The 54,902-nt window shown below is 74.8% G+C and carries 57 protein-coding genes (1 of these 57 running past the window's edge); 32 read left to right on the top strand and 25 right to left on the bottom strand.

All coding sequences use genetic code 11. The annotated features are described in order from the left end of the window. From CAE01nite_RS06265 to CAE01nite_RS06245, 5 genes are all read right to left on the bottom strand, one after another. On the bottom strand, nt 1–1,848 hold the 5' portion of the coding sequence (locus CAE01nite_RS06265) for a M1 family metallopeptidase (protein WP_146901592.1). It extends 324 nt beyond the left edge of the window; 1,848 of the gene's 2,172 nt are visible here — the first part of the coding sequence; it begins with the start codon at nt 1,846–1,848; the stop codon falls past the left edge of the window. A gap of 278 nt (nt 1,849–2,126) precedes the next feature. Continuing rightward, entirely contained in the window at nt 2,127–2,579 is a 453-nt protein-coding gene (locus CAE01nite_RS06260; protein ID WP_146901589.1) for a hypothetical protein, read from the bottom strand. Nucleotides 2,580–2,766: 187 nt separating this feature from the next. Next, complete coding sequence (locus CAE01nite_RS06255; protein WP_246131040.1) at nt 2,767–3,474, bottom strand: DUF72 domain-containing protein; 708 nt, start codon at nt 3,472–3,474, stop codon at nt 2,767–2,769. Nucleotides 3,475–4,571: 1,097 nt separating this feature from the next. Further along, on the bottom strand, nt 4,572–5,012 hold the full coding sequence (locus CAE01nite_RS06250) for a hypothetical protein (RefSeq protein WP_146901586.1): 441 nt from the start codon (nt 5,010–5,012) through the stop codon (nt 4,572–4,574). Nucleotides 5,013–5,050: 38 nt separating this feature from the next. After that, the gene (locus CAE01nite_RS06245) at nt 5,051–5,428 is read right to left on the bottom strand and encodes an RNA-binding S4 domain-containing protein (RefSeq protein WP_146901584.1); all 378 of its coding nucleotides are present in this window, start codon (nt 5,426–5,428) and stop codon (nt 5,051–5,053) included. 156 nt (nt 5,429–5,584) lie between these two features. Between CAE01nite_RS06245 and CAE01nite_RS06240 the strand changes: the two genes are divergently transcribed. Then, nucleotides 5,585–6,823, top strand: coding sequence for an amidohydrolase (locus CAE01nite_RS06240; protein WP_146901581.1), 1,239 nt, complete (start codon nt 5,585–5,587; stop codon nt 6,821–6,823). A 4-nt stretch (nt 6,824–6,827) separates the two neighbouring features. On the opposite strand, the gene CAE01nite_RS06235 is transcribed toward CAE01nite_RS06240, so the two are convergent. Continuing rightward, complete coding sequence (locus tag CAE01nite_RS06235) at nt 6,828–7,208, bottom strand: hypothetical protein (RefSeq protein ID WP_146901578.1); 381 nt, start codon at nt 7,206–7,208, stop codon at nt 6,828–6,830. Nucleotides 7,209–7,389: 181 nt separating this feature from the next. Here CAE01nite_RS06235 and CAE01nite_RS06230 point away from each other — a divergent pair, with 181 nt between their 5' ends. From CAE01nite_RS06230 to CAE01nite_RS06210, 5 genes are all read left to right on the top strand, one after another. After that, a complete protein-coding gene (locus CAE01nite_RS06230) occupies nt 7,390–7,848 on the top strand; it encodes a DUF4383 domain-containing protein (protein ID WP_146901575.1) in 459 nt (152 codons plus the stop codon). A gap of 122 nt (nt 7,849–7,970) precedes the next feature. Beyond that, nucleotides 7,971–8,435 carry an SRPBCC family protein gene (locus CAE01nite_RS06225; protein WP_146901572.1) on the top strand — a complete coding sequence of 155 codons (465 nt, stop codon included), beginning with the start codon at nt 7,971–7,973 and terminating at the stop codon, nt 8,433–8,435. Next, on the top strand, nt 8,432–9,163 hold the full coding sequence (locus tag CAE01nite_RS06220; RefSeq protein ID WP_146901569.1) for an alpha/beta fold hydrolase: 732 nt from the start codon (nt 8,432–8,434) through the stop codon (nt 9,161–9,163). Before CAE01nite_RS06225 ends, CAE01nite_RS06220 begins: the two co-directional genes overlap by 4 nt. Next, nucleotides 9,142–9,885: an esterase/lipase family protein gene (locus CAE01nite_RS06215; protein ID WP_146901567.1), complete on the top strand. Its 744-nt coding sequence runs from the start codon at nt 9,142–9,144 to the stop codon at nt 9,883–9,885. The genes CAE01nite_RS06220 and CAE01nite_RS06215 overlap by 22 nt, the downstream gene beginning before the upstream one ends. Before the next feature lie 124 nt (nt 9,886–10,009). After that, a complete protein-coding gene (locus CAE01nite_RS06210) occupies nt 10,010–10,891 on the top strand; it encodes a manganese catalase (RefSeq protein WP_146901564.1) in 882 nt (293 codons plus the stop codon). Between the two features lie 162 nt (nt 10,892–11,053). Here the strand turns inward: CAE01nite_RS06210 and CAE01nite_RS18325 are convergent, their stop codons facing one another. Together CAE01nite_RS18325 and CAE01nite_RS06200 are read right to left on the bottom strand one after the other, a co-directional pair. After that, complete coding sequence (locus CAE01nite_RS18325) at nt 11,054–11,839, bottom strand: DUF2231 domain-containing protein (protein ID WP_222595838.1); 786 nt, start codon at nt 11,837–11,839, stop codon at nt 11,054–11,056. Nucleotides 11,840–11,953: 114 nt separating this feature from the next. Beyond that, the gene (locus CAE01nite_RS06200) at nt 11,954–12,499 is read right to left on the bottom strand and encodes a DUF6328 family protein (protein WP_222595837.1); all 546 of its coding nucleotides are present in this window, start codon (nt 12,497–12,499) and stop codon (nt 11,954–11,956) included. Nucleotides 12,500–12,698: 199 nt separating this feature from the next. On the opposite strand from CAE01nite_RS06200, the gene CAE01nite_RS06195 reads away from it, so the two are divergent. Together CAE01nite_RS06195 and CAE01nite_RS06190 are read left to right on the top strand one after the other, a co-directional pair. Beyond that, nucleotides 12,699–13,907: a zinc-dependent alcohol dehydrogenase gene (locus CAE01nite_RS06195; protein ID WP_146901561.1), complete on the top strand. Its 1,209-nt coding sequence runs from the start codon at nt 12,699–12,701 to the stop codon at nt 13,905–13,907. Next, the gene (locus tag CAE01nite_RS06190) at nt 13,897–14,331 is read left to right on the top strand and encodes an STAS domain-containing protein (protein ID WP_146901559.1); all 435 of its coding nucleotides are present in this window, start codon (nt 13,897–13,899) and stop codon (nt 14,329–14,331) included. The genes CAE01nite_RS06195 and CAE01nite_RS06190 overlap by 11 nt, the downstream gene beginning before the upstream one ends. A gap of 62 nt (nt 14,332–14,393) precedes the next feature. Here the strand turns inward: CAE01nite_RS06190 and ligD are convergent, their stop codons facing one another. Together ligD and CAE01nite_RS06180 are read right to left on the bottom strand one after the other, a co-directional pair. Next, nucleotides 14,394–15,284, bottom strand: a complete 891-nt coding sequence (gene ligD, locus CAE01nite_RS06185; RefSeq protein ID WP_146901557.1) for a non-homologous end-joining DNA ligase — start codon at nt 15,282–15,284, stop codon at nt 14,394–14,396. 43 nt (nt 15,285–15,327) lie between these two features. Further along, a complete protein-coding gene (locus tag CAE01nite_RS06180; protein ID WP_307724978.1) occupies nt 15,328–16,254 on the bottom strand; it encodes an ATP-dependent DNA ligase in 927 nt (308 codons plus the stop codon). A gap of 83 nt (nt 16,255–16,337) precedes the next feature. Here CAE01nite_RS06180 and ku point away from each other — a divergent pair, with 83 nt between their 5' ends. The 6 genes from ku (at nt 16,338) to CAE01nite_RS06155 (ending at nt 21,985) form a co-directional block, all read left to right on the top strand. Further along, nucleotides 16,338–17,723 (top strand): non-homologous end joining protein Ku, encoded by a 1,386-nt coding sequence (gene ku / locus CAE01nite_RS06175; RefSeq protein ID WP_246131039.1) that lies wholly within the window; start codon nt 16,338–16,340, stop codon nt 17,721–17,723. A 16-nt stretch (nt 17,724–17,739) separates the two neighbouring features. Beyond that, nucleotides 17,740–18,792 (top strand): PHP domain-containing protein, encoded by a 1,053-nt coding sequence (locus tag CAE01nite_RS06170; protein ID WP_146901551.1) that lies wholly within the window; start codon nt 17,740–17,742, stop codon nt 18,790–18,792. Between the two features lie 66 nt (nt 18,793–18,858). Further along, nucleotides 18,859–19,026 (top strand): hypothetical protein, encoded by a 168-nt coding sequence (locus tag CAE01nite_RS18045; protein WP_186816441.1) that lies wholly within the window; start codon nt 18,859–18,861, stop codon nt 19,024–19,026. Nucleotides 19,027–19,081: 55 nt separating this feature from the next. Then, nucleotides 19,082–20,119 carry an NAD-dependent epimerase/dehydratase family protein gene (locus tag CAE01nite_RS06165; RefSeq protein WP_146901548.1) on the top strand — a complete coding sequence of 346 codons (1,038 nt, stop codon included), beginning with the start codon at nt 19,082–19,084 and terminating at the stop codon, nt 20,117–20,119. Nucleotides 20,120–20,269: 150 nt separating this feature from the next. Beyond that, complete coding sequence (locus CAE01nite_RS06160; protein ID WP_146901545.1) at nt 20,270–21,550, top strand: glycosyltransferase; 1,281 nt, start codon at nt 20,270–20,272, stop codon at nt 21,548–21,550. Between the two features lie 33 nt (nt 21,551–21,583). Beyond that, a complete protein-coding gene (locus tag CAE01nite_RS06155; protein ID WP_146901542.1) occupies nt 21,584–21,985 on the top strand; it encodes a RidA family protein in 402 nt (133 codons plus the stop codon). Nucleotides 21,986–22,036: 51 nt separating this feature from the next. Here the strand turns inward: CAE01nite_RS06155 and CAE01nite_RS06150 are convergent, their stop codons facing one another. The 6 genes from CAE01nite_RS06150 to CAE01nite_RS06125 all read right to left on the bottom strand — a co-directional run bounded on the left by CAE01nite_RS06150 (nt 22,037) and on the right by CAE01nite_RS06125 (nt 27,095). Then, nucleotides 22,037–23,155: an App1 family protein phosphatidate phosphatase gene (locus tag CAE01nite_RS06150; RefSeq protein WP_246131038.1), complete on the bottom strand. Its 1,119-nt coding sequence runs from the start codon at nt 23,153–23,155 to the stop codon at nt 22,037–22,039. A 58-nt stretch (nt 23,156–23,213) separates the two neighbouring features. After that, nucleotides 23,214–23,555 carry a cupin domain-containing protein gene (locus CAE01nite_RS06145; protein WP_146901538.1) on the bottom strand — a complete coding sequence of 114 codons (342 nt, stop codon included), beginning with the start codon at nt 23,553–23,555 and terminating at the stop codon, nt 23,214–23,216. 138 nt (nt 23,556–23,693) lie between these two features. Beyond that, nucleotides 23,694–24,152, bottom strand: coding sequence for a hypothetical protein (locus tag CAE01nite_RS06140; protein ID WP_146901535.1), 459 nt, complete (start codon nt 24,150–24,152; stop codon nt 23,694–23,696). Then, complete coding sequence (locus CAE01nite_RS06135; protein ID WP_146901532.1) at nt 24,149–25,762, bottom strand: glycosyltransferase; 1,614 nt, start codon at nt 25,760–25,762, stop codon at nt 24,149–24,151. The genes CAE01nite_RS06140 and CAE01nite_RS06135 overlap by 4 nt, the downstream gene beginning before the upstream one ends. Nucleotides 25,763–25,966: 204 nt before the next feature. After that, a complete protein-coding gene (locus tag CAE01nite_RS18485; protein ID WP_246131037.1) occupies nt 25,967–26,383 on the bottom strand; it encodes a hypothetical protein in 417 nt (138 codons plus the stop codon). Nucleotides 26,384–26,471: 88 nt separating this feature from the next. Continuing rightward, nucleotides 26,472–27,095 (bottom strand): M15 family metallopeptidase, encoded by a 624-nt coding sequence (locus CAE01nite_RS06125; RefSeq protein ID WP_146901530.1) that lies wholly within the window; start codon nt 27,093–27,095, stop codon nt 26,472–26,474. 187 nt (nt 27,096–27,282) lie between these two features. Between CAE01nite_RS06125 and CAE01nite_RS06120 the strand changes: the two genes are divergently transcribed. Beyond that, nucleotides 27,283–28,338, top strand: coding sequence for a threonine aldolase family protein (locus tag CAE01nite_RS06120; RefSeq protein ID WP_246131036.1), 1,056 nt, complete (start codon nt 27,283–27,285; stop codon nt 28,336–28,338). A gap of 89 nt (nt 28,339–28,427) precedes the next feature. Further along, nucleotides 28,428–28,847: a hypothetical protein gene (locus CAE01nite_RS06115; RefSeq protein WP_146901524.1), complete on the top strand. Its 420-nt coding sequence runs from the start codon at nt 28,428–28,430 to the stop codon at nt 28,845–28,847. Between the two features lie 31 nt (nt 28,848–28,878). Here the strand turns inward: CAE01nite_RS06115 and CAE01nite_RS18730 are convergent, their stop codons facing one another. Together CAE01nite_RS18730 and CAE01nite_RS06110 are read right to left on the bottom strand one after the other, a co-directional pair. Continuing rightward, nucleotides 28,879–29,010 (bottom strand): hypothetical protein, encoded by a 132-nt coding sequence (locus CAE01nite_RS18730; protein ID WP_281285564.1) that lies wholly within the window; start codon nt 29,008–29,010, stop codon nt 28,879–28,881. A 134-nt stretch (nt 29,011–29,144) separates the two neighbouring features. Beyond that, on the bottom strand, nt 29,145–29,594 hold the full coding sequence (locus tag CAE01nite_RS06110) for an ester cyclase (RefSeq protein WP_146901521.1): 450 nt from the start codon (nt 29,592–29,594) through the stop codon (nt 29,145–29,147). 172 nt (nt 29,595–29,766) lie between these two features. On the opposite strand from CAE01nite_RS06110, the gene CAE01nite_RS06105 reads away from it, so the two are divergent. Next, nucleotides 29,767–29,988 carry a hypothetical protein gene (locus tag CAE01nite_RS06105; protein WP_146901518.1) on the top strand — a complete coding sequence of 74 codons (222 nt, stop codon included), beginning with the start codon at nt 29,767–29,769 and terminating at the stop codon, nt 29,986–29,988. A gap of 77 nt (nt 29,989–30,065) precedes the next feature. On the opposite strand, the gene CAE01nite_RS06100 is transcribed toward CAE01nite_RS06105, so the two are convergent. From CAE01nite_RS06100 to CAE01nite_RS06090, 3 genes are all read right to left on the bottom strand, one after another. Beyond that, nucleotides 30,066–31,487, bottom strand: coding sequence for an SDR family NAD(P)-dependent oxidoreductase (locus tag CAE01nite_RS06100; RefSeq protein WP_146901801.1), 1,422 nt, complete (start codon nt 31,485–31,487; stop codon nt 30,066–30,068). A 209-nt stretch (nt 31,488–31,696) separates the two neighbouring features. Next, the gene (locus CAE01nite_RS06095; RefSeq protein ID WP_146901516.1) at nt 31,697–33,565 is read right to left on the bottom strand and encodes a DEAD/DEAH box helicase; all 1,869 of its coding nucleotides are present in this window, start codon (nt 33,563–33,565) and stop codon (nt 31,697–31,699) included. 218 nt (nt 33,566–33,783) lie between these two features. After that, nucleotides 33,784–34,203, bottom strand: coding sequence for a CoA-binding protein (locus CAE01nite_RS06090; RefSeq protein ID WP_146901513.1), 420 nt, complete (start codon nt 34,201–34,203; stop codon nt 33,784–33,786). Nucleotides 34,204–34,344: 141 nt separating this feature from the next. Here CAE01nite_RS06090 and CAE01nite_RS06085 point away from each other — a divergent pair, with 141 nt between their 5' ends. Then, a complete protein-coding gene (locus CAE01nite_RS06085; protein ID WP_146901510.1) occupies nt 34,345–35,394 on the top strand; it encodes a zinc-binding dehydrogenase in 1,050 nt (349 codons plus the stop codon). A 20-nt stretch (nt 35,395–35,414) separates the two neighbouring features. Then, nucleotides 35,415–36,863 carry an RNB domain-containing ribonuclease gene (locus CAE01nite_RS06080; RefSeq protein ID WP_307724976.1) on the top strand — a complete coding sequence of 483 codons (1,449 nt, stop codon included), beginning with the start codon at nt 35,415–35,417 and terminating at the stop codon, nt 36,861–36,863. A gap of 151 nt (nt 36,864–37,014) precedes the next feature. Here the strand turns inward: CAE01nite_RS06080 and CAE01nite_RS06075 are convergent, their stop codons facing one another. Beyond that, nucleotides 37,015–37,188 carry a CsbD family protein gene (locus CAE01nite_RS06075; protein ID WP_146901506.1) on the bottom strand — a complete coding sequence of 58 codons (174 nt, stop codon included), beginning with the start codon at nt 37,186–37,188 and terminating at the stop codon, nt 37,015–37,017. A 155-nt stretch (nt 37,189–37,343) separates the two neighbouring features. Here CAE01nite_RS06075 and clsA point away from each other — a divergent pair, with 155 nt between their 5' ends. The 10 genes from clsA to CAE01nite_RS06025 all read left to right on the top strand — a co-directional run bounded on the left by clsA (nt 37,344) and on the right by CAE01nite_RS06025 (nt 47,387). After that, nucleotides 37,344–38,015: a cardiolipin synthase ClsA gene (gene clsA / locus CAE01nite_RS06070; RefSeq protein ID WP_146901503.1), complete on the top strand. Its 672-nt coding sequence runs from the start codon at nt 37,344–37,346 to the stop codon at nt 38,013–38,015. Nucleotides 38,016–38,068: 53 nt separating this feature from the next. Continuing rightward, the gene (locus CAE01nite_RS06065; RefSeq protein ID WP_222595836.1) at nt 38,069–39,061 is read left to right on the top strand and encodes a DUF881 domain-containing protein; all 993 of its coding nucleotides are present in this window, start codon (nt 38,069–38,071) and stop codon (nt 39,059–39,061) included. Next, nucleotides 39,058–39,390, top strand: coding sequence for a small basic family protein (locus CAE01nite_RS06060; protein WP_146901500.1), 333 nt, complete (start codon nt 39,058–39,060; stop codon nt 39,388–39,390). The genes CAE01nite_RS06065 and CAE01nite_RS06060 overlap by 4 nt, the downstream gene beginning before the upstream one ends. 2 nt (nt 39,391–39,392) lie before the next feature. Further along, entirely contained in the window at nt 39,393–40,154 is a 762-nt protein-coding gene (locus CAE01nite_RS06055) for a DUF881 domain-containing protein (RefSeq protein WP_186816440.1), read from the top strand. Between the two features lie 94 nt (nt 40,155–40,248). After that, nucleotides 40,249–40,806, top strand: coding sequence for an FHA domain-containing protein (locus CAE01nite_RS06050; protein ID WP_146901494.1), 558 nt, complete (start codon nt 40,249–40,251; stop codon nt 40,804–40,806). A 106-nt stretch (nt 40,807–40,912) separates the two neighbouring features. Beyond that, nucleotides 40,913–41,602 carry a transcriptional regulator FtsR gene (gene ftsR / locus CAE01nite_RS06045; protein WP_443092691.1) on the top strand — a complete coding sequence of 230 codons (690 nt, stop codon included), beginning with the start codon at nt 40,913–40,915 and terminating at the stop codon, nt 41,600–41,602. Between the two features lie 29 nt (nt 41,603–41,631). Beyond that, nucleotides 41,632–42,162, top strand: coding sequence for a bifunctional nuclease family protein (locus CAE01nite_RS06040; RefSeq protein ID WP_246131034.1), 531 nt, complete (start codon nt 41,632–41,634; stop codon nt 42,160–42,162). Nucleotides 42,163–42,391: 229 nt separating this feature from the next. Then, nucleotides 42,392–42,979, top strand: coding sequence for a MerR family transcriptional regulator (locus CAE01nite_RS06035; protein WP_281285562.1), 588 nt, complete (start codon nt 42,392–42,394; stop codon nt 42,977–42,979). Nucleotides 42,980–43,260: 281 nt separating this feature from the next. Further along, the gene (locus CAE01nite_RS06030; protein WP_146901492.1) at nt 43,261–46,659 is read left to right on the top strand and encodes a pyruvate carboxylase; all 3,399 of its coding nucleotides are present in this window, start codon (nt 43,261–43,263) and stop codon (nt 46,657–46,659) included. Between the two features lie 71 nt (nt 46,660–46,730). After that, nucleotides 46,731–47,387 carry an MBL fold metallo-hydrolase gene (locus CAE01nite_RS06025; RefSeq protein WP_146901489.1) on the top strand — a complete coding sequence of 219 codons (657 nt, stop codon included), beginning with the start codon at nt 46,731–46,733 and terminating at the stop codon, nt 47,385–47,387. A 68-nt stretch (nt 47,388–47,455) separates the two neighbouring features. Here CAE01nite_RS06025 and CAE01nite_RS06020 read toward each other — a convergent pair whose 3' ends face one another. Continuing rightward, entirely contained in the window at nt 47,456–48,070 is a 615-nt protein-coding gene (locus tag CAE01nite_RS06020; protein WP_146901486.1) for a PilZ domain-containing protein, read from the bottom strand. A 178-nt stretch (nt 48,071–48,248) separates the two neighbouring features. On the opposite strand from CAE01nite_RS06020, the gene CAE01nite_RS18040 reads away from it, so the two are divergent. Continuing rightward, complete coding sequence (locus tag CAE01nite_RS18040) at nt 48,249–48,404, top strand: hypothetical protein (protein WP_186816439.1); 156 nt, start codon at nt 48,249–48,251, stop codon at nt 48,402–48,404. Nucleotides 48,405–48,449: 45 nt separating this feature from the next. On the opposite strand, the gene CAE01nite_RS06015 is transcribed toward CAE01nite_RS18040, so the two are convergent. Continuing rightward, nucleotides 48,450–48,737 carry a hypothetical protein gene (locus CAE01nite_RS06015; protein ID WP_146901483.1) on the bottom strand — a complete coding sequence of 96 codons (288 nt, stop codon included), beginning with the start codon at nt 48,735–48,737 and terminating at the stop codon, nt 48,450–48,452. Between the two features lie 120 nt (nt 48,738–48,857). Between CAE01nite_RS06015 and CAE01nite_RS06010 the strand changes: the two genes are divergently transcribed. After that, nucleotides 48,858–50,090, top strand: coding sequence for an NAD(P)/FAD-dependent oxidoreductase (locus CAE01nite_RS06010; protein ID WP_146901480.1), 1,233 nt, complete (start codon nt 48,858–48,860; stop codon nt 50,088–50,090). A gap of 91 nt (nt 50,091–50,181) precedes the next feature. Here the strand turns inward: CAE01nite_RS06010 and CAE01nite_RS06005 are convergent, their stop codons facing one another. Continuing rightward, a complete protein-coding gene (locus CAE01nite_RS06005; protein ID WP_146901477.1) occupies nt 50,182–53,658 on the bottom strand; it encodes a DNRLRE domain-containing protein in 3,477 nt (1,158 codons plus the stop codon). 529 nt (nt 53,659–54,187) lie between these two features. Here CAE01nite_RS06005 and CAE01nite_RS06000 point away from each other — a divergent pair. Continuing rightward, nucleotides 54,188–54,652 carry an STAS domain-containing protein gene (locus CAE01nite_RS06000; RefSeq protein ID WP_246131033.1) on the top strand — a complete coding sequence of 155 codons (465 nt, stop codon included), beginning with the start codon at nt 54,188–54,190 and terminating at the stop codon, nt 54,650–54,652. Nucleotides 54,653–54,902: the final 250 nt, after the last annotated feature.

Genomic DNA, 54,902 nt, shown 5'->3' with positions numbered 1-54,902 from the left:
GGCGCCGCGCTGGTACACCGCTCCCGAGAACAGCTCGTCCGGTCCGGGGTCGCCGATGGTCACCGACCAGAACGGGTCGTCCGCCGGGAGCCCGGCCACGAAGCCGAAGGACTCGTCCGCCTTCTGCCGGCCCTCCCGCTCCAGCCACAGCCACTCGGCGTAGGTCGCGAAGCCCTCGTTCAGCCAGATGTCTCGCCAGCGCCCGAGCCGGAGGTCGTCACCGGTCCACTGGTGCGCGAGCTCGTGCACGATGACGACCTCCGCGAACACCGGGTCGGAGAACACCGAGTCGCCGTACACCGGCCGCGTCTGGGTCTCCAGCGCGAACCCGATCTGCGGTACGTCGTCGACGATCCCGCCCGCCGCCCGGAACGGGTACCGGCCGAAGAGGTCCTCGAGGAAGTCGATGATCTCGGGCTGCCGGGCGAACGCCTCTCGTGCGGCCTCCCCGGTGGCCGGCGGCACGTCGGCGGCGGTGCCGACGACCCAGTCCGAGGTGCTCGGCGGGCTGCCCTCCGGCGGGCCGGTCACCGTCCAGCCGTCGAGCGGGTCGCCGTCGTCCTCGAAGGACGTGCTGCCCTCCCCGGTGGAGACGACGACGTCGTCCACCACGGGACCGGGGCGCGTCACCACGTCGTCCGTGACGTAGGTGAGCGCGATCTCGACGGCGCCACCGGCGTAGTCGGCCAGGTCCACGCTCCACTGCTCGTACCCGTCGCTCCTGCCGGTGGCCGCCCACCACTCGCCGGTGGAGCCGGTGGGTGCGCAGGGTTCGTCCGGGGCGACGGGCGTGGACTGGTAGTGGGTGAGGAAGGGGTGCTGGGCGAGCCAGAACGGGCAGGAGAACCCCATGCCCTGGGTCGTGTGACCGTTGGCGTCCCGCAGCGTGGTCCACTCGTCGGTGCCGACCGGCCGCGCCTCGACCAGGAAGTAGTCGAAGAGCGCCTCGGTGTCCCGGTCCACCCAGAAGGAGACCGTCGCCCCGCCCGTCGGCACCGTGAGGGTGCGCGCGAGCCGCTTGAACGCCAGGTCGCCGGTGCCCGCGATGGCCGCACGTCCGCCCGTCCGCGGCTCGGCCTTGAAGAGGCTGGGGTCGATGGCGTCCCAGAACCGCACGCCGTCGGCCCGGTACTCGTCGATGGTGAACCTCCCGATGGCGAGGACCGTGAGGTACGACGCCATGGGCTCGCGGGCGTGCCACGTCCAGGTGGTCCAGCCGTCGGCGGTGTCCTGGCTGCGCAGGACGCCGTTGCTCACGGCGGTCAGGCCTTCGGGGACGTCGACGGTCACGGTGAGGGACGCCGCGTCGGCCGGGTGGTCGTTCGCGGGGAACCAGGTCGCGGCGGCATGGGGCTGCCCCAGCACGAGGGCGCCGTCGTCGGTGTGGACGAACCCCATCGGCCCGAAGGGGGTGTCGAGCGTCTGCGGCACGCCGTCGTAGACCACCACGACGTGGAAGCGGCTGCGCTCGCGCAGTCCACGCGACGGCGTGACGGTCAGCTCACCGGCGTCCCGCACCCAGGTGGCGACCCGACCGTCGACCTCGACGGATCGGACGGCGAGCCCGACGAGATCGAGGTTGAACGCGGACAGGTCCTGCGTCGCCTGCGCCGTGATGGTCGCGCGCCCGCTGAGCACGTCCGACGCGGGGTCGTACCGCAGGTCCAGGTCGTAGTGGTCGACGTCGTATCCGCCGTTGCCGTCCAGCGGGAAGTACGGGTCCCCGACGCCCGCTGCCCCCGCGGTGAACTCCCGGGGGGCGCGCGTGTGGGCGGCCGCGGCACCGCCGAGCGGAGCGAGGAGCGCGAGCATCGCGATCAGGACCGTCACCGTCCTCGACACCGACATGGTCGCCCCCTCGCGCCGGCCGATCTCAGGGTTGCGACGCTATTCCTGCCCGGGTCGCGCCCACAACGGGTCGTCGAACCCGCGGTCGGAGCTTCCGACCGTGACCGGGTCGAGGGCTCGCTCGAGTGCCGGCGTCGGCCGGTCACCGGCCCTCAGCACACCCGGCCCGCCGGAGTCTGCCCCGGTGTCGGTCCGGTGCCGGACCCGGGCTGCCGCGCAGGTCCAGCCGTCGTCCGACCTCCGCTGCAGAGTGACGGTCGATCTGCGGGCGGATGCCGTCAGAAGGTGTCGGCGTCAGCTCCGTCGATGATCCCGTCGCAGCTGTCTCCCACGACCCAGATGACGGAGACGTCGTCACGTGCCGAGTACACGGTCGCCGACACCTCGGCCGGGATCCCGCGCTGCACGAAGACGGCGAAGGTCTCGTAGGAGCCGCGATCGCTCAGCCCGCAGTACACCGTGTCCACCACGCCGTCGCCGTCGGAATCCATCGCCTCGTCACGCATGTGCTGAGCCACGACGATGTCGTTGCTGTCGTATCGCAGGGAGTGCCCGTCAGCCACCACGAGCTTGCGTGCCTTGGTGTTGATGGACTGCAGCATCCCCGAGACCGTCTGGACGGAGCCCGGCTTGCCCTGGCCGGCGGGAGGCGCGGCATGTGCGGCACCCGGGAGCAGGACCATCGGCACTGCTGCCGCTGTGGCGAGGGCCAGGGCACGTCGGCGGTTCATTCGAGCAGCACACTCCTGAGGCAAGGGCACGACCGGGGCAGGGTCCGCCAAGGTAGCGCAGCAGGTGGACCGGACCGGCCGGACGACCGGTGCGGAACGGTCCGGCAGGCGGTACCCGGTGAAGCCGTCCGGCTGGCTGGCGACCGCGAAGGACCGCGGGGGTGGCGTCGTCGTGCACAGACCTCGATCAGAGCAGCGCCTTGAACCGCTCGGCGTCGCCCACACGGGGCAGGTTGTTGAACATGACGTAGGGCGACGGTCGGCCGTCGACCATGTCCCGCAGCCGGCGCAGCTCGTCGTCGGTGTGCACGTGCCGCGAGCCGGTGGTGCCGTGCAGGCGGTAGTACGTCTGCTCGGGCGTCACGGTCTCGGTCTGCATCGGGTCGACGACGTGGACGAGGTCCAGCTCGGCGCAGAGCTCCGTGAGCAGCTGGGTGGGCCAGTCGCCACGGGGCTCCCACAGCAGCCGCCCGGCCGGGCGTTCCACCTGCGCCAGGAAGCTGCGCAGCCGTCCGACGTTGTCGGCCGTCGGTCGAAAGCTCCTCGGGCACTGCAGCAGGACGGCGGTGGCGTGCAGGATCCGGGCGCACTCGAGGGTCCGCTGCCATCCCGCGAGGACCGGAGGCGTGGTCCGGAACGCTCCGACCTGGCCTCGTGCGCTGTCCGGCAGAGGCTGCTTCAGGCGCCGGTAGGTGGGGCTGTTGGACTCGTGGGTGACGACCTGCCACGCCTTGATGGTGAACTCGAAACCGGCCGGCACCTGCGTTCGCCAGCGCGTCAGCACGGCGTCCGACGGCGGTTCGTAGAAGGTGTGCTGCACCTCGACCACGGGGAAGCGACCGACATACGACGCCTGGGAGACCGTCCACCCGCACAGCCCGATGACAGCGCCCACCTGCCTATGCCTCCCGGGTGCAGCGAGCTCGGACCAACGACGCCCTGCGCGGCACGCTCCCGTCCGACATGGAGCCGAGTCTCCTTCAGCAGACGCCTGCGGAGCGACCGGACCATCGCCCGGCGGACACTCCCGGTCAGTACCGGCGCGCGATGGGGCGAGGCGCACCGCGTCCGAACAGCTCGCGGTCCTCGGGGGAGTCGGTGTCGGCACGGAGCGGGCGGGGCGGCATCAGCGCGATCGGTCCCGTGGCTACCGTCGGCGCGCGACGCGTCGCGGTTCCGGTGCCGGCACCGGTGACGAGGCGCGGCTTCGAGGTTCCTCCCCGCTCGCGCTTCGCGCGTGCGGGGAGCCCCGCCGCGGAGCGGATGGAGGCAGACCGGGCCCGAGCCACCGCCGATCCTGCGCGGGCAGCCTCCCGGCGGGCCTTCGTGTCGTCAGGAGCACTCGCAGCACGCTCACAGGCAGCCGCGTGCCGGAGAAGGGCCTTGCGCAGCGTCGGGCTCACGGCAGATCTCGCCTGAGCACGGGAGGAAGCTTCAGCCGAGAGCATCCCCGCGCGAATCCGCGCACGCGTTGCGGCGCGAGCGCCCGCTGGGGTGATGGCTGATCCGATGGCGGCCGACATGGGGCGACGGTAGGCGGCACACGCCGAACGGATCACGCAGTGGCGCGATGTCCCCCTGTTCGGGGGATGCCGGTCGTGCGTGGTTCGCGCGAACGGGTGCCACGAGGGCGTCCCGACGTCTGCACGCACGGCGGCATGAGCGCGCGTCGGTGGCCCCGTACACCTGGAGCAACAGGGGTGGGGCTCCTGCGTCGCGCGGTTGGCTCCACCTCAGCCGCTCGGTGGACGTGAAGGCGCCCGTGATCTCGTAGCCGCAGTCGTCGAAGGCGAAGGTGTCGGAGAAGGTGGTCGTCTCCCAGCGGCTCGGGCGGCCTGGGCGGAGGTGATCCCGCCGACGACGAACGCGGCGGTGGCAGCGGCGATCCAGGGGCACTTCTTCATGGCGCTCTCACCGCGACGGCGCGGGCCGAGCGCAGCTTCGTCGCGCCGGCATGGACGGACGGGGTGCGGTGTCCCGCCCGACGCGCGATCAGAGCATGCGGACGAGCGTGGCGACCCCCAGGTACACCAGGACGGCCGCGAGCTCGATGCCGAGGGCCCTCGCGACGTCCGGCCAGCGGCGGCTCCGCAGGTGGTGGGCGGCGAGGACCGCGGCCGTGATGCCGAGGATCGCGCCGAGTGCACCACCGAGGAGACCGAGCACGACGGCCGGGGCCAGCAGCATCCATGCCGCCTTCGGGAGGGGCGCGGCCGTCAGCACCCGCTGCGCGCCGATCTGGAGTCGCGGGGCGAGGTTCTTGAGGTCGAAGCCGACCTCGATCGTGCGAGGAGTCCCGTGCTGGTCCGGCAGCAGGTACCGACCGACGTGGTCCTTGGGCAGCTCGGCGCCGTCGGCGAGGAGCCGCGGTCTGGCCGAGTACGGGCGCTCCACCACGAGTGTGCGCCCCTCGAAAGCCACCCGGTGGTGCATGCCGCGGAGCATCGCACGAGCGAGCCTGTGACGGCCGCTCAGTGGCCGCGCAGCCGCGCGATCTCGCGCCGGTCGCGCTTGGTCGGCCGGCCCGCCCCGCGGTCCCGGACGGCGCCACCGGGCGCCTCGGCGGCGGGGACCGGCGCGGGCGTGCGGTCGACCAGGCACTCCGCCGCCACCCCGGCACCCACCCGCTTCTCGACGATCCGCGCGACGTCGACGATCCGCTCGACCCCCTCGGACCGGACGCGGACCTCGTCGCCGACCCGGATCGCCGTGGCGGGCTTGGCCCGGTCCCCGTTGACCTTCACGTGCCCGGCGCGGCACGCGGCAGCGGCCAGAGCGCGGGTCCTGGTCAGGCGCACCGCCCAGACCCAGCGGTCGACGCGCGTGGTCGTCGAGGCGTCGAGGGTCATGGCACGACCCTACGGCGGCACGCGCGGGACCAGGTGCGGCCGGAGCCGGGCCGCCGGAGCCGGGCCAGGTGGCTCGGCCGCGGCCCGCGGCTCACCGGTCACGCGGCGGCTGACGGCTGTCATGCCGGACCGCCCTCCCCGGCTTACCGTGGCCCGATGACCTACCGCCCCGCGTCCGCCCCCGCCGTCGTCGCGATCACCGGGGGGTACGTCGTCCCCGTGGTCTCGGAGCCGATCGAGGGCGGGACGGTGCTCATCGAGGGCGGCCGGATCACGGCGGTCGGTGCGGACGTGACCGTCCCGGAGGGCGCCACCGTGGTGGACGCGACCGGCCGATGGGTGCTGCCGGGGTTCGTGGAGTCGCACGGTCACGTCGGCATCCACGAGGAGGGCGAGGGCGTGGCCGGCAACGACACGAACGAGATGACCCAGCCCAACACGGCGGCGGTGCGGGCGATCGACGCGGTCAACATCGACGACGAGGGTTTCCGTGACGCGCTGTCCGGCGGTGTCACCTCGGTCGTCGTCAAGCCCGGGTCGGGCAACCCGATCGGGGGGCAGAGCGTCGCGATGAAGTCGTGGGGCGGGCGCACGATCGACGAGCAGGTGATCAGCGACGCCGTGAGCGTCAAGTCAGCGCTGGGGGAGAACCCCAAGCGTGTGTACTCCGAGAAGAAGCAGCTGCCCTCGACCCGCCTGGGTACAGCGATGGTGATCCGCGAGGCGTTCACCCAGGCCCGGCACTACCGCGAGGCGCGTGCCGCGGGCCACCGGCGGGGCGAGCCGTTCGAGCCGGACCTGGCGATGGAGGTGCTGGTCCGCGTGCTCGAGGGCGAGCTCGTCTGGGACCAGCACACCCACCGTCACGACGACATCGCGACCGCGCTGCGGCTCGCGGACGAGTTCGGGTACCGGCTGGTCGTCAACCACGGGACCGAGGCGCACAAGATCGCCGACGTGCTGGCCGAGCGGAACATCCCGGTGATCTTCGGCCCCATGCTCACCAGCCGCTCCAAGGTGGAGCTGCGCGACCGTTCCATCGCCAACCTGGCGGCCCTCGCGGCGGCCGGTGTGCGGGTCGCGATCACCACCGACCACCCGGTCGTGCCGATCAACTTCCTCGTCCACCAGGCCACGCTCGCGGTGAAGGACGGGCTGCCGCGGCAGACGGCGCTGGAGGCGCTGACCGTCAACCCGGCGTCCTTCCTCGGCCTGGACCGCCGGGTGGGGTCGCTGCGCCCCGGGCTCGACGGCGACGTGGTCGTCTGGTCCGGCGACCCGCTCGACGTCCACTCACGGGCGGAGCTCGTGCTGATCGACGGCGTCCCGGTCTACTCCTGGGACGAGACCGCGGGCGCCGGGCGCGTGGTCGAGCGCGCCGAGCGCTTCGTCTGAGGCGTCAGGACGGCTTGACCAGCTGGATGTCGTCGCGCTGGAACCCCGCGTCCTCGCACGCCTGGAAGAGGGCGTCCTCGTCCACGGTGTACTGGCCGATGTCCTCCTGGCCGATGAACTCCTGGCGGTTGGGGTCCACCGGCGGGTCGACCGTCGCCCGGATGTCGCCGGTCTGCGACGCCGCGGCGGACGCTGCGGCCGTCTCGAGGAACCTCTCGCGCTCGTCGTCGTCGTCGGTGAGCTGGCTGGCCGTGATGTCGCGGCAGGCGACGTAGCCGGACGGGTCGTCGGTCCGGAAGTCGAACGACGGGCCGCTGCATCCGGCGACCAGGCCGGCGGCGAGGACGCCGAGTACGGGCAGGGTGAGGCGTCGGGTCTCGAGCATGGGGACAGTCAACTGTGCGGCGCGACCGGACGCGAACCGGCGCGCCGTTCACCCACCCCGGTGGAGGTCTCAAGATGCGAGCGCCCCCGACGTACGTGACCGTAGACCTCATCGGGACGGCATCGGGCCCAGCGACGGCTCCTCGGCCGACCGTCCCCCACTCGTAGGAGGAAACCTCACCATGTCCCACCCCATCTCCGCCGGCAACGCCGGAACCGCCGGCACCGACGGTGCGACGCGCGGCGTGCACCAGTACCTCGCGCTCACCATCGGCGTGGTCTACCTGCTGGTCGGCCTCGCCGGGTTCCTGGTCACCGGGTTCGACGGCTTCACCGAGCACGACCACAGCCAGAACCTGCTCGGCTTCGCGGTCAACCCGCTGCACAACATCGTGCACATCCTCATCGGCGCCCTCGGCATCGCGATGTGGAAGCGGTCCGCCAGCGCCCGTAAGTTCGGCTGGATCCTGTTCGTCGTCTACGGCCTGACCTTCGTCTACGGCCTGATCGCGGCGAACAACGAGGACATCAACTTCCTCAACATCAACGGTGCGGACAACGTCCTGCACATCCTCAGCGCCCTCGCCGGCCTGGCCATCGCGCTGTGGCCGCGCTCGAAGGACCCGCGCGTCACGCGCTGACGCCTTCGGCCCCAGGGTCGACCGGCACGTCCTGCCGCCGCCGTCGCGGCACCCCCGCTGCCCGGGGCTCCCACCGGAGCCCCGGGCAGCGGCGTGCCGGGGCACCGCGTACGTTGGCCCGCATGGCAGTGGTGGAGAGGCACGCGGCGTGCCCGTCGGAGTCGGTGATGGCGATCGTGCGCGACGGGTGGTCCTACGCCGCCTGGGTCGTCGGGGCGTCGCGGATCCGGTCCGTCGACCCCGACTGGCCCGCGGCCGGCTCGACGATCCACCACTCCGCAGGGGCGTGGCCGCTGGTCATCAACGACTCCACCGTGTCGCGCAGCTGGGACGGCGCCCACCGCCTGGAGCTGCAGGCCCGCGGCTGGCCGCTCGGCGAGGCGCGCATCCGGATCGAGGTCGTGCCCGACGCCGACGGCGAGGGCTGCACCATCCGCATGACGGAGGACGCCGTCCGCGGACCCGGCACCCTGGTCCCCAAGCCGCTGCGCGACGCGATGCTCGTCCCGCGCAACGTCGAGACCCTCAAGCGGCTGGTCCTGCTCGCCGAGGGACGAGGCACGGCGACCGGGGCGGCCACCCGGTGAGAGCTCTGCAAACCTCCGCCGCCGGCCACGGGCTGGTCGTGCAGGAGGGCGGTGACCCGTCCGCGCCCGCGTTCGTGCTCGTGCACGGCATCGGGATGTCGCACCGCTACCTCCGCCCGCTCGCCGAGCACCTGGAGCGGGCCAACCACGTCCTGGTGCCGGACCTGCCAGGCTTCGGTTCCAGCCCCCGCCCGGCCGAGGTGCTGGGCATCGCCGAGCACGCCGCCGTGGTGGCCGCGCTCGTCACCGACCGGGGCCTGGACAAGCCCGTGCTCATCGGGCAGTCGATGGGCTGCCAGGTCGTCGTCGAGGTGCTCGCGGCCAACCCCGGCCTGGCGTCCGCGGCCGTGCTCATCGGTCCGGTGGTGGACCCCGAGGCGCGCAGCGCCACCCGCCAGGCCCTGCGCCTGCTGCGGGACGGTCGGCACGAGCCCGCACGGGTCAACGCGATCGTCAGCGCGGATTACCTGCGCACCGGACCCCGCCGCTACGGTGCGACCGTCCCGCACATGCTGGGCTACCGCATCGAGGACCGGATCCGGGACGTCGGCGAGCCGGTCCTCGTCGTCCGCGGCGAGCACGACCCGATCGCGCCGGCGCGCTGGGTGCGCGACCTGGCCCAGGCGGCGCCGCGCGGGACGTCGGCGGAGGTGCCCGGCGGGGGGCACAACGCGATGTACGCGTCTCCCGAGCTGGTCGGTGACCTGTGCCGAGCCGTGACCTGCTGACCCGCGCCGCCCACGCGGTGCGCACCGCGGTGTGGTGGACGCAGGACTACGCGTACGTGTCGTTCTGGCAGGTCGCCGGCCTGCTGCTGCCGGGCGGTGCCGAGCGCTTCACCGAGCCCGCGGACCGGCGTGACCCGCCGGTCGTCCTGGTGCCGGGCGTGTACGAGAGCTGGCGGTTCATGCGTCCGCTGGCCGCGGCCCTGCACCGGCACGGGCACCCGGTGCACCTCGTCCCCGCGCTGCGCTACAACACCGGCACGATCCCGGAGATGGCCCGCCTCGTCGCCGAGCACCTGGCCGCAGCGGACCTGAGGGACGTCGTCGTCGTCGCCCACAGCAAGGGCGGCCTCATCGGCAAGTACGCGATGCTGCACCACGACCCCGAGGGCCGGATCCAAGGCGTGGTCGCCATCAGCACGCCGTTCGCCGGCTCGCCGTACGCGCGCTGGATCCCGCTGGCGGCCGTGCGCGCGTTCGTCCCCACCGACGTGACCCTGGCCGCGCTCACCGCGGACCTGGTGACCAACTCGCGCATCACCTCGATCTACAACTCCTTCGACCCGCACATCCCCGGGGGCAGCCACCTCGACGGCGCGGTCAACATCCGGCTGCGCACGCCCGGGCACTTCCGGATCCTCAGCGACCCCGAGCTCGTCCCGACGGTCCTGGCCGCCCTGGAGCGCACCGGACCCGACCCGCGCGCCACCGGGACGACCAGGTGAGGCAGCCCTAACCCTCCGGTTGCCGGTGGTGGGGGACAGGAGTAGTCAGGACGGACGAGGTGAGGCAGACCGCTGCGCACCCGACGTCCTGCGGCCGGCCGGCCGCGGGGAGGAGCAGTCCTCGATGTACTTCCACAAGCAAGAGCTCCAGCACCGTGCCAAGCCCGACCAGCCCGATGCCGTCTACGCCCGCAAGCTCCAGGAGGTGCTGGGCGGGCAGTACGGCGAGATCACCGTGGCCCTGCAGTACGGCTTCCAGGCGTGGAACGCCCACATCCCCGGCAAGTACCGCGACCTGCTGTTCGGCATCGGTGCGGAGGAGATGGGCCACGTCGAGATGCTCGCGACGATGATCGCGCAGCTGCTCGAGAAGGCCCCGCTCGGCATCACCAGCGACGCCCTCCAGGACGACCCGACCGTCGCGGCGGTCGTCGGCGGGATGGACGTGCAGCACGCGATCGTCGCGGGCGCCGGAGCGCGGGCCGTCGACAGCAACGGCAACCCGTGGCAGGGCAGCTACATCACCGCCAGCGGCAACCTGCTGGCGGACTTCACCGCCAACGCGAACGCGGAGATGCAGGGGCGGGTCCAGGTCGCGCGGCTCTACCACATGACCGACGACGCCGGCGTGCGGGACCTGCTCTCGTTCCTGCTGGCGCGGGACACGATGCACCAGAACCAGTGGATCGCGGCGGCCGCCGAGCTGCGCGAGGAGGGCTACGAGGACCTGCCGGTGCCGAGCAACTTCCCGCTGTCCCACGAGGACCGCAGCGTCGCGTCCCAGTACATCAACTTCTCCGACGGCGAGCACGCGAGCGAGGGCCGCTGGGCCTCGGGGCCGACGCCGGACGGCAAGGGCGAGTTCACCTACGTGCCGGAGCCCGGCGCGGGCGTGAAGATGCCGCCGCCCACCCGGCCCGACGCGCGGTACTACGGCACGACCGACGTCCCGAACAAGGTCGAGAAGGTCGCCGGCAAGGTGCAGGACATGCTGCACCGCGAGTAGCGCGGCCGGCGCCCGCCGGTCCGGGCGGGCGCCGAGAACGCGGACGACGAGGGCCGGGGTGCGGGTCGCACCCCGGCCCTCGTGCGTCCGGTCCGATCGCCACGGTCGGATCGCCGCGGTGGGGATCGCCGCGGCCGGGTCGCCGCGGTCGGGCCCCCGCGATCAGATCGCCGCGGTTGGGTCCTCCGTGCCGCCGACGTGCCGGCCGGTGCCGCCGTCGTCGGCCGTGGTCCCGGTGGGGGCGAGCCCGGCCGCCTGGGCCAGGGACGCCGTGCCGGTGCCCGTGCCGGTGGCCGTGCCGGTGGCGGCGCCGGTGGTCGTGCCGATGCCCGCGGCGACCTCGTCCGGCAGCGGGACCTGCGCGGCGAACGCGGGGTCGCGCGTGGCGACCTTGCGGGCGAGGGACAGGTGCGCGCCCAGGTAGCCGCTGCCGCCGACGACGCCCAGCCCGGCAAGGCTCAGGACCACGCCGCGCAGGTGGTGGCCCCGGCCGCGGGCCCGGTAGGACGCGGTGTAGAGGACCAGCCCGACGGTGTTCGCCGCGGCGTGCACCACGCCGACGCGGCGCGAGGGCTGGTCGCTGGTCGCCGCCCACTCGGCGAGGCCGGTGACGGCCGTGGGCACCGCGGCCAGGATGCCCGCGCCGATGAGGCGGCGGGCGGCCGGACGGCTGCGCCTGCCGCCGATGAGGTCCAGCAGGAACGCGCTGGTCCACGTGCCGATCGGGACGTCGGTCAGCACCGGGTGGGCCGCGTGGCCCGCGGCCCGGCCGTGGAGGAGGTCGGCGACCTTCTGGTCGCGCACGAGCGCCGCCGCCGCAGGGGCCAGGCGGTCCACCCAGCGGTCGAGCGCCTCGGCGTGCTCGAGCCGCAGCATGGCCTCGACCATCGCGGGCCTGGAGCCCGCGTCACCGGCCTCGGGTGTGGACGTGGTTCCGTACGTTGCCATGCAGACCTCCCGGTGTGTGCCGACGGCCCGCCGGCTGCGGCGGTCGCCCGCCGTCCAGCATGGTCGGTGGCCCTGGCGCCCGCACCCCGATCGGCCCCGTGTCGTCGCGGCGTCTCAGCCCCCGCTGCTCCCGCCGGCGCTGCGGGTCACCTGCAGGGGGTACGCCAGCCAGCAGACCGCGAGGAGCACCAGGACCGAGATCCCCACGACCCACCCCGCCGTGCGACCCACGACGACGTCGAACACCAGCATGGCGGCGCCGGCGATGGTCAGCGCGAGAGTGAGCAGCCCGCTGCGCGCGAGCCGGTCCGCGGACAGCACGAGCTCGCGCTTGAGGTGCTTGCCGAACATGATCCGGTGCAGGCTCACCGGGGCGACGATCAGCCCGGTGGTCAGCACCGAGAGCAGGACCAGGACGAGGTACAGGTCGTGCTGGTAGTCGTCGAGGTCGGTGAACCGCTGCTGGAACGGCACGGTCAGCAGGAACCCGGTGAGGATCTGCACGCCGGTCTGGGTGACCCGCAGCTCCTGCAGCAGCTCGTTCCAGTTGCGGTCGGACCGTTCCTCCGGGGTCTCGTCGCGCCCGTCCACGTGCCGTGGCCGGGCGGCGGTGGCGCCTGGCGCCGGCTGCGTGCGGCGCGGGGAGGAGCGCGGTGACATGTCCGTATGGTGGACCCCCGCCGTCGCCCGTGCCCGGCGATGGACCCGGACGGGTGACGACCGGGCTGCCGTGCGCCGGGCCCGCCCCTGGCCCACGGCAGGCCCCGCGCCGTGCGCTGGGGATGCGGAGGAGAGGTCCGGGTGCCAGCGTGTGCAGCGAGTGGGCGGGTGCCCGCGCGACAGCGGACGAGGAGCGACGATGAGGGCACTGACCTGGCAGGGGACCGAGAAGGTGGCCGTGGCGGACGTGGCGGACCCACGCATCCAGGAGCCGACCGACGCCATCATCCGCGTCACGTCCACCGCGATCTGCGGATCGGACCTGCACCTGTACTCGACGCTCGGGATGTTCCTCGACGCCGGTGACGTCCTGGGCCACGAGTCGATGGGCATCGTCGAGGAGGTCGGCGCCGGCGTGACGCACATCCGCCCGGGCGACCGCGTGGTGGTGCCGTTCGGCATCGCCTGCGGCAGCTGCTTCATGTGCACCCGCGGCCTGTACGGCCAGTGCGAGACGACCCAGGTGCACGAGCACGACAAGGGCGCGGCGCTGTTCGGCTACACCAAGCTGTACGGCCAGGTCCCCGGCGGGCAGGCGCAGTACCTGCGGATCCCGCAGGCCCACTTCGGTCCCATCCCGGTGCCCGTCGACGGCGAGCCGGACGAGCGCTACCTGTACCTGTCGGACGTGCTGCCCACCGCGTGGCAGGCCGTCGAGTTCGCCGACATCCCGGCGGGTGGCTCCGTCGCCGTCATCGGGCTCGGCCCCATCGGCCAGATGGCCGCCCGCATCGCGGCGTACCAGGGCGCGAGCAAGGTCATCGGCGTCGACCTGGTGACCGAGCGGCTGGAGATGGCGCGCCGCCACGGGGTGGACGTGATCGACCTGCGGGAGGTCGACGACGTCTCGGCGGCGGTGCGGGACCTGACCGGCGGGCGCGGCGCCGACGCGACGATCGAGGCGGTCGGCATGGAGGCCCACGGGTCGCCCGCCGCCAGCCTGGCGCAGAAGGCGGCCGGGCTGCTGCCGGACGCCCTGGCCCGCAAGGCGGTCGAGAAGGTCGCCGTCGACCGGCTCGCGGCGCTGGAGGCCGCGATCTCCTCCGTCCGCCGCGGCGGCACGGTGTCCATCGTCGGTGTCTACGGTGGCGCGACCGACCCGCTGCCCATGTTCCAGATGTTCGACAAGGGGCTGTCGCTGCGCATGGGGCAGGCGCACGTGCGGCGCTGGACGGACGCGATCCTGCCCCTGGTCTCCGATGCGTCGGACCCGTTGGGCGTGCTGGACCTGCGCACCCACCGGCTGCCGCTGGAGCAGGCGCCGGAGGCGTACGCGATGTTCCAGGAGAAGCGCGACGGCTGCATCAAGGTGGTGCTCGACCCCTTCGCGACCGGCGATGGCAGCTGACGTCACCCCGGGGTCGCCGTCCGTGCCCGTCGAGGGTCCGGGGGGCGTCCCCGGCCCGAGCCGGGAGGGCGGCGCACCGACCTGGGAGGGTGGCGGCGCCCAGCACGGCGGCGTCGAGGTCGTCGCGAACGGCGACACGGTCTCCGTCCGGTTCTGGGGCGCGGTGGACCTCGCCGTCCGCCTGGCCGCCACCACGGAGCTGCGGGCCATGCCGGCGGGGGTCGCCACGGTCCGGGTGGACTGCCGCGACGTGACGTTCATGGACTCCACCGGGCTGTCGGTGGTCGTCCGGGTGGTGCGCGACGCCGCGGCCGACGGGCGCTCGGTCCGGCTCGTCGGGGCCGCACGGCCCGTGGCGGAGCTGTTCGCCACCACCGGGGTGGACCGGTGGATGGAGTCGCTGGGGGTGCGGCCGGGGTCGTGAGCCCGCCCCGGGGTCGGAACCGGTCACGCGGTCGGGACCGGTCACGGGGTGGCCGGCTCGCGTCAGTGCTCGCCGAGCGGGTCCCCGACGGTGCCGAGCCGCGCGACCACCTCGTCCGGCGTCAGCTGGCGCAGGTCCGGGGCGTCGAGCTCGTCCCAGGTCCGGGGCGCCGCGACGGCCGGACGCTCCCGTCCGCGCAAGGAGTACGGCGTGATCGTCGTCTTGGCGGGGTGGTTCTGCGACCAGTCGAGCAGCACCTTGCCGCCGCGCAGGTCCTTGCGCATGACGGCGACCACCAGCCGGGGGTTGGCGGCGGCCAGCTCGTGCGCCAGGTCGCGCGCGTACTGGCGGACCTCCACGGCCGTGCGGCGCCCGTCCAGCGGGGCGTAGAGCTGCAGCCCCTTGCTGCCGGACGTCACCGGGTGGGTGTCGAGGCCGTCGTCGGCGAGCCGGTCGCGCACGAGCCGCGCCACCACGGCGCACTCGGCGAGACCGGCCGGGGCGCCGGGGTCCAGGTCGACGACCAGCCGGTCCGGCTTGCGGACCGCCCCCCGCGGCCCCACCCGCCACTGCGGGGTGTGCAGCTCGAGGGCACCCTGGCTCGCGGCCCAGACCAGCGACGCGAGGTCGTCCAGGACCGGCAGGTCGAGCATCGTCCCCTCGTCGTCCGTGCCCGGCGACGCGGGAAGGGTGTGCCGGCGCAGCCAGGACGGTGCCCCGCGCGGGGTGTTCTTCTCGAAGAACTTCTCCCCTCCCACGCCCTCGGGCCAGCGGATCCGGGTCACCGGGCGGTCGTGCAGCTGGCGCAGCAGGGCCGGCGCCACCTGCAGGTAGTAGTGCAGGACCTCGGCCTTCGTCATCCCGACCGAGGGGTACACGACCCGGTCCAGGTGACCGATGCGCAGCGTGCGCCCGCCGACCTCCATGGGCTGGGCGTCGTCCGCGGGGCTCATCCGTCCTGCGTCCGGTCAGGGCGGAGCGCTCCGGCGTCACGGCTCACAGGTCCTCCCAGGGGTCGACGACGGCGTCGTCGCGCACGCCGCGCACGACAGGCTGGCGCATCCGGCCGCTGCGCATGCGGGTCAGGTAGGTGATGTCGACGAGCACGGTCGGCTCGCACCAGTGCGCCCCGCGCGCGTCCACGGCGGGCACCACCTCGCCGAACGGGCTGCTGGGACGCTCGAGCGGCTCCAGGAGCGGGGCCAGCCGACCGGCCAGCGGACCGCCCAGGCCGCTGCCGGCGCGGCCGAGGAAGCGCAGGGCGCCGTCGGCGTCGGGCGCGCCGAGCAGCAGCGACCCGATCCGGTCCCGCGCGGTGGTCTCGACCCGCCAGCCGCCGACCAGCGCCGTCCGGGTGGTGCGGTGGGCCGCCTTGATCCAGTCCGCCGAGCGGCGGCCCGGCTGGTAGACCGACGTGCGCCGCTTGGCCAGCACACCCTCCAGGCCGTGCTGGAGGGTGACGTCCCACAGCTCGTCCGCGTCGGGGTAGACGGGGGACAGCTGGACGTTGACCGGCAGCTCCAGCCGCTCCAGCGTCGCGCGCCGCTCGTCGAAGGACCGGCGGGTCAGGTCGACGCCGTACAGGCTCAGGACGTCGAAGACGAGGAGGGTCACCGGCGCGCGGTCGGCCAGGGCGCGGGCGCGGGCCGCGTCGCGCACGTGCATGCGCTCCGCGAGCGCCTCGAACGAGGGGATCCCGCCCGCCATCGCGACGACCTCCCCGTCCAGCACCGCACCCTCCAGCCGGGACAGGCCGGCGAGCTCGGGGTACGCCACGGTCGCGTCCCGGCCGTTGCGCGTGACCAGCCGCAGCCGCCCGGACGTCGTGTCGGCGAGCAGCCGGACCCCGTCCCACTTGACCTCGTAGGCCCACTCCGGGCCCCGGGGCAGGTCAGCCGGGGTGGCCGCACGGGTAGCGAGCATGGGCTGCACGGGTCCATCCTGCCCATGACGACCCGCACGGGCGCGAGGTAGAGCGGCCCGGCAACCTGCGACGAGGAGTACCGGTGCGCGCGATCTGGAAGGGTGCGGTGGCCTTCGGGCTGGTCAACGTGCCGGTGAAGCTGTACGCCGCGACCGGCGAGCAGGACGTGCCGCTGCACCAGGTGCACCGCGAGGACGGCGGGCGGATCCGGTACAAGAAGGTCTGCAGCGTCGACGGCGAGCCGGTCGAGATGCGCGACATCGCCAAGGGCTACCAGACCGACGACGGCAAGCTCGTCGTGCTGACCGACGAGGACATGGCCGAGCTGCCGCTGGCCACGGAGCGGGAGATCTCCGTCATGGAGTTCGTCCCCGCCGAGCAGGTCGACCCGATCATGCTGTCCAAGACGTACTACCTCGAGCCGGACAAGACCGCCGCCAAGCCGTACGCGCTGCTGCGCGAGGCCCTCGCCGCGACCGACCGGATGGCCGTGGTCAAGGTCGCGCTGCGCCAGCGCGAGTCCATGGCCGTGCTGCGCGTGCGCGACGACGTCATCTGCCTGCAGACGCTGCTGTGGCCGGACGAGATCCGCGCGGCCGACTTCCCGATCCTCGACAACGAGGTCACGGTGCGCCCGCAGGAGCTGACGATGGCGTCGTCGCTGGTGGAGTCGCTGTCCGGCGACTTCGACCCCACCGACTTCCACGACTCCTACCGGGAGGCGCTGGAGACCCTCATCCGCGCCAAGGTGGAGACCGGCTCGACGCAGAACGTGCCCAGCCCCGCCGGTGCGGCGGACGAGGAGGGCGGCGGCGAGGTCATCGACCTGCTGTCCGCGCTGCAGCGCAGCGTGGAGAAGGCCCGCGGCGCACGCGACGCCGCACCGGCGGCCACGGAGCCGGTGGCGGCCGCCACCGGGACCGACGACGCTGCCCCGGAGGAGGGCGGCGCGCCGGCCGCCAAGCCCGCGCGCAAGCGCACGACGAAGGCCGCCGCCCAGGACGCGGCCACGGACGACACCGAGGACGAGCCCCGGCAGGCGCCCGCGCGGAAGGCCCCCGCCAGGTCCGCTCGCTCGCGGACGGCTGCCGCCGCCGAGCCGGACGAGGACGAGGCGCCGTCGAAGCCGGCGCGGACAGCCCGGGCGTCCGCCTCGGGGGCCACGGCGCCGAGCGCCCGCTCGTCGCGCGTCAAGGTCCAGGAGGACGAGCCCGCTCCGGCCCGACCCGCGACCCGGTCGGGCGCCAAGGCGGGGAGTGCCAAGGCGGGGAGCGCCAAGGCCGCCAAGACCGGCAGCGCCGGAGCCGGCAGCGCCACGGCGGACGCCGGCGACGAGGCGTCGGCGGCCACGACGGCCAGGTCCACGACCAGGACCGCCACCAAGAGCCCTGCGAAGGCGTCCACCACCAAGGCCGCCTCGACGAAGGACGAGCCCGCCAAGACCGCCTCCCGCCGGCGCGCGTCCTGACCCGGCGGGCCACCGCATGACGCCGCGGTCCTCGCCGGCCGCGCAGGACGACGCCGTCGCGGCCCTGCGCCGCATCGCGTTCCTGCTCGAGCGCGCCCAGGCGACGTCGTACAAGAGCGACGCGTTCCGCAAGGCGGCGCGCTCGGTCGAGGCGGCCGACCCCGACGAGCTGGCCCGCCTCGTCGCGGACGGCCACGTCCACGACCTGCCGGGCGTCGGGCGCACCACCGGCGAGGTCGTCGTGCAGAGCTGGCGCGGGGGACCGGTGGAGTACCTGCTCGAGCTCGAGCAGCGCGCCCTGGCGCCCACCCCGGCCCGGCCGGGGGACGCCCTGCGGGCGGCGCTGCGCGGGGACCTCCACTCGCACACCGACGCCAGCGACGGCGGGAGCCCCCTGCAGGAGATGGTGCTCGCGGCGATGGAGATCGGCCACGAGTACCTGGTGATCACCGACCACTCGCCCCGGCTGACCGTCGCCAACGGCCTGAGCCCCGGGCGGCTGCGCCGCCAGATCGCGCGGATCCGCGCCCTGAACGAGGCGGTCGCCCCGTTCCGGGTGCTGACCGGGATCGAGGTCGACATCCTCGACGACGGCTCCCTCGACCAGGAGCCGGAGCTGCTCGCCGAGCTCGACGTGGTCGTCGGGTCGGTCCACTCCAAGCTGCGGATGGAGTCGGCGGCGATGACCCGGCGGATGCTCGCGGCGATCGACGACCCGAACCTCGACGTGCTCGGTCACTGCACCGGGCGCCGGCTCACCGGGGGCCGTCCCCGGCCCCCGAGCGACTTCGACCACGAGCAGGTGTTCGCCGCCTGCGCCGAGCGCGGGGTGGCGGTGGAGATCAACAGCCGTCCGGACCGGCTCGACCCCCCGCACCTGCTGCTGCAGTCCGCGATCGAGCGCGGGTGCCTGTTCGCTGTCGACTCCGACTCGCACGCCCCGGGGCAGCTGGACTGGCAGATCGCCGGGTGCGACCGTGCGGCGGAGCACGGCCTCGCCGCCGACCGGGTCGTCAACACCTGGGGCGTCGACCGCCTGCTGGCGTGGACCGGCCGGGACCGCGGCTAGGGCGTCGCATTCGCGGGCGCGCCGCCTGCGGTCGCGGCCGTCGCAGGTCAGTGGCACTTTTGTCGCATGAGCGAGAACACCCAGAACCCGTCCGAGGTGCCCTACGACCCGGACCAGGACGCCGACACCGACCCCGACATGCTCAACCCGCGGGCCGAGGGAGCCGAGGACGCGGACGTGTCGGGGGACCCCGACGCCGATCCCGGCATGCTGAACCCGCGCGACACCGAGTGAGCGGCACGCTGCCTGAGGTGACCGGGAGCGCCACGACACCCCGTGGGGTGACGCGGTGAGGGTCGCGGTCGTCGGTGCCAGCGGCAACGCGGGCACCGCGCTGCTGCGCCGGTTCGGCGCCGACGAGACGATCACCTCGGTCGCCGGGATCGCGCGCCGCGTCCCGGACGGCCGGCTCCCGGCGCCGTACGACGTCGCCGAGTGGGTGCAGTGCGACATCGGCCGTCCCGGTGAGGACGCCCCGGTCGTCGACCGGCTGACCGAGGCGTTCGCGGGCGCCGACGCCGTCGTGCACCTGGCCTGGCTCATCCAGCCGAGCCACATGCGCAGCGCCCTGCGGCTGACGAACGTCGAGGGGACGCGCCGGGTCATCGAGGCGGTGCGCCGCGCCGGGGTGCCGCAGCTGGTCGTGGCGTCGTCGGTCGGGGCGTACTCGCCCGCGCCCGACGACGTGCCCCGCCGCGAGCAGTGGCCGACCGAGGGGATCCGCAGCTCGGAGTACAGCGTCGACAAGGCCGCCGTCGAGCGCCTGCTCGACGAGGCGGAGATGCTGCAGCCGGACCTCGCGATCGCCCGGCTGCGCCCGGCGCTCATCTTCCAGAAGCACGCCGGTGCCGAGATCCAGCGGTACTTCCTCGGGCGGCTGTTCCCCGCCCGCATGCTCGCGGAGGAGCTGCCGTCCCTGCCCTGGCCGACCGGTCTGCGGCTGCAGGCCGTGCACGCCGACGACGTGGCAGCCGCCTACCGCGAGGTCGTCGTGCGCCGGCAGCGGGGGGCGTTCAACATCGCCGCCGACGGCGTCCTGCACGGCCAGGACGTCGCGGACATGCTCGCGGGCGGGCGCCTGCTCGACGTGTCCCCGACCGTCGCGCGGAACGCGGTCGCGGCGGCCTGGCACGCCCGGGCCGTCCCGGTCAGCCCGGGCTGGGTCGACCTCGCCCTGCAGATCCCGGTGCTGGACACCTCCCGGGCCCGGCACGACCTGGGCTGGGCGCCGACGATCCCCGCCGCCCGCGCGCTGCGCGAGATCGTGGACGGCATCGCCGCCGGTGACGGTGGTGGCAGCCCGCCGCTGCGTCCGCGGGGCCGCTAGACCACAGGCGCCGGACGGGAGTGGGGCGGCGCGGCTCGACGGCCGCGCCGACCTGCTCCGCGAGCGGGTCGACGGCCGACCCGGCCAGAGGGCGACACCCGCCCCGGGAAAAGCGGGTCGCGGTCGCACGCACCGTGGAACACTCCTGCGGTGGCGTCGATCATGATGACGGCGATGCCGTTCGCGGGCCATGTCCGTCCGATCCGCGCGGTGGCCGCGGAGCTCGTCCGGCGGGGCCACGACGTGCGCGTGTACACCGGGCGCTCGTACACCGACCAGATCGAGGCGGTCGGCGCCCGGTCCCTGCCCTGGCAGGCGGCGCCGGACTTCGACGAGCGCGACTACGCCGCGACGTTCCCGCGCATGCGGGACCGCAAGGGCTTCCGCCAGGTGGTGGTCAACCTGGAGGACCTGTTCCTGGGCACCGCCCCGGCGCAGTGCACGGACCTCCTGGCGATCCACGCGCGCGAGCCGTGGGACCTGCTCGCGGGGGACCCGATGGCGCTGGGCACCCGCTTCGCGGCGGAGAAGCTCGGCTCGCGCTGGGCGTCGGTCTCGCCGATCGCCGTCTGGCCGCCCGGCAAGGGCATCCCGCCGACCGGGCTCGGGCTCGTCCCGGGTCGCGGTCCGCTCGGGCGGGTGCGCGACACGGTCCTCGGGGCGGCCTCCGCCGCCGCGACCCTGCCGCTGACACGGCTGTACCAGCGCACCCGCCGCCGGGTCGCGCTGCCCCCCGACGGCGGGACGTTCGCCACCATGTGGTTCTCGCCGCAGCTCGTCGTGGCGGCGGGCTCTGCGGGCCTCGACTACCCGCGCAGCGACCTCCCGGGGCACATCCGGTTCGTGGGCGACCTGACGGACGACGGCGCCCCGGCGGCGAGCCCCAGCTCCGCGCTGCCGGACTGGTGGGACGACGTCACGGGCGCCACGGTCCCCGTCGTCCACGTGACGCAGGGCACCGCGAACGTCGACCCGCGCGACCTGATCCTGCCCGCCCTGGAGGCCCTCGCCGACGAGGACGCCCTGGTCGTCGTCGGGCTCGGCCACCGCACCGCCCCGCTGCCGGGGCCGCTGCCCGCGAACGCGCGCGTCGCGCCGATGGTGCCCTACCCCGACCTGCTGCCCCGCACCGCGGTGATGATCACCAACGGCGGCCTCGGTGCCGTGCTGCAGGCCCTGCGGCACGACATCCCGCTGGTGGTCGCGGGTGGGGACCTGGACAAGCCCGAGATCGCCGCCCGCGTCGGCTGGCACGGCGCGGGCGTCAACCTGCGCACCGGGAGGCCGCGGCCTGCGGCGATCACCGCCGCCTTCCGTGCCGTCACCACCGACCCGGGGTACCGCACCGCGGCCGCGCGCCTGGGAGCCGAGCTGCGGTCCCTCGGCGGGACGCGTGCCGCCGCCGACCTGCTCGAGGCGCACCTGCCCTGACCGCGTGTCGGTGGTCCGTGCCACGGTGGGGACATGGACACCGTGCAGCGCCTTCGCCCCCCGGGACTCGTCCGGAGCCCGGTCTTCAGCCACGTCGCCGTCGTGCCCCCGGGTGCGACGACCATCTACGTCGGCGGTCAGGACGCCGTCGACGCCCAGGGCTCGCTCGTCGGGGAGGGTGACGTGGCGGCCCAGTCGATCCGCGCCCTCGACAACGCCGTCACCGCGCTCGCCGCCGTCGGCGCGACCCTCGCCGACGTCGTCCAGTGGACCGTGCTCTTCGTCGACGGCGCGGACCTCGCGGCGGGCTACGCCGCGATCGCGCCCCGGCTCGCCTCGGACGACCCGGCGCTGGTGACCGCGGCGTTCGTGGCGCGGCTCGGCGTGCCGGGCGCGCTCGTGGAGATCAGCGCGGTCGCCGCCGTGCTGCGCTGACGTCGGCGCCGGACGCCTGCCGGCGCGGACCGGGACCGGCCGGGCGGGGCGTCAGTCGTCCAGCCGGTCGCGGATCGCCTGCAGCCCTGACCAGATCGCGTCACCGTCGCCGCCCCGGACCACGGGGACGACCTCGGCGGTCCGGCGCTGCGCCTCGGTCGCGTCCGGCGCGGCCTGCGGCGTCCCGGCGGCGAGCGTGTGCTCGGCAGGTGTCAGCTGCCGGATCGCCACGGCGCGCACCCGGTCGGGGTGCTCGTGCGCGACCCGGTCGTAGATCTCCGGGTCGTGCTGCCCGTCGTCGCCCACGAGCACCCAGCGGATGCCGGGCAGCTCGCGCAGCAGGCGGTCGAGACTGCCCAGCTTGTGGGCGCGGCCGCTGCGGAACCAGCCCGTGTTGGTCGGTCCCCAGTCGGTCAGCAGCAGCGGCCCGGCGGGGTAGCCGTGCCGCGCCAGGAAGCGTCCGAGCGTCGGCGCCACGTTCCACGCACCCGTCGACAGGTACAGCACGGGGGCGTCGGGGTGCTCCTCGAGCACGCGGTGGTACAGCTTCGCCATGCCCTCGACCGGCCGGCGTGCGGTCTCGTTCAGCACGAACGTGTTCCACGCCGCGAGCAGCGGACGCGGCATGGTCGTCACCATCACGGTGTCGTCGATGTCGCTGACCAGACCGATCCGCGCGTCGGGGGACACCACGCGCACGCGTGCGGTGACGGTGCCGCTCGGCACGGTGAGCGTCACCTCGTGCCAGCCCGGCGGCAGGTCGGAGTCGACGATCGTGTCGACGTAGCCACCGCGGTCGGACGTCACCCGGTGCACCTGCGTCCCGGCGCGCACCTCCACGACGGCGCCGGGCACCTGCGCCGTCGCCAGGCTGCGCCAGCCGCGCACCGCCCGGGCCGGCTCGTCGCGCGGGGCGAGCGCGCTCGGCTCGCCGTCCAGCCGGCGCGGCGGCGACAGCACGGTGCGCGCCATGACCCGCACCCAGCCGGGGCCGCCGTAGCCGAGGTACGGCTCCACGCGCGTGCGCCAGCCCATCGACCACAGGCGTCGGGCGATCGCCCGGTTGAACGCGTCCTCGAGCCGCGCCGCCCGGTGCGGTCGGCTGGACGTGGGCGGGTCCGGGTCGGTGGGACGGGCGGGAGGTCCGGGCGGCAGGGTCTCGTCGGTCACCGGCCCATCCTGGCCGGACGCGGTCCCCGACGCGCGGGAACGGCGCCCGGCAGCGGCGTCAGCCGCGCGTCCCCTCCGGGATCCCGGTCACCGTGGTGAGCAGGAAGACGGTGTCCTCGAGGGCCTCGACCGCGTGGCGCTCGTGCGTGAGCTGCGCCAGCTCGCCCGCACGCACCACGTCGTCGACGTCCTGGCGGGCGGCCACCCGGACGCTGCCCAGCAGGACCTGGATCGTCGCGGCCGGCGGTGCGTTGTGCTCGCTCAGGGCCTGCCGCTCGGTGAGGGCGATGACGGTCTGGCGCAGCTGGTGGTCGTGGACGATCAGCTCGGTGCTGCGGCCGTTCGCGGCGGCGCGGGCAGCCGCCAGGTGGGTCCGGGTGAGGGCGGCAAGGTCGGGCACGGGTCCTCCGTCGTCGTAGTGCCGCCAGGCTAGCCAGCCCACCCGGCGGCGGCGCGGGGGAGCGACGCCCGCACGGGCGGGCGCGGGCGCCGGTGCCCGCACCGGCGGCCGAAGCGCGTGCCCGACCACCCGGCCTCGTCAGGCCCCCTGGCCCGGCCGACCCGTCGAGCGCCGGGTCGACCGGCGGTCCGGGCGCCGGCGGTCGGCGACGGGCGGCCGGGACGGGCCGTGGTGCTCACCGCTGCGCGTCGTCGCGGGCGCGTGGGCCCAGCGGTGCGGTGCCGCGTGGACCGCGCCGCCGCGCGGTCCGTCGGCGGCCGTCGCGGCGGGTCCGGCGGCAGCAGCCGCCGCGGGTGCGGCGTCCGGGGTCCGCGCCGGGGCGGCCGGGTGGATGCCACGCTCCTCGGCTCGGTGCCGGGGCTTGCGCAGCCACGTCGACGGGTGCAGCCGCGGCAGGATCTTGGCGACCGCGAGCGCGCAGTACATGACCGTGTTGATGGTGACGAAGGCCTGCAGGACGCGGACGGCCCCCGCGTGCATGACCGTCGCGGGGAGCAGTGCGCCGGTGTCGACCACCGACAGCAGGGCGGCGCTCATCGTGCACCGACCGGCTCGCCGAGGCGCGCCTGACCCGCCGCCGCGGGCGCCGTGTGCACGACGTGCTTCCACGTCGCCTGCCGGCCGACGGAGATGTCGATGATGCCCTTGACGTACACGGCGTCCAGGAAGGCGTCGAACAGCAGCTCGGGGACGACCAGGAGGGCGAGCAGCCGGGCGCGCCAGCCGCCCCTCCACACCGTCACGACGCGCTCCACGGCGAAGACCAGCCCCAGCCCCATCCAGAACGGGAACCAGACCCAGTGGTCGGTGGTCGCCAGCGCGAGCGCCATCAGCGTGAAGTACGACCCGAGCGCGATGACGCCGTAGCCGATGCCGAGCTGCTGCGCCCAGTAGCGGAAGGTCTGGGGCGTCACGCCGTACGCCCCGAGGTTCTCCAGCGCACCGCGCTGCCAGCGCAGCCGCTGCGCCCACAGCGTCCGCCAGGTGGGCATGACCTCGGTGACCACCGTGCACTCCGAGGGCGAGATCATCAGCGCCCCCAGCGACTTCAGCGCGAGCGTGAGCTCGTTGTCCTCGGTGAGGGCTGCCGTGTCGTAGACGTCACCGGGGGTCCCCGGAAGCGCGGTCCCGCGGCTCTGCGCCACGGTCCGCAGGGCGATCGGGCGGAACAGGGACGCCGTCCCGGTCAGGACGTAGACCCGGCCGCGACGCCGCCGCAGCTCACGGGAGTAGCGGATGTACTCGTTGCGCTGGAACTGGCCGATGAGCCCCGCGCCCTCCTCGCCGTAGAACAGGCCGCCGACGGCCAGCAGGGCACGGTCGGAGGTCATCCGCGCGACCGCGGCCTCGAGGAACCCGTCGTCCAGCCGGGTGTCGGCGTCCATGATCATGACGACGTCGTTGTCACCCTGGTCGGGCAGGATCCGGCGCAGCGCCTGGTTGAGCGCACCCGCCTTCTTGTGGGTGTTCCCGACCGACTCGATCACCTCCACGCCGGCCGCGAGCGCGACGGCCACCGTGCCGTCCGTGCAGTTGTCCGCCACCACGACGATGCGCTCGGGGCGGTGCGACTGGGCCTGCAGCGAGCGGATGGTGGCGGGCAGCGACGCCTCCTCGTCGTGGGCCGGCACCAGCACGGTGACGGTCACGGGGCCGGCGTACACCCCGCGGTTGCTCGCCATGACGTTCTTCGGTGCGAGCGGGACGCGGAGGGTGGCGGACCGGCGCGACCGGTCCGCGATCCGCTTCTCGAGCAGGGCGACACCGGCAGCGAGCAGGACGGCGAGCGCGACCGCCGCCAGCATGACCCGTGGCGTGGGGACCTGGGTGTCGTAGAGGACGTCCCACAGGCCGAGGACCGTCGCGTGCACCGGGCTCGCCTCACGCTCGGGGATGCCCGCGCCGACCGTCACCCACAGCAGCGTCGCCGCGGCGCCCGCGAGCCCGAGCACGACCAGCCCGACCGCTCGCTGCAGCCACGGGGTCCGTGCCGGACGGGCCGGCGGCCCGGCCTCGGCGTGGCTCTCATCGCGGGCGACCGGATCCTCGGGCGGGCGCGGGTCCGGGATCCTCTCGGTCGTCCGCGGACGCGCGGTGTGCTCGCCGCGCTCGGGAGCCGCGACGCCCCCCGGACCGTCGTGCTGCATGTGAACCATCCCTCGGGCCGTCGCCCGCACGGCGTGCGGGTCCGGCCCTCCCGTCGACAGGGACGCGGGGTGGCATCGGGATCGGGGCGCGCGATCACCCTGATGGCGGCGGGTGAAGTCGGGGTGGGCACGGGCCGGCGCCCGGCACGGGTCGGCTGCCCGCGGGCCCGGTGCGGGCCTGGCGCGGGCCTGTCCCGGGGCTGGTCAGGCCCGGTCGGCGGGGCCCTCGTCGACGACGGCGGCCAGCCGGAGCGCAGCCGTGCGCAGGTGCCGGCGGTCGTCGTCGTCGACCCCGGTGAGGGCTGCGTGGGCGCCCGCGGTGTCGTCGGCGAGCAGCGCGTCCAGGGCACGGGCGCCGGGGGAGCCGAGCGCGGTCCGGCTCAGCGGCATCGCGGGGTGCGCGACCGCCAGCAGCGCCTCGTACTTCACCTCGGCCCGGTGCAGGCGCAGGTGCTCGTCCAACGACCAGCCCGGCCCGTTCGTCAGCGTGACGCCGCAGGCGCAGTCGAGCTGGTTGACGTCCCCGGGCAGCGTGCGCACGACGCCGACGGTGTGGTGCTCCGTGCGCACCCGCGCACCGACGCGGCGGATGTCCGCGCTGACCGGCTCGACCCCGTCCACGTCCGCTCCTCCACCGCTCGGTCCACGTGCGGCGACATCCTGCCCCATGGCGCGGTCCCGGCGCGGACCCGGTGCGGTCCCGCCCGGGTCAGGACCCCGGCGGGTAGTAGGTCCAGTGCCACGACTCGCGCGGCACGTCCTCCTTGAAGCCGTAGGTGGCGCCGTTCGCGCGCATCCAGGTGAGCGCCTCGCTGTCCAGCCTGAGGTCCAGGCTGCGGCCCCAGCCGTGGTCGGACGTCCCCGGCTTCGCGGCCAGCCCGCCCTGGGAGTACAGCCCCTTCCGCTCGGCCAGGTCGACCTGCGCCTCGTAGGTCCGGTAGGAGTCCGTGACGCCGATGGTCACCCCGTCCCGGGCGGCGGCGGCGGCGAGCTGCTCGTACTGGCGCGCCGCGGGCGCCCACATGCGGTGCCCGTTGCCGATGGAGGACAGCGCGTCGGTCGGGACCTTGCCGTTGCCGTACATCGCCAGGTCCGCCGGGTCGCCCTGGGCGTTGAGCGTCCCGCGGGGGGCGCCGACGGACGTCGTCTGCTGCGCGACCTCGGTGGCCAGGGCGGAGGCGAACGTCCTGGCGATCCCGCCCGTGGCCGTCGTCGCACCGGTCATGGTGGTCGACGACGTGGCCGCCGCCCGGGTGACCGGGGGGGTCCCGACCGAGGCGAGGGTGCCCCGGATCTCGGCGATGCGGCTGGTGATCGCGGCGATGCCGTCCACTGATGTCCTGTCCGTGGTGGTCTGCGTACACCTGCCCATCGGCGGGCGAGCCCCGTACCTGAGGCAACCGGCGGACCGGCAGGCGCGGTCCCGCGGTGCGGGGACGCCGTCCGGCGCCGTGCGGGGACGCCGTCCGGCCCGTCCGGCGCCGTGCGGGGCACCGTCCGGGGTGCGGGAGGATGGGCGGGTGACGACGCTCCATGACCCCACCGTCCGCGGGTTCGCCTCGGACAACTACGCCGGCGTGCACCCCGAGGTCCTCGCCGCGCTCGCCGCTGCGAACGGCGGCCACCAGACCGCGTACGGCGCCGACGCGTACACCGCGCGGCTGCAGGACGTGCTGTCGGGTCACTTCGGCGCCCCGGTCGAGGTCCTGCCGGTGTTCAACGGGACCGGCGCGAACGTGCTCTCGCTGCAGTCGATGGTGCCGCGGTGGGGCGCGGTCATCTGCGCGGAGTCCGCGCACATCAACACCGACGAGAACGGCGCGCCGGAGCGTGTCGGCGGGCTGAAGCTGCTCACCGTCCCGACCCCGGACGGCAAGCTGACCCCCGAGCTCGTCGACCGGCAGGCGTGGGGCTTCGGGGACGAGCACCGTGCACAGCCCGGCGTCGTCTCCATCACGCAGAGCACCGAGGTGGGCACCGTCTACTCCGTGGCCGAGATCCGGGCGGTCACCGAGCACGCGCACGCCCTGGGCCTGCGGGTGCACATGGACGGCTCGCGCCTGTCGAACGCCGCGGCGGCGCTGGACGTCCCGCTGCGCGCGCTGACCACGGACGCGGGCGTGGACGTGCTGTCCCTGGGCGGGACGAAGAACGGTCTCCTCGGCGCGGAGGCGGTCGTCGTGCTGGACCCGACGGCCTCGTCCGGGCTGACCTACCTGCGCAAGGTCGACATGCAGCTGTCGTCCAAGATGCGGTTCATGTCCGCCCAGCTGCTGGCGCTGTTCGACGGCGACCTGTGGCTGCGCTCGGCCCGGCACGCCAACGCCATGGCGATGCGGCTGTACGAGGCCGTGCGCGAGATCCCGGGCGTCACGGTGACCAACGTCCCGCAGGCCAACGCGGTGTTCGCCGTCCTGCCGCCGGGGGTCGCGGACCGTCTGCGGCCGCGGTTCCGGTTCTACGACTGGAACCAGGCGACCGGCGAGGTGCGCTGGATGTGCGCGTTCGACACCAGCGAGGACGACGTCGACGCGTTCGCCGACGCGATCGCGCAGGAGACCGCCCTGGTCGCCTGAGCTGTTGGTGGACGGGGCGTGACGGCTCCGGCCGGTCCCGCGGCGCATCGGGCCCCGGAGCCGATGGCCCGTGCGCCACAATGCGTGCCATGACCTGGGACGTGTACGCCCTGCGTGCGCCGCGTGGCGCACGCTCCGTGGAGCAGATCCCCGACGGCTACACCGGCCCGGCGATCGGGGAGCCGGACGACGTCGTCGCGGCCGTCCGGGAGGTGGCGCCGCACCTGGACACCTCCGACCCGCGGTGGCTGCGGCTGAGCGGTCCGGACCACCAGGTCGAGATCGCCCTCGGCAAGGGCATCCGCGTGCACGACGTGACCTTCTACATCACCGGCGGCGCGGGCGCGGTGCCCGTCGTGCTGGACGTGTGCCGGTCCCTGGGGCTGACCCCGTTCGACACCGAGACCGGTGAGGTGCTGACCGCGGGGTCCCGGCCGCCCGCGGACGCGCCGCCCGAGGAGGCCGACGACGACGACCGGCCGTGGTGGCGCCGGCTGCTCGGCCGCTGAGCCGCCCGCAGCGCGGCGGTCGCAACCCCGGTCAGCGGGGGCGGGGCCGCCCCGTCCCCTCCAGGCCGCAGCGCGCGCACCGCATGGTCCAGCCGCCCTCGTCCTCCCGGGGGACCTTGGTCGGACGGTGCCCGAGCACCCGGCACAGCAGTCGCTTCAGCACGCGTCGCCTCCCAGCGCGGACCGTGGGCCACGGTCGTCGGCCGTCAGTCTCACCGAGACCCGCGGTCCGCACACCCGCTGCGCCCGGGCCGGTGACCCGGGCGGTGCCTCAGCCGGTCGGCCACCCGCGGGCGGTCACCCGGCGGCGGGCGAGGGCGGTCCCGGATCCACCAGCGCCACGGCGCCGGCCTGCAGCAGCAGGCCCAGCTCGTCGGCGACCATCTGGATGCGGGCGATCCGACCCCCCTCGAGCGTGAGGACGTCGACGACCCGCATGCTGACCGTCCGCCCGGTCGCCGGGACGGCACCCAGCGCGGAGCCGAGCGGCCCGACGTGCCGGCCGGTGAGGCGGAACGCCACGACGACCTTGTCGCCGTCCTCGACGAGCTCGAGCACCTCGCGCTCCGGGTCAGCCAGCGCGGCGCGCAGCGCGCGGGCGCGGGTGACGAGGTCGGACGCCGTCAACGGGACGCCGTTGACGACGACCGGGTCGGTGTACAGCGCGCGGAAGGCGGCGCTCGCCGCGGCGTCGTCGTCCGGCGGAGCCGTCCACAGGTCCAGCAGGGCGTCGGTGTCGTAGGCCATGCGCCATCGTGGCGCGCCCCGGAACGGTGCGGCGAGAGGCCGCCGTGGACCACGTCGTCGCGGGGGCGACCCGGCCACGCCCGCGCGGGCGCCGGCCGGGGGTAGACCCGAGCCTGCACGGAGGAGCAGTCTCGACCCGACGCACGGACGGCGACGAGCGGGGGACGGTGCCATGGCGACCATCGAGCACGGCCGGCAGGACGGGGGCCCGACGGGCGGGTGGGCGTCCAGCCCCGGGCCCACCACGGCGACCGACCCGGCGACGGTCACCGGTGGCGCCGGCGACCTGGAGTTCGACGAGGCGTGGGGCGACGCCGCCGCGGCGACGGACACCCGCGCGGACCCCGAGACCCGTGACCCGCACCCGGCGTTCGAGGACCCGAACGACCGCTGACCGACCCGCGACGGGGCGGGCCACGGGGGCGCCGCCTCGCCGGACCGGCGGGGACGCCGCGGGCCGTGAGGCGCGGCCTACCAGCCGGACGGGCGGTAGTCCTTGAGGAACACCCCGTGGACGTCCTCGCCCGCCTCGCCGCGCACGATGGGGTCGTAGACCCGGGCAGCGCCGTCGACCAGGTCGAGGGGCGCGTGGAAGCCCTCCTCGGCCAGCCGCACCTTGGTGACGTGCGGGCGCTCGTCGGTGATCCACCCGGTGTCGACGGCGGTCATGAGGATGCCGTCCTGCGCGAGCATCTCCGCGGCGCTCGTGCGGGTCAGCATGTTCAGCGCGGCCTTGGACATGTTCGTGTGGGGATGTCCCGGGCCCTTGTACCCGCGGGAGAAGACGCCCTCCATCGCGGAGACGTTGACGATGTGGGTGCGCCGCGCCGGCGACGCCTTCATGGCCGCGCGCAGTCGGCTGACCAGGATGAACGGTGCGGTCTGGTTGCACAGCTGGACCTCGAGCAGCTCGAGGGGGTCGACGTCCTCGACCGTCGCGACCCAGCTGTTGTGGTCGACGGCGTCCGGCACGAGGCCGCCGGCGTCGATGGACGTGCCGGCCACGAGCCGCTCCAGCGACGCGGCCTCGGCCGTGAGCGCGAGGGTCGCGACGTCCGGGCCGCCGCCGCGGACGACGGTCTCGGTCAGCTGCGAGACCGACCCGGCCAGCGCGCGCGGATGGGCGTCGCTGGTGTGCCCGAACGACGTGATGCGGGGCATCGGCCGGTCGGTCGGGAGCGGCTCGAGCTCGGCGTCGGCCAGCGGGCCGTACGCGCCGGGCAGCCGGCGGACGGTCTGCGCGGCGTTGTTGACCAGGACGTCCAGCGGTCCGGCCGCGGCGACGCGGTCGGCGAGCGCGACGACCTGCGCCGGGTCGCGCAGGTCGATGCCCACGATGTCGAGCCGGTCCAGCCAGTCGGCGCTGTCCGGCATCGCGGCGAACCGGCGGGCGGCGTCGCGCGGGAACCGCGTGGTGATCGTGGTGTGGGCACCGTCGCGCAGCAGCCGCAGCGCGATGTACATGCCGATCTTGGCCCGGCCGCCGGTCAGCAGCGCGCGCCGGCCGGTGAGGTCGGTGCGGGCGTCCCGCTTGGCCCGGTTGAGCGCGGCGCACTGCGGGCACAGCTGATGGTAGAAAGCGTCGACCTCGCGGTACAGCTCCTTGCAGATGTAGCAGGGCCGTGCCCGCAGCAGCGTCCCGGCGAGCGCCCCGGCCGCCGACGAGACCAGCGGCAGGCCACGGGTCTCGTCGTCGATCCGGCCGGGGCTGCCGGTCGCGGTGGCCGCCACGACGGCGGCGTCCGCGGCGCTCACCGTCGCCCGGCGCACCGTGCGCCGGTCCTTCTTGACCGCCTTGAACAGGGCCGACGTCGCCCGCCGCGCGACCGCGTTGTCCGGGTGGTCGGCGGGCAGCGCGGAGAGCTCGGCGACCACCCGGAGGAACACCGCCATGTCCTGCGGTGCGACCCGGATCGCGCCGGGCGCGAGGTCGGCCTCCGCCAGGCCGTCGGTGGAGCTGCCACCGTGCACGTCGCCGTGCCCTCCCGGGTGGAGGGGCAGGGCGTCGTCGACGTCGGTCGTCACGGGGGAGTGGTCCTCAGGTCCTCGATGCGGGTGCGACCGCGGTGCGGGTGCGACCGGGGTGCGGGTGCGACTGCGGCTCAGTACGCGGCGGGGCGGTGCTGGCGGGGACCGCGGTCGGCCGCGCCCGGGCTGCGGTGCTCGCGGTGGACACCGGTGGTGGCGTGCCCGACGCGGGACGCACCGGTGTGGCGCGGGCCGGGGCCCTCGTCCAGCCGGATCCGCAGCGGGCGGCCGGCGACCCGGGCGCGGCCGATGCGGTCGAACGCCTCGGGGGTGAGCTCGGTGGCGATCTCGACCAGGCTGAAGCTCGGGAAGATGTCGATCTTGCCGAGGTCCTTGCCGGTCAGGCCGCCCTCGTTGGTCAGCGCCCCGACGATCGCGCCGGGCTGGGCGCCGTCCTTGTGGCCGACGGCGACGCGGTACATCGTGCCGTTCTCGGTGCGGCGGGCGCCGCCACGCGGGCCGTTGCGGTTCTCGGGCCGGTCCGGGCGGTCGGACCGCTCCGCACGCTTGGCGCCCACGCGAGCACGGTTGAGGGCGTCGTCGAGGTCGTCGCCCTCGCTGGGACGTGCCCCGGGACCCTCGTCGCCGACGGCGAGCGCGGCGACCGCGGCCACCAGGTCCTCGATGTCCAGGTCCGGCTGCTGGGCGAGGGTCACGGCGACGGCCTCGCGGTACAGCTCGAGGCGACCGGCGCCCACGCGGGCGGGGACCTTGCCGAGCAGCTTCTGGATGCGGTGCGCGGAGACGTCGGCGGGGGAGGGGATGCGCATCTCCTCCAGCGGCGTGCGGGTGGTGCGCTCGATCTGGCGCAGGCGGTGCTGCTCGGCGGGCGTGACGAACGTCAGCGCCTCACCGGTGCGTCCCGCGCGGCCCGTGCGGCCGATGCGGTGCACGTAGGTCTCGGGCTCGCTGGGGGCGTCGAAGTTGACGACCAGGCCGATGCGCTCGACGTCGAGGCCGCGCGCGGCGACGTCGGTCGCGACCAGCACGTCCACGGCGCCGGTGCGCAGGCGGTCGACGATCTTCTCCCGCTCGCCCTGGGCGACGTCGCCGCTGATGTAGGCGGCGGAGATGCCGCGCTCGATCAGCGCGCTGCCGACCTCCTCCGCCGCGCCGCGGGTGCGGACGAAGACGATGGCGGCGTCGGCGTCCGACACCGCGAGGACCCGCGCGAGCGCCCCCGCCTTGTGGCGGTAGGGGACGACGGCGTAGGTCTGCTTGACGCCGGTCACGGTCGAGGACTGGCGCGACGTGGCGACCTCGACGGGGTTGCGCAGGTGCTGGCTGGCGACGCGGCGGATGGCGGGCGGCATGGTCGCGGAGAACAGGGCGACCTGACGCTCGACCGGGGCGGCGCCGAAGATCTTCTCGACGTCCTCCGCGAAGCCCATCCGCAGCATCTCGTCGGCCTCGTCCAGGACGAGGAAGTTGATGTCGTCGAGCCGCAGGGTCCGGCGCTCGAGGTGGTCGATGACCCGCCCGGGGGTGCCGACGACGATCTGCGCACCGCGGGCCAGGGCCCGCTGCTGCGGCAGGAACGGGGAGCCGCCGTAGACGGCGACGACCTCGACACCCGGCAGGTGCTTGGCGAAGGTCTCGATCGCCTCGGCGACCTGCATCGCGAGCTCACGCGTGGGGGTCAGGACGAGCGCCTGCACCTGGTGCACGTCGGGCCGCAGCGCCGCGAGCAGCGGCAGGCCGAACGCGGCGGTCTTGCCGGTGCCGGTCTGCGCGACGCCCGTGATGTCGCGGCCGGACAGCAGGGCCGGGATGGCCTCGGCCTGGATGGCGGACGGGACGGTGAAGCCGAGATCGGCGACGGCGCGCTCGAGCGCGGCCGGCAGGCCCAGGTCGGCGAAGACGACGCCCGGGGCCTCCACGACGGCGGCCTCGGTGGAGGGCGCGTCGGTCGCGGGCAGGACGGTCTCGTGGACAGCAGTCATAGAGGAAGGATCCGATCCATCGCATGGGGAGCCGGTTGCACGGGGGCCAGGGGGCGTACCGCAGGTCGCATCCCGAGACAACGACGGTGGCCTAGCACCGGCACAGACACGCGAGGGGATTCACGACAGACTCCGAAGAGGCCCCCAGCCTACCGCCGCACGGGGGCTGACGTGGGGTGACGTCCGGCACAGGGCAGGGCGCGCGGGCGCGCCGGCGGTCAGGCCAGCCTCAGGCGGCGCGCCTCGATCACCGGGCACGTGTCCATGATTACGTCCAGCCCTGCGTCGGCCGCCCGCCGCGCCGCCGCCTCGTCGACCACGCCGAGCTGCAGCCACACCGCCCGGGCGCCGGCGGCGACGGCGTCGTCGACCACGGCGCCGGCGTTGCGCGAGTTGACGAACACGTCCACCACGTCCACCTGCCCGGGGACGTCGGCCAGCCGGCGGTACCCCTGCTCCCCGTGCACGGTGGGTGCGGACGGGTGCACGGGCACGATGGTCATCCCCAGGTCGCGCTGGACGAACGCCGCGACCCCGTGCGCCGCGCGGGCACGGTTGGTCGACAGCCCGACGACGGCCCAGCGTGCGGGCGTGGTCAGCAGCCGGCGGACGACGTCCGGGTCCTGGTGGTCGGTCACCCGCCCAGCCAAGCACAGCGGGCGCGCACGACCGGTCGGCGACCGGTCGTGGGCCGGTCGTGGGCCGGTCGCGGACGGGTCGGGCGCCCCCCCCTGGCCTCCGCACGGGCGCCGATCGGGTACCCGCCTTAGCCTGGCGCGATGCGTGCCACCCTCCTCCACGGTCCCCACGACGTCCGCCTCGAGGACGTCCCCGACCCCGTCGTGCAGCGCCCCACGGATGCGGTGGTGCGCGTCGTGGCGGCCTGCGTGTGCGGCTCGGACCTGTGGGGCTACCGCGGCGTCCGTCCCACCGGCGAGCCGCGACGGGTCGGGCACGAGCTGGTCGGCGTGGTCGAGGAGGTCGGGTCCGAGGTCACCCGCGTGCGCCCCGGGGACTTCGTCGTCGCCCCGTTCGCCCTCGGCGACGGCGACTGCGCGCACTGCCGGCACGGCATCTGGACGTCGTGCGTGCGCGGTGCCGCGTGGGGCGCCCAGGACAAGGACGGCCTGCTGGTCGACGGCGCCCAGGGGGAGTACGTGCGCACCCCGTTCGCCGACGCGAACCTGGTCGCGACCCCCGGCATGCCGGACGACGCGATGGTCCCGAGCCTGCTGACCCTCGCCGACGTGATGGGCACCGGCCACCACGCCGCCATCTCCGCGCGGGTCGGCGCCGGGTCAACCGTCGTCGTCGTCGGCGACGGCGCCGTCGGGCTGTGCGCGGTGCTCGCCTCCCGCCGGCTCGGCGCCGGCCGGATCATCGCGATGTCCCGGCACGCGGACCGCCAGGCGCTGGCCCGGGAGTTCGGCGCCACCGACGTCGTCGCCGAGCGCGGCGCGGAGGGTGCCGCCGCGGTGATGGACCTCGTCGACGGCGTCGGCGCCGACGCGGTGCTGGAGTGCGTGGGCACGCGCGAGTCGATGGAGCAGGCGCTGGACGTCACCCGCCCCGGCGGGTTCGTCGGGTACGTCGGCGTCCCGGCCGGTGGTCCCGAGCTGCCGATCGGCCGGATGTTCTCCGGCAACCTCAACGTCGCCGGCGGCGTCGCACCCGTCCGCGCGTACCTGCCGGAGCTGCTCTCGGAGGTGCTCGACGGCACCCTCGACCCGGGCCGGGTCTTCGACCTGCAGGTGCCGCTGGACGAGGTCGCGAAGGCCTACGCGGCCATGGACGAGCGCCGGGCGGTCAAGTCCCTGCTGCGCCCGTGACGTGCCCCTAGGGTGAGGCGGTGATCCGCCCCCGCCTGCTGGTCCCTGCCGAGGACCCCTCGCTCGCCGGGCGTTTCGCCGCGATCCGGGTCGAGCTCGACGTCGCCGAGGAGTTCCCGGCCGACGTCGAGGCGGAGGCCGCCGAGGCGGCCCGCCGGGGCCCGGACGACGCGCGGCTCGGGGTCGCCGGAGCGCGCGCGGACCTGCTCGACGTGCCGTTCGTGACCATCGACCCGCCGGGCTCCACCGACCTCGACCAGGCGGTCCACCTCGAGCGCCGCCCCGGCGGCGGGTACCGGGTCCGGTACGCCATCGCCGACGTGGCCGCCTTCGTCCGGCCGGGCGGCGCGGTCGACGCCGAGGCGCGCCGTCGCGGGGAGACGGTGTACTGCCCGGACCGCCGGATCCCGTTGCACCCGACCGTGCTGTCCGAGGGCGCCGCCTCGCTGCTGCCCGACGGGGTGCGGCCCGCGGTCGTGTGGACGGTCGACCTGGACGCGTCCGGCGAGGTGGTGTCCGCCGACGTGCGGCGCGCGAGCGTCCGCAGCCGCGAGCAGCTCGACTACCCCGCGGTCCAGCGCGCGCTGGACTCCGCCGGGCCCGCGGACCGTGACTCGCTCCCGGTGCTGCTCGCCGAGGTGGGCACGGCCCGCTCGGCGCTCGAGCGGGCCCGCGGGGGCGTCTCGCTCCCGCGGCCCGAGCAGGAGGTCGTGCCCGACGGCGACGGCTGGGCGCTGGAGATGCGCGTCTCGCTGCCGGTCGAGGACCACAACGCGCAGATCTCCCTGCTCACCGGGATGGTGGCCGCCCGGATGATGCTGGACGCCGGCGTCGGCGTCCTGCGCACCATGCCGGCGGCCGACGCCGAGAGCCTGGAGCACCTGCGTCGCCGGGCGCTGGCCCTCGGCGTCCCGTGGCCGGAGGGCACCGCCTACGGCGACGTCCTGGCGTCGCTCGACCACGGGCGCACCGAGACGGCGGCGTTCCTCGTCGCCGCGACGGGCCTGTTCCGCGGCGCGGCGTGGACCACGTTCCACGGGGCGCCGCCCACGGTCGTCGAGCACGCGGCGATCGCCGCTCCGTACGCGCACGTGACCGCGCCGCTGCGGCGCCTGGTCGACCGCTTCGGGCTCGAGGTGTGCCTTGCCGCGACCGCAGGGGCCGCCGTCCCGGGGTGGGTGCTGGACGGCCTGGACGGGCTCGGGGCCCAGATGGCGGCCGGCGCGTCCCGGGGCTCCGCGGTGGACCGCGCCTGCACGGACCTCGTCGAGGCCTCCGTGCTGGCGCCGCACGTCGGCCGGGATTGGGAGGCGGCCGCGCTGACCGAGAAGACGGTGCAGCTGGCCCAGCCACCGGTGGTCGCCGGGTGCGACGGCCCGCCGCTGCCGATCGGGCGGCCGGTGCTGGTGCGGCTGGTGGAGGCCGACCTCGACACCCGCAGCGTGCGGTTCGCCTGGGACGGCGCCTGATCTGCCGCTGAGTGCCGGCTGGGTTCCCCGTGGGTGCCTGCCGGGCCGGCGGAGCAGTCCGCTGCCTCGCGGGTCGGCGCATCCGAGGGGGGACAACGAAGGGGTGACACCGGGGCGATCGCCGCGCCCGGTGCCACCCCCGCCGATCGGCTCAGTGCTTGAAGGCGTCCTTGACCTTCTCGCCGGCCTGCTTCAGGTCCGCAGAGGCCTGGTCGTCCTTGCCCTCCGCGCGGAGGGCCGGGTCGCCCGTGCCCGTGCCGAGAGCTTCCTTGGCCTTGCCCGCGGCATCCTGTGCGGCATTGCCCAGCTTGTCGTCCAGCCCCATGGGGTGACTCCCTTCTCGGTGGATCAGCCGACCGTACGACCGGGCGCGGTGCGGCGCACCTCGGCCACGGTGCCACCCCCTAGGATCGGCGGAGCAGGTGGGGGGCAGGGCGGGGAGGACGGGCCCCGGCGGGCGGCCGGAGGGCAGGCAGCGGCATGAGCGGCATCACCGGCACGAGCGGTACCACCGGCACGAGCGGTACCACCGGCACGGTCGACGAGGACGGGGGGCACGTGGCACGCGAGCACGAGGTCAGCCGCCGCATCGTCACGGTCCCGAACATCATCAGCCTGCTGCGACTCGCCCTCGTGCCCGTGTTCGCCGTGCTCATCGTGCGGGGCGACGACGTCTGGGCGCTCGGGGTGCTCGCCGTCTCGGGGGTCAGCGACTGGCTCGACGGGTTCATCGCCCGCCAGTTCGACCAGGTGTCCGGGCTGGGCAAGGTCCTGGACCCCGCGGCGGACCGGCTGTTCATCCTCGTCACGCTGATCGCGCTGGTGTGGCGCGAGGCCATCCCCCTGTGGCTCGTGGTCGCGCTGGTCGCCCGGGACCTGGTGCTTGTCAGCCTCATGCCGTTCCTGGCCCGCCAGCGGTACGGGCCCCTGCCCGTGCACTTCGCGGGCAAGGCCGCGACGTTCGCGCTGCTGTACGCGTTCCCGCTGCTGCTCCTGGCGGAGACCTCGGGCGCCGTCGGGACGGTGTCGTCCGTCCTGGGCTGGGCGTTCGCGTGGTGGGGACTCGGGCTGTACTGGTTCGCCGCCGTCCTGTACCTCCTCCAGGCCCGCACCCTGCTCGCGCTCGACCGGGCCGAGCGGGTCGCGGTGTGAGCACCCGGTCCGACGCGCGTCCGCACGCACCCCGCGGGCCCGTGGACGCGTCGATGACGTTGATCAACGAGGTCATGCACAAGCCGCTCGACCCGGGTTACGCCGAGGCGGCGGAGCGACACCGGCTCGAGGGGTCCCGGCGGGCACCGGCCCGGCAGCGGATCGCGGTCGTCGTCGTCGCCGTCGGGCTCGGGCTGGCCGTGACCACCGCCGCCTCCTCGCTGCGCGCCCCGCAGCCCGAGGCCACCCGGGCCCGGACGCTCCTCACCGAGCAGATCACCGAGCAGGGCGACCGCTCCGCCGCCCTCCTCGCGTCCAACGATGCCGTCAGCCGCGAGATCGCCCGGCTGCGCACGCAGGCGCTCGGGGCCGACGACCCCGCCCTGCTCGAGGAGCTCGCGCGCGACGAGCTGGCCGCGGGGACGGCGTCCGTGAGCGGACCCGGCCTGCGGCTGACCCTGACGGACGCGCCCACCGCGCAGGGCGACACCGGGGAGGCGGACCCCGACCAGCGCGTGCAGGACGTCGACCTGCAGGTGGTGACGAACGGCCTGTGGGCAGCCGGGGCGGAGGCCATCGCGGTCAACGGTCAGCGGCTGACCGTGCTGACCGCGATCCGCAGCGCCGGCAGCGCCATCCTCGTCGACCTGGCCCCGCTCACCGGGCCGTACGTCGTGGAGGCCATCGGCGACCCCGCCGCGATGCAGACCGCGTTCGCGCGGACGGCGGCCGCCCAGCACCTGTCGACCCTGCGCAACACCTACGAGATCGGCAGCGACATCAGCGCGCAGGACCGGCTGGAGCTGCCCGGCTCCTCCCGCACGCGGCTGTCGGCGGCGACCGTGCCGCCGCCCGCCGAGCCCGCCGAGCCCGGCGAGCCGGCCCTGCCGGAGCAGCCGGGCCGGTCGACCGTCGCGCCCGGCTCGCAGCCCCCGGACGCGGTCGACCCCGGACAGGGCCCCGGCCCCGACGCCGACGACGGGGCGCGGGGGGCCGCCGGCGATGTGGCATCGTCGGGGCAGTCGAACGAGAGGGACCTGTCGTGATCGCCGTGCTCGGCCTGCTCGTCGGTGTCATCGGGGGACTGGTGCTCCAGCCCACCGTGCCGCCGTCGCTCCAGCCGTACCTGCCCATCGCCGTGGTCGCGGCGCTGGACGCGCTGTTCGGCGGGCTGCGGGCGCTGCTGGACGGCATCTTCGACGACCGGGTGTTCGTGGTCTCGTTCCTGTCCAACGCCGTGGTGGCCGCGCTGATCGTCTTCCTCGGGGACCAGCTGGGCGTCGGCACGCAGCTGTCGACCGCCGTCGTCGTCGTCCTCGGCATCCGGATCTTCTCCAACGCCGCCGCGATCCGCCGTCACCTGTTCAAGGCGTGACCGTGACCGGCGACCCGCAGGGGACCGCTCCCTCCGCGCCGTCCTCGGCCTGGCGGACCCTGCTGCGGTCGCTGCGTCCGCGCAGCTCCCGGTCGCAGCTGCTCGCGGGGCTGCTGTGCGGCGTCCTCGGGTTCGCCGTCGTGGTGCAGGTCCGCCAGAACCAGGTCGAGGGCCTGTCGACGCTGCCGCAGTCCGAGCTCGTGCGGATCCTGGACCAGGCGAACCAGCGCACCGAGGAGCTCGAGCGCGAGGCGGCGGCCCTGGAGGCCACCCGGCAGGAGCTGCTCAGCGGCTCCGACCAGCAGCAGGCCGCGCTCGAGGCGGCGACCGAGGCGGCCGCCATCCAGGGGATCCTCTCCGGGCGGCTGCCGGCCCAGGGGCCCGGCATCGAGCTGGTCGTCGCCGACCCGGACGGGCGCGTACCCGCCCTGACGCTCTTCAACGTCCTGGAGGAGCTGCGCAACGCCGGCGCGGAGGCGGTGCAGCTCAACGACCGCCGCATCGTGGCGAGCAGCCACTTCGTGGACACGTCCGACGGCGTCGAGGTCGACGGCGAGCTCCTCGAGCCGCCCTACCGGTGGCTGGCCATCGGGGACCCCGACACCCTCGGTCCGGCGCTGGAGATCCCGGGGGGCGCGCTGTCCGCGGTGCGCAACAACGGGGGCACCGGGACCCCCCGCGCGCGCACCCTCGTGGAGGTCACCGCCACCCGCCCGGTGCCCGAGCCGAGGTTCGCCACCCCCGTCCCCGCGGACGGGGGATGAAGGCTGCGCGGCCCCGTCGCCACCCCATAGTCTGTGCTCACACCTGCGCCGACGCCCTGATGTCGGCGCCCCACCACCACGCTCGGGAGGCGAGATGACGCACGGCCCACAGGTGCCCGAGCCCGCGCGCGAGGACGACGCCGGAGCCGCCACCGCCGGGTCCGGCGCCCACTCCGCCACCGGTCAGCGCAGCAGCGCCGAGACGACCGTCAACCTCGGCGACCTGGGCAACCTCGGCACGGTCGACCAGGACCCGGACGCCCTCGCGCCGGCCGGGCTCACCTCCGCCGACAAGTCCGCGGTGATGGCGCTGCCCACCACCTCGGCGCTGCTGATCATGCAGCGGGGCCCGAGCATCGGCGCGCGCTTCCTGCTGGACGCGCCCCGCACGGTCGCCGGCCGCAGCGTGGACGCCGACATCTTCCTCGACGACGTCACCGTCTCCCGCCGGCACGCGGAGTTCGTGCGCGAGGGCGAGGGATTCGTCGTGCGGGACATCGGCTCGCTGAACGGCACGTACGTCAACCGCAACCGCATCGACTCCACGGTGCTGCGGGCCGGCGACGAGGTGCAGATCGGCAAGTACCGCCTCACGTTCCACCCGAGCCCCCGGCGTGAGGCGGGCGGCGCCTCCGCACCCGTCCAGCCGTGAGCCGGTCGTGAGCCCCTCGCAGGACCGCGCCCACCAGCCGCTCGCGGCGGCGAACCAGCCCCCGCAGCCCACCCGCCCGCACGTCGTCGAGCCGTGGCCGCGTGGCATCTCCCGCCGGGCGTCCATGCGCATCTCGGACGTGCTGGGCGCCCTGCAGCTGGAGTTCCCGACCGTCACGAACTCCAAGCTGCGCTTCCTCGAGGAGCAGGGGCTCGTCGAGCCCGACCGCACGCAGGCCGGCTACCGGCAGTACAGCCCCGCCGACGTCGAGCGGCTCCGGTACGTGCTGCGCCAGCAGCGCGACCGCTACCTGCCGCTGAAGGTCATCGGCGAGCAGCTCGCTGCCCTGGACGCCGGCGACGAGGACGAGCGACCGGCACCGGCCCGCCTGGCGACGAACGACGGCGTCCGGCAGGCGCCCACGGTGGCCGGACGGTTCACCGCCGCCGGGCTCGCCGCGGAGGCGGGCGTGGAGGAGTCCGTGGTCACCGAGCTCGTGGACGCCGGCGTGCTGCGGCCGGGGTCGCGCGGCCACTTCGACCTGTGGGCCCGCGACGTCGTCGTGCTGGCGGCCGCGCTGCGCGAGCACGGGATCGACGCCCGCCACCTGCGTGCGTTCCGCTCCGCCGCCGACCGTCAGGTCGACCTCGTCGAGCAGGTCGTCGCCCCGTGGCGCGGGCAGCACACCTCGTCGTCCCGGGCGCGTGCCGCGACCCTGGCCGCCGAGGTCGGCGAGCTGTGCGGACAGCTCCACACCGTCATGGTCCGGGCGGGTGTGGCGGACCTTGCGCCGTGAGGCCCGCGTGGTCGTAGCGTGAGCGTGTGATGGGCGACGACGAGGAGATGGTCCCGGTCGAGGTCGTCGGCGTGCGCCAGCACCTGGTCGACGACGAGATCGTCGTGCTGCTCCTCGACCCGGCCGCCGAGCTCTTCGTCCCCATCCTCATCGGCCCGTCGGAGGCCAGCGCGATCGCCACGGCCCAGGCCGGCATCGTCCCGCCGCGTCCCATGACCCACGACCTGCTGCGCAACGTGCTGACCACGCTGGGGGTGGGGCTGGAGCGGGTGGAGATCACCGACCTGACCGACGGGGTGTTCCACGCGGCGCTCGTGCTGGCCACCGGGGCGCGGGTCGACTCGCGCGCGTCGGACGCAATCGCGCTGGCGGTCCGCACCGGCAGCCCCGTGCTGTGCTCGGCCGAGGTCGTGGCGGTCGCCGGGGTGGAGGCGTCCACCAAGCCGGCCGAGCAGGAGATGGAGCGCTTCCGGCGGTTCCTCGACCAGATCAGCCCCGAGGACTTCGAGGAGGGCGAGGAGCCGCCGGCCTCGCCCGAGCCGCCCCGGGGGCTGCCCTAGGCGGCGCCGCGCCCGGACGCCTAGCTTCGACCTCAGGTCGAACGTGAGACACGCGCCGTGCGACACGCCTCCGCGTGTCGCCGCCCGCCTCGTTGACGGGGATGGGGCACCGGCCTAGCGTGACAAATGACATCCGAAGTACTCCGACCGCCGGCGGCCACGCCGCGGCAGGTCGGCTAGGGCGCCGACACCTCGGCGGGTGCGATCAGAGGTTGACTCAGGAGGACGCGTGAGCGGCACAGGAGAGCCCGTGGAGGTCGCCGGCGGCGTACCGCAGCGGGCCCAGGGCCTGTTGTTCGGTGACGACCTCCCGGACCTCGACACGACGACCGGCTACCGCGGCCCCACCGCGTGCCGTGCCGCCGGCATCACCTACCGGCAGCTGGACTACTGGGCCCGCACCGGGCTGGTCGAGCCGAGCATCCGCCCGGCGACCGGCTCCGGGACGCAGCGCCTCTACAGCTTCCGCGACATCCTCGTCCTGAAGGTCGTCAAGCGTCTGCTGGACACCGGCGTCTCGCTGCAGCAGATCCGCACCGCGGTCGCGCACCTGCGTGAGCGCGGCGTGGAGGACCTGGCGCAGATCACCCTGATGTCCGACGGTGCGTCCGTCTACGAGTGCACCTCCGCCGACGAGGTCATCGACCTCGTGCAGGGCGGCCAGGGCGTGTTCGGCATCGCCGTCGGCCGCGTGTGGCGGGAGGTCGAGGGGACCCTCGCCGAGCTGCCCACCGAGCGCGCCGAGGACGACGCCGGCGTCCCGGCCGTCGCCGGCGACGAGCTCGCCCGTCGTCGCCAGGCCCGCACCGCGGGCTGAGCACCGACACCTGCCCTCACGGCGCCCGGTGCCGTGCACCCGGCCCGGCGCCCTGACGGTGTCGGGCCGTCGTGCGTCCGGGGCGACGGGGTGCGCCCGGGCCCGGACGGCACGTCCGCCGGTCCGCGGACGACGGCGACGTGAGCGCACCGGGCATGGCAGGATCGCGCCCGTCGGACCGCCGGGGCGCGCCCTGCGCCCGCGGCCCGGACAGCAGGATCGTCGTCGACCCGCGCAGGTCGCCTCGGCGTGCCTGCCGACCGATCGGATGAGGTGAGTCGTTGTTCTCCAAGGTGCTCGTCGCGAACCGCGCAGAGATCGCCGTCCGCGCGTTCCGCGCGGCCTATGAGCTCGGGGCGCGGACGGTCGCGGTGTTCCCGCACGAGGACCGCAACTCCGAGCACCGGCTCAAGGCCGACGAGGCGTACCCGATCGGGGACACCGGCCACCCCGTGCGGGCCTACCTGGACATCCAGGAGATCCTGCGCGTCGCCCAGGACGCCGGCGCCGACGCGGTCTACCCCGGCTACGGCTTCCTGTCGGAGAACCCCGACCTGGCGCGCGCCTGCCGGGCCGCCGGGATCACGTTCGTCGGCCCCCCGCCGGAGGTCCTCGAGCTGGCCGGCAACAAGGTCCGCGCCCTGAAGGCCGCCCGCGAGGCGGGCATCCCGGTGCTCGAGTCGTCGGAGCCGTCCGCGGACGTCGAGGAGCTCGTGGCAGCCGCCGAGCGGATCGGGTTCCCGATCTTCGCCAAGGCGGTCGCCGGCGGCGGTGGCCGCGGCATGCGCCGGGTGGACCGTCCCGAGGACCTGCGCGAGGCGCTGTCGGCGGCGATGCGCGAGGCGGACAGCGCGTTCGGGGACCCGACGATGTTCCTCGAGCAGGCCGTCCTGCGCCCGCGGCACATCGAGGTGCAGATCCTGGCGGACGCGACCGGCGAGGTCGTGCACCTGTTCGAGCGCGACTGCTCCGTGCAGCGCCGGCACCAGAAGGTCATCGAGATCGCCCCGGCGCCGAACCTGGACCCGGCGATCCGCGACGCCCTGTGCCGCGACGCCGTCACGTTCGCGCGCAGCATCGGCTACCAGAACGCCGGGACGGTGGAGTTCCTCGTCGACACGGTCGGTGCGCGGGCGGGCCAGCACGTGTTCATCGAGATGAACCCGCGCATCCAGGTCGAGCACACGGTGACCGAGGAGGTCACCGACATCGACCTCGTCTCGTCGCAGATGCGGATCGCGGCGGGGGAGACCCTCGCCGACCTCGGCATCAGCCAGGAGACCGTGCACGTCAACGGGTTCGCGCTGCAGTCGCGCATCACCACCGAGGACCCGGCGAACGGCTTCCGTCCGGACACCGGCCGCATCGTCGCCTACCGGTCGCCGGGCGGCGCCGGTGTTCGCCTGGACGGTGCGACCGCCACCGCCGGCGCGGAGATCTCCGGCCACTTCGACTCCATGCTGGTCAAGCTGACCTGCCGCGGCCGGGACTTCCCGACCGCCGTGCGCCGGGCCCGGCGGGCCCTGGCCGAGTTCCGCATCCGCGGCGTGCGCACCAACATCCCGTTCCTGCAGGCCGTCCTCGCCGACGAGGCCTTCGTCGCGGGCGAGCTGGCGACGTCGTTCATCGAGGAGCGCCCGCAGCTGCTCGCCGCCCGGCGCAGCGCGGACCGTGGCACCAAGCTCCTCGCGTTCCTCGGGGACGTCACCGTCAACCGGCCCCACGGCCCGCCCACCTCCACGGTCGACCCCGCGAGCAAGCTGCCGCGGGTCGACCTGCACGTCCCGGCGCCCGCGGGCAGCCGGCAGCGCCTGCTCGAGCTCGGGCCCGAGGGCTTCGCCGCCGCGCTGCGCGCGCAGCCGACCCTGGCCGTCACCGACACCACGTTCCGGGACGCGCACCAGTCGCTCCTGGCGACCCGGGTGCGCACCCACGACCTGGTCGCGGTCGCGCCGCACGTCGCGCGGCTCACCCCCCAGCTGCTGTCGGTCGAGGCCTGGGGAGGCGCCACCTACGACGTCGCGCTGCGGTTCCTCGGCGAGGACCCGTGGGACCGTCTCGCCGCGCTGCGTGAGGCGCTGCCGAACGTCGCCATCCAGATGCTGCTGCGCGGCCGCAACACGGTGGGCTACACCCCGTACCCGACGGAGGTGACCGACGCGTTCGTGCGCGAGGCGACCGCGACCGGCATCGACATCTTCCGCATCTTCGACGCGCTGAACGACGTCGAGCAGATGCGTCCGGCGATCCAGGCGGTCCGCGAGGCCGGGACCCCGGTCGCCGAGGTCGCGCTGTGCTACACGGGCAACCTGCTCGACCCGGCCGAGGACCTGTACACCCTCGACTACTTCCTCCGCCTCGCGGAGCGCATCGTCGACGCCGGGGCGCACGTCCTGGCGATCAAGGACATGGCCGGCCTGCTCCGGCCCGCCGCGGCGACGCGCCTGGTCACCGCGCTGCGCGAGCGCTTCGACCTGCCCGTCCACGTGCACACGCACGACACGGCCGGCGGGCAGCTCGCGACCCTGCTCGCCGCGTCCGCCGCCGGCGCCGACGCCGTGGACGCCGCCTCGGCCGCGATGGCCGGCACCACGAGCCAGCCGTCCCTGTCCGCGCTGGTCGCCGCGCTGGAGCACACGGACCGCGAGACCGGCCTGGACCTGCGGGCGGTGTCGGACCTCGAGCCGTACTGGGAGGCCGTGCGGCGGCTGTACCGGCCGTTCGAGTCCGGTCTGCCCGGCCCCACCGGCCGCGTGTACGACCACGAGATCCCCGGCGGGCAGCTGTCCAACCTGCGCCAGCAGGCGATCGCCCTGGGCCTGGGGGACCGGTTCGAGGACATCGAGTCCACCTACGCCGCCGCCGACCGGATCCTGGGCCGGCTGGTCAAGGTCACGCCGTCGTCCAAGGTCGTCGGCGACCTCGCGCTGCACCTCGTGGCGCGCGGGGCGGACCCGGCCAGGTTCGCCGAGGACCCCGCCGGCTTCGACATCCCCGACTCCGTGGTCAGCTTCCTCTCCGGCGAGCTCGGCGACCCGCCCGGCGGCTGGCCGGAGCCGTTCCGGACCAAGGCCCTCGCGGGCCGCACGGTCCGGCAGGGCGTCACGCCGCTGACCGACGAGGACCGCGCCGAGCTCGCGGGGGACTCCGCGACCCGGCAGGACCGGCTCAACCACCTGCTGTTCCCGGGGCCGACGAAGGAGTACGAGGCCAACCGCGCCGCGTACGGCGACGTCTCGGTGCTGTCGACCGACAAGTACCTGTACGGCATGCAGGCCGGGGACGAGGTCGACATCGTCCTGGAGAAGGGCGTGCACCTGCTCGTGGGTCTGGAGGCCGTCGGCGAGCCGGACGAGCGCGGCATGCGCAGCGTCATGTTCACGCTCAACGGCCAGCTGCGTCCGCTGCAGGTCCGCGACCGCAGCGTCGACGTGGACGTGGCGACCTCGGAGAAGGCCGACCCCGGCGTGCCCGGGCACATCGCCGCTCCGTTCGCCGGAGCCGTGACCCCGGTGGTGCAGGAGGGGCAGAGCGTCGAGGCCGGTCAGACGGTCGCGACCGTCGAGGCCATGAAGATGGAGGCCGCCATCACCACGCCGGTCGCCGGGACCGTGACGCGCCTGGCGATCGGGGCGGTGCAGCAGCTCGAGGGCGGGGACCTCGTCCTCGTGGTGGGCTGACCGGCCCGGCCGCGGCCCGTCGGGGACGTCTGCGCAGGTAGCCGACGCGCCCGCGTGGCAGGGTGGGTGCCATGGATCTCACCCTGCTGGGGCACGCGTGCGTCCGCCTGGACAAGGACGGCTCGCGGCTCGTCATCGACCCGGGCGCGTTCAGCGCCACCGAGGCGCTCGAGGGCGCCGACGCCGTCCTGATCACCCACGAGCACGTCGACCACGTCGTCCCGGACGAGCTGCGAGCCGCGCTCGTGGGACGCCCGGACCTGGCGGTCTGGGCCCCCGAGGGCGTGGCGGCCGCGATCGTCGGCGACGACGACTCCCTCGCGGACCGGGTGCACGCCGCCGCGCCCGGGGACCACGTGGACGTCGCCGGCTTCGCGGTCGACGTCGTCGGCGGCACGCACGCCGTCATCCACCCCGACGTGCCGCAGGCCGCCAACGTCGGGTACCTCGTCGACGGCGTCCTGCTGCACCCCGGCGACTCCTTCACGCTGCCCGACGCCGAGGTCGACGTGCTGCTCGTGCCCGTCGCCGGGCCGTGGATGAAGGTCGCCGAGGCGATCGACTACGTGCGCGCGGCGGCGGCGCGCCGGGCCGTCCCGATCCACGACGCGATCTACACCGACGGCGGCAAGGGCCTCGTCGACCGGCTGCTCGGCCCGCAGGGCCCGGGGACCGGCGGCACGGAGTACGTCCGGCCGCAGCCGGGGGAGACCGTCACCGTCGGCTGAGCGCAGCGCACGGCACGACGCCGGGTGCCCGTCACGGCGACGGGCACCCGGCGTCGGAGCGCCTGGTCTCAGACGTCGCCGAGGCGGAACCGCTGGGCGATCTGCTCGCTGAGCACGTAGCGGTGCAGGGCGTCGGCCTCGCGCTGCGTGGTGCCGACCAGCCGGCAGCCGTAGCGGTACCCGGTGGGCGCCTCCTCGCGCCGCAGCACCTCGGCCACCAGCGGGAGCTCGTCGAAGTCGGTGCGCAGCTGGAACCCGAGGCGCTGACCCTCGCGCAGCGGGGCGTTGCAGTGGAGCCGGACGCCGGTCGCGCTCAGGTCGATGATGCCGGCCTGGACCGGCGGGTCGAGGTCCACGGGACGGTCGTCGACCACCTCGTACTCGAGCGTGACGGGCAGGTCGGTTCCGACGCGGACGATCGCGCGCTGCTGGTAGGCGGACAGCAGCTCCAGCTCGTCCAGCACCAGGGCGGTGTCGGACAGGGTCCGGACGACGACGGCGTAGTCGCGCCGGCCCCGGATCTCCTCGAACGTGCGCAGGACGATCCGCTCGCCCGGCCCGGGGACGCGGTGGGTGCCCTCGGCGATCCGCACGTCCAGGGAGAGGCCGCTGTCCGCGCTGACGACGCCGTGGGCGACCTCCTCGTCGTCCACCAGCACGGCGCAGGGGCTACCTTCGAGCACGCGTTCTTCACTCCTCAGGACGTTCGGGGGGCCGGGTTCGGCGACGCTCCAGCGTAAGGAGCGGGCCCGTTCCCGGATGCAACATACGCGCGGGCCGCGCCATAATCACCCGTTCGGCCACGAGGCCACCGCGTCGTCCGGCGCCCGCAGCGGCGCGTCCCCACCCCCAGGAGGTCCGATGTCCGAGCAGCCCTCGCACGAGCGTGCCCCGCACGCGCACCCCGCGCACGACGACGTCCCGGTCCTCGAGGACGACGAGACGATCCCGCCCCGGCCGGAGGAGGAGGTCGCCGACGCGGCCCGCGCCGTCCCCGACCCGGGTGTGGAGCGCTGAGCCGGCCGAGATCCAGGCGCCGAGCGTCCGCACCGACGGGCGAGGTCAGCGGGAGCGGTACGCCCGCAGCAGCTGCGCCAGGCCGACGAGCGCGACGACCGCACCGACGCCCGCCACGACCCAGCTGATCCACAGCGGCTCGGGGCTGCGCAGCGACGGCAGCTGGTAGCCGACCACCACGAGCCCGACCACGAGCGCGAGGGTCGGCGACCACCACCAGGTGTCCCGCAGGCCCTGGCCGGGGCCCGGGGCGTCGTCGCGGGGGGACGTGGCGTCCGGCGTGGGTCCGGAGGTCCCGGAGCGCGGAGGCGTGGGGGAGTCGGGATCGGTCATGCGACCACGATCCCACGGCGCGGATGGTCGCCGGTCCGCGGGCCGCGCTCCCCGCCCCTCTCGGCGGGAGCGCGCCCCTCGGGTGGGCCGGGCAGACGGCGCCCGACCTACGCTGCACCGATGGACTGCGACGTGGTGGTGGTCGGTGCGGGGCTCGCCGGGCTGGAGTGCGCACGCACCCTGGCGGAGCGCGGGGTCGCCGTACGGGTGCTCGAGGCCGGTGACGCCGTCGGCGGACGCGTCCGCACCGACCGCGTCGACGGGTTCACCGTCGACCGCGGGTTCCAGGTGCTCAACCCGGCCTACCCGGCGGTGCGCGAGCGGGTGGACCTGGACGACCTCGACCTGCAGCGGTTCCTGCCCGGGGTCGCGGTACGGCACGACGACGGGCTGGCGGTCCTCGCCGATCCGCGGAGGGCGCCCGGAGCCGCGCTGCGGACCGTGCGCAGCGGCTACCTGCGTCCGCGCGAGCTGGCCGCGCTCGCCCGGTGGGCCGCCCCCGCGCTCGGGCCGGTGCCGCGGCTGCTGACCCGACCCGACAGCACGTTCGAGGAGTCGCTCGCCGCTGCCGGCGTCGACGGCCGCATCCGGCGGGAGGTGCTCGAGCCGTTCCTGGCCGGCGTGCTCGCCCAGGACAGCCGGACGACGTCGACGCGCTTCGTCCGGCTGCTGGCCCGCACGTTCCTGCTCGGCACCCCGGGCATCCCCGCCGACGGCAGCGCGGCGCTGCCCGAGCAGCTCGCCCGGCACGTCCCCGACCTCGTCCTGGACACCCGGGTGGAGCGGATCGAGCCGCTCGCCGGTGGGCACCGGGTCCGCACCGCCGCAGGCGCGGTGACCACCCGTGCCGTGGTGGTGGCGACCGACCCGCGTGCGGCGTACGAGCTCGTGGGCGTCCCGCGGGTGCCGATGAACGGGCTGGTCACGGACTGGTACGCGACGCAGGAGCGTCCCGCCGTCGGTGCGGTGATCGTCGTGGACGGCCGGCGGCGCGGCCCCGTGGTCAACGCGGCGGTGATGTCCGCCGCCGCGCCGTCGTGGGCGCCGCCCGGTTCGCACCTCGTGCAGGCCACCACGCTGCTCCTCGACGGGGTGCCGGAGGAGGGGGTGGTCCGCCGCCAGACAGCGGAGATGCTCGGATTGGCCGCCGGTGACCTGCACGGGGTCGTCCGGCACGTGATCCCCGAGGCACTGCCGGCGCAGCCGCCGCCGCTCGTCGTCCGGCGCGACGTGGACCTGGGCGGCGGGCTCTTCGTGTGCGGGGACCACCGGGACACCGCCTCGGTGCAGGGGGCGATGGTGTCCGGGCGTCGTACGGCGTCGGCGGTGGTGCGGCGGCTGGCCTCCGGCTGATCCGGCGCCGACGCAGGGCAGCGCCCCCGGGTCGAGGACCCGGGGGCGCTGCCGGTGGTTCAGGGCGGTGTCGCCCTGGGTGCGGGCCCCGTCACGGGGTCCGGATGGTGAGGATCAGCTGCGGGAGGGTGGTGGTCTCCCGGGAGCTGAACTGCATCCCGTCGACGTCTTCGGCGTCGAGCTCGAAGGACACGGTGCCGGGCGCGGTGATCCCGCTCACCGGCGTGCTCACCCGGCCCACCGCCATGCTGGTGAAGTTGCCCGCCGCGGTGGTGCCGCTGCGTGCCGGCCTGCCGCTGGCCCAGGTCATCGTGTTCTCGGTCCACGTGGTGCCCGTCCGCCAGAGCGCCGGTCCGTTCACCGTGGCGTTGGTGACGTTGAGGCTGACGCTGGCCGCGGTGATGGTCTCCCCGGCTTGCAGGGCCGGGACGGTGAACCGGAGGTAGCCGGCGGTACGGGTGTTCGGGGTCGACACCGTGTACTCGCTGTCCACGTTGAGGGTCGTCCCGTTGGAGGCGGTGCCGTAGTTGGTGGTTGCCGTGTCCTGGCGGACGTAGGCGTCGGCCGTCGCGTCGACGACGATCGTCCTGGTGGTGGGGGTCGTCGGGGTGTTGATGGTGTAGGTGCGGGTGACGACCGTGCTGCGGTTGGTCGCCGCGTCGAACGACGCGACCTTGACGACCGACGAGCTGCTGACGGGAAGGCCGCCGGCCGGCAGGGCGGTGCTGCCCGTGGTCGGGTCGGCCGGGACGGTGGTGCCGGTGCCGATCGTGTAGCGGTTCGTGACGCCCGCCTCGGTGTTGGTGGCGGTCACCGTCTGCGCCGCGGTGTAGGTGCCCGTCGCCGGGTTGACGGTGGGCGCCGGGGGCGCGGTGGTGTCGGGGGCCGGTGCCGGCGTCGTGGTGCCACCGGTCCCGATCGTCAGCGTGAGCTGCGGCCGCGCGGTGGTCTCCCGCGAGCTGAAGTCCAGGCCGTCGACGACCTCGGGGTCGAGCTGGAACGAGACCGTGCTGTTGGCCGCGATGCCGGAGACCGGGGTGCTGACCCGGCCGACGGCCATGGTGCCGAAGTTGCCCACGGCCGCGGTGCCGGACCGGGCCGGCTGGCCCGTGGCGAAGGTCATCGTCGTCTCGGTCCACGTGCTCGCGGTCCGCCAGATGGCCGGGCCGTTCGTCGTGGAGTTGGTGACGTCGAGGCTGAGCGTGGCCCCGGTGATGGACTCGCCGGAAGCCAGGGCAGGGACAGCGAACCGAACGTACGAGGTCGCCCGGGTCGCGGTGTTGCCGTCGGTGGCCTGGGTGTCCACCTTCAGGCTGGTCGCCGTCCCGTTGTTGACCGTGGGGGTCTCCTGACGGACCCCCGCGTCAGCGTTGGCGTCGATGACCAGGGTCCGGGGACCGGTGGCGGGCGGCGGGGTGTTGATGGTGTAGGTGCGGGTGACGACCGTGCTGCGGTTGGTCGCCGCGTCGAACGACGCGACCTTGACGACCGACGAGGCGCTGACGGGAAGGCCGCCGGCCGGCAGGGCGGTGCTGCCCGTGGTCGGGTCGGCCGGGACGCTGGTGCCGGTGCCGACCGTGTAGCGGTTCGTGACGCCCGCCTCGGTGTTGGTCGCCGTCACCGTCTGCGCGGAGGTGTAGGTGCCCGTGGCCGGGTTCACCGACGGAGCCGGCGGCGCCGTCGTGTCGGCGGGCACCTGCGGGACGGCCTGCACGATGCCGGTGCGGGCGGACTCGTTGCCGCCGGCGTCCAGCGCCGTGATGGCGTACTCGTACAGGGTGCCGTTCGTCAGGCCGGTGTTGATGTAGCTGGAGGCCGAGCCGGCGACCAGGGTCGGGAGGGCGGTGCCGTCACGGTAGACGCGGTAGTTCGCGACCCCGGTGGCGGCGGTCCAGTTCAGGGTCACCCGCGCGTCGCCCTGGGTGGCGCGCAGCCCGGCCGGGACGGCCGGCGCCGCGATCGTCATCGAGGCGACGTTCGAGTTGACGGACTCGATGCCGTTGGCCTCCACGGCGCGGACGACGTAGCTGTGGTCGCCCGTTCCGGCCGCGGTGTCGGTGAACGACGTGGCCGTGGACGGCAGCGGATCGGCGTTCACCTTCAGGTCGTTGCGGTAGACGTTGTAGCCGGTCGCCCCGGCGGCCGGGTTCCAGCGGACGACGGCGGCACCGGCGGCCGTGGTGCTCTCCGTGGCGGTCACACCGGTCGGCGCGGCCGGCGGGGTGCCGATCCGGTAGGCGAAGGAGCCCACCGCGCCCGGGTTGCCGGCGGCGTCGATGAGCCGGCCCTTGAGGGTCTGCGTTGACGTGACGGCGATCTGGCCGCTGTAGAGGTTGCTGAACTCGTCGGGGTCCGGGACGGCCGCGTTGCCGATCTCCCAGTAGACCTTGCTCGTCCCCTCACCGGCGGGCTTGTTCAGGGCGACCGCCTGCGTGGCGGAGTAGGTGCCCGGCGCGACCGACGGCACGGGGGCCAGCGGCGCCACGGTGTCCTTGAGCACGGTGCGGGTGGCGCCCACCAGGGTGTCGAAGCGCGGCGTGACGGCGACGTTGCCGTCGGGCAGGGTGGCGAGGTCCGCCTTGGCGACGGCCAGGGTCCACGTGCTCGGGCCGCCGTTCGGGTCCACCACGAGCACCGCGTCCCGGGCGCCCAGGCCACCGACGGTGACGCTGACCGCCGCGACGCCGGCGCGGGCCGTGCCGGAGAACGTCACGTCCGGGCTGGCGATGTTGATGGGCTCCAGGCCGCCGACCAGGCTGTTCGGGTCCGCGGTGCCGTTGCAGCCGGGACCCACGCCGCCGGGCTCACCGAGCTCGGCGAGCGTGGTCTCGGTGATCTCGTCCGCGACGGCCAGCCACGACGCCTCGTTCAGGGCGATCAGCCTCTGCTGCTCCGCGGAGAGTCCCTCGGCGGAGGTGGCGGTCGGCCGGAAGGTGGCCTTCCAGGAATTGGTGCCGGGCTCGAAGACCGGGTTGAAGGGTCCGCGGCGGAACCGGGGGTCCGGCTTGTCACGCCGGAACTCGACGGCGAAGTCGGTGCCCGGGGTCGCCGTGCCGCTGACGCTGACGCTGCCGTCGGCCTCCAGCACCGGGGCTCCGGAAAACGCGACGTCCTGGACCGTCATGGTGTCGGCGGGCGCATCGGGGCGGCCGACGGCCGTCACGCGGATGACGTCTCCGCCGATGATGTCGGGGGTGAAGCCAGTCCAGCAGTCGCCGGGCAGCGGCGCCCCGAGGGGCCCGTGGTTGACCTCGAGGCCGACGCCCTCCGGCGTCTCGACCGCGGGGCCCTGCGTCGTGCCGATGACCGCCCCGCCACGCAGCACCTCGACGAGCAGCTGCTCCCCGGGCTCGTAGCCCACGGCGACGACCATGTCGCGGTTGGGGAAGACGCTGATGTTCGAGCCGATCGTCACCGCGGCGTGAGCCGCCGTGCCGAGGCCCGTGACGGCCGGGAGGGTCCCGAGCGCCATGACGGCACCGAGCCCCGCCACCCCGAGCCGGCGCGACCTGCCGGCCGCGGGGGGCGCGACGGCTGGGCTCGTCGTCGAACCTGTCACCTTGCGCATGTGAGTACTCCATCTGGGTCTTGACCGTGGTGACGAAATCTGGACGGCGTCATGACAGACGTCGTCTGTGAACTGCCCGTGAACGACGTCGGGCCGAGGTGGTTTCGCCGGCAGTGCACCGGTGCGGCCGCGACGGGCGAGCTCCGGCGTGCGCGAGTGCGTGGTCGCAGGGCAGGGGAGCGGGGCCGGACGGGGCCCGCCGGGCCGGCGCGGGCACGTCGCCGGAGGGGCGGTGCGCGGCCTGACCTGGGCGTTCGTCCGGGGCGCGGAGCCCGCTGCGCAGGTGTGGGCCGGGAGAGGCCGCACGACGTCGGCAGGTCCCGCCGTCCGGTTTCCGCACAGCGTGCTGCCGCGCGCTGTTGACGGTTGTTGACGCGGTCGCGCACGGGCGCGGGCGGCCGTCGGGGGAGCGGTCCTGTCCGGTCCGCTGTGACAGCGGTTCACACCGCATTGACGGCTGGTCCGTAGGTCTTGGGCCATGGAACCGCGCGATGTGGCCCGGGCACAGCTCCCCGCCACCCCAGACCTGGTGAGTGCTCCGTGGCCGACCGGTCGCGCCCCCGACCCCGCCGCGGGCGGCCCGTCGCCTGCCGGGGGACTTAGGTCCGGGCCACCGCGCTGGGACGAGTCGGACCACCGTCCCGGGCCTGACCCGTGGGCGGAGGCGCTCGCCATCACGGTGGCCACCCGTGACCGGGTCGTCATCGCGCTCGCGGGCGAGATCGACATCGCCAACGCCGGGTACCTGCGAGCCGAGCTCGCCTACCTCCTCGAGGCCGGGCAGACCGACGTCGTGGTGGACCTGACCCACGTCGTGTCGATCTCGTCCTCGGGGCTGGGTGTCCTGGTGGGGGCGCTCAAGAGGCTGCGGTCCGTCGGAGGGCGGCTCGTGCTCGTGGCGGCGTCCGACAGCCTGCTGAGGATCCTGCGGATCACCCGGCTCAACCAGGTGTTCGAGGTCCATCCGACCCGTGACGCGGCACTGGGCCGCTGAGGTCCACCCGACGGCGCGGCTGCCGCACGCCTGCGGGCTGCGACGCGAAGCGCCGGTCGCCGTCGGCCGGACTGCGGGCGCCGCGTCCGGTCAGGCGAGGACGCCGTAGGTGACGACGTTGTCGGAGTAGTGCCCGGACCGTGGATCGAACGTCCCTCCGCAGGTGATGAGCACGAGCTGCGGCGTCCCGTCGATGCGGAACAGGTCAGCCGGCAGCCCGTCGTCCTTCCCGAAGGACTGGCGGGCGACG

This window comes from Cellulomonas aerilata, assembly GCF_007991755.1.
GTDB lineage: Bacteria > Actinomycetota > Actinomycetes > Actinomycetales > Cellulomonadaceae > Pengzhenrongella > Pengzhenrongella aerilata.
The sequence above is the reverse complement of the archived record's forward strand: the minus strand, read 5'-3'. Positions and strand labels throughout refer to the sequence as shown.

Coding starts and splice junctions, on each gene's coding strand:
- CAE01nite_RS06085 (WP_146901510.1), top strand. CDS start 34,345: ATGCGTGCCACCCTCCTCCACGGTCCCCACGACGTCCGCCTCGAGGAC.
- CAE01nite_RS06210 (WP_146901564.1), top strand. CDS start 10,010: ATGTACTTCCACAAGCAAGAGCTCCAGCACCGTGCCAAGCCCGACCAG.
- CAE01nite_RS06250 (WP_146901586.1), bottom strand. CDS start 5,012: ATGCACCACCGGGTGGCTTTCGAGGGGCGCACACTCGTGGTGGAGCGC.
- CAE01nite_RS06015 (WP_146901483.1), bottom strand. CDS start 48,737: ATGACCGATCCCGACTCCCCCACGCCTCCGCGCTCCGGGACCTCCGGA.
- CAE01nite_RS18045 (WP_186816441.1), top strand. CDS start 18,859: ATGAGCGAGAACACCCAGAACCCGTCCGAGGTGCCCTACGACCCGGAC.
- CAE01nite_RS18325 (WP_222595838.1), bottom strand. CDS start 11,839: ATGGCAACGTACGGAACCACGTCCACACCCGAGGCCGGTGACGCGGGC.
- CAE01nite_RS06245 (WP_146901584.1), bottom strand. CDS start 5,428: ATGACCCTCGACGCCTCGACGACCACGCGCGTCGACCGCTGGGTCTGG.
- CAE01nite_RS06195 (WP_146901561.1), top strand. CDS start 12,699: ATGAGGGCACTGACCTGGCAGGGGACCGAGAAGGTGGCCGTGGCGGAC.
- CAE01nite_RS18040 (WP_186816439.1), top strand. CDS start 48,249: ATGTCCGAGCAGCCCTCGCACGAGCGTGCCCCGCACGCGCACCCCGCG.
- CAE01nite_RS06135 (WP_146901532.1), bottom strand. CDS start 25,762: ATGCAGCACGACGGTCCGGGGGGCGTCGCGGCTCCCGAGCGCGGCGAG.
- CAE01nite_RS06025 (WP_146901489.1), top strand. CDS start 46,731: ATGGATCTCACCCTGCTGGGGCACGCGTGCGTCCGCCTGGACAAGGAC.
- CAE01nite_RS06200 (WP_222595837.1), bottom strand. CDS start 12,499: ATGTCACCGCGCTCCTCCCCGCGCCGCACGCAGCCGGCGCCAGGCGCC.
- ligD (WP_146901557.1), bottom strand. CDS start 15,284: ATGAGCCCCGCGGACGACGCCCAGCCCATGGAGGTCGGCGGGCGCACG.
- CAE01nite_RS06225 (WP_146901572.1), top strand. CDS start 7,971: ATGGCAGTGGTGGAGAGGCACGCGGCGTGCCCGTCGGAGTCGGTGATG.
- CAE01nite_RS06010 (WP_146901480.1), top strand. CDS start 48,858: ATGGACTGCGACGTGGTGGTGGTCGGTGCGGGGCTCGCCGGGCTGGAG.
- clsA (WP_146901503.1), top strand. CDS start 37,344: ATGAGCGGCATCACCGGCACGAGCGGTACCACCGGCACGAGCGGTACC.
- CAE01nite_RS06115 (WP_146901524.1), top strand. CDS start 28,428: ATGACCTGGGACGTGTACGCCCTGCGTGCGCCGCGTGGCGCACGCTCC.
- CAE01nite_RS06065 (WP_222595836.1), top strand. CDS start 38,069: ATGACGTTGATCAACGAGGTCATGCACAAGCCGCTCGACCCGGGTTAC.
- CAE01nite_RS06240 (WP_146901581.1), top strand. CDS start 5,585: ATGACCTACCGCCCCGCGTCCGCCCCCGCCGTCGTCGCGATCACCGGG.
- CAE01nite_RS06180 (WP_307724978.1), bottom strand. CDS start 16,254: ATGCTCGCTACCCGTGCGGCCACCCCGGCTGACCTGCCCCGGGGCCCG.
- CAE01nite_RS06230 (WP_146901575.1), top strand. CDS start 7,390: ATGTCCCACCCCATCTCCGCCGGCAACGCCGGAACCGCCGGCACCGAC.
- CAE01nite_RS06140 (WP_146901535.1), bottom strand. CDS start 24,152: ATGAGCGCCGCCCTGCTGTCGGTGGTCGACACCGGCGCACTGCTCCCC.
- CAE01nite_RS06040 (WP_246131034.1), top strand. CDS start 41,632: ATGGGCGACGACGAGGAGATGGTCCCGGTCGAGGTCGTCGGCGTGCGC.
- CAE01nite_RS06110 (WP_146901521.1), bottom strand. CDS start 29,594: ATGGCCTACGACACCGACGCCCTGCTGGACCTGTGGACGGCTCCGCCG.
- CAE01nite_RS06050 (WP_146901494.1), top strand. CDS start 40,249: ATGACGCACGGCCCACAGGTGCCCGAGCCCGCGCGCGAGGACGACGCC.
- CAE01nite_RS06100 (WP_146901801.1), bottom strand. CDS start 31,487: ATGGCGGTGTTCCTCCGGGTGGTCGCCGAGCTCTCCGCGCTGCCCGCC.
- CAE01nite_RS06260 (WP_146901589.1), bottom strand. CDS start 2,579: ATGAACCGCCGACGTGCCCTGGCCCTCGCCACAGCGGCAGCAGTGCCG.
- CAE01nite_RS06235 (WP_146901578.1), bottom strand. CDS start 7,208: ATGCTCGAGACCCGACGCCTCACCCTGCCCGTACTCGGCGTCCTCGCC.
- CAE01nite_RS06105 (WP_146901518.1), top strand. CDS start 29,767: ATGGCGACCATCGAGCACGGCCGGCAGGACGGGGGCCCGACGGGCGGG.
- CAE01nite_RS06155 (WP_146901542.1), top strand. CDS start 21,584: ATGGACACCGTGCAGCGCCTTCGCCCCCCGGGACTCGTCCGGAGCCCG.
- CAE01nite_RS06190 (WP_146901559.1), top strand. CDS start 13,897: ATGGCAGCTGACGTCACCCCGGGGTCGCCGTCCGTGCCCGTCGAGGGT.
- CAE01nite_RS06095 (WP_146901516.1), bottom strand. CDS start 33,565: ATGACTGCTGTCCACGAGACCGTCCTGCCCGCGACCGACGCGCCCTCC.
- CAE01nite_RS06075 (WP_146901506.1), bottom strand. CDS start 37,188: ATGGGGCTGGACGACAAGCTGGGCAATGCCGCACAGGATGCCGCGGGC.
- CAE01nite_RS06170 (WP_146901551.1), top strand. CDS start 17,740: ATGACGCCGCGGTCCTCGCCGGCCGCGCAGGACGACGCCGTCGCGGCC.
- CAE01nite_RS06005 (WP_146901477.1), bottom strand. CDS start 53,658: ATGCGCAAGGTGACAGGTTCGACGACGAGCCCAGCCGTCGCGCCCCCC.